Raw genomic sequence first — 57507 nt, forward strand, 5'->3', positions numbered from 1 at the left:
CGACATCGACCACCTCGCGCAGATCGGTCAGACTGTTCATGCGTTCTCTCCTTCGCCGGACGGGACGTGGTTCCGGTCCGGGACGAAGGCTCGGCAGGACTGTGATGAGACACATCCGGCGCCGCTAACGCCAGGTGGTCAAGCTCCTGATCAGGCCAGTTCCTCCAACCGGGCCGGGGCCGGTGACCACGAGCGGACAGGTCGCAACAAGGCACAAAGCCAGTCTTTCCGGGGGTCACACTCGCGGTCACCAACCACAGCCCAGCACCTTCAGGCTGCGCTGGCGATCCTCACAGTCTTACCGCCGCAAGCGGGCGAGTCCGCGACCGGGGCCGGCTCAGCCCACACAAGGGCGATCACGTCGATCACCTCCTGCTCCACGACCTCGTAGACCACGACAAACGGGCCGTGCTGTTCTGGAACTACTTCGATGATCTGGTTCGCGAAGAGAGCGGTGGGGTCGGGCTCGTGGGCTTATGGGTCAATCGGTTCGGGAATTTCGACCCCGGGGTGCACCGTCGGCGTCCATGACGCCTGCACGTTCAAGGACGACGCGAGCAGATCCGCGCGCCGTTCGCCGAGGTGCTTCTGACGGGGAGTGGCCTCGCCGAGAGCGACGCCTCGCGGGTCCACCCGGCCGATCGGGCTACCTCCTCATCCGGGTCACGTCCTCATCGCCGGAGCTGCGAGGAGGCCAAGAGTCTCGCCGACGGCATGCGCACCGCGAACGTCTAGGGTTTGTCCAAGGTTTCTGCTTACCATGCGGGCGTGACCTCCACCCTTCCGGCGCCGACCCGGGCGAGGCTCGACGCGGTCCGGTACGCATCCTCATTCCTCGAGGCGATCGACCTCATCGATCCGCTCGTGGACGTCGTCCGCGTCGACGGTGACGCCGCGATCTACGCGCTGCGCGACGCCATCGACGACGACACCGACCAGCTGACGGCCATCGTCGCGGTGCACGCGGCGGCAGCCGGGGGAGCAGCCGTGGCGGCTGCGCTCGTGGTGCCGCTGCTGACCTCTCCCGTGCCGTACCTCCGGGAGCACGCCGTGTGGGCCCTGTGCCGCTGCCCGGTGTTGCCGGAGGCCTTCGCCGCCCTGCGACTGACGACCGAGGAGGGCGGCTTCGTCGGCATGCTCGCCGAGGCGACTCTCGAGGCCTGGGGGCTCGTCGGTCCCGACGTCGATGACGCCGCAGCCCTTCCCGCGGTGCCTCTCCGCGACCGCGACCCGTCTGGCCTGACGGTCGCCCAGCTGTTCCTGCACGCCGACATCGACGGGGGCCTGCTGCACGCGGGGAAGGGCGACACCGGTGGGATCGCGACCTTGCTCGTCCAGTTGGGCGACTCGCTCGTCGACGACCCCCGGATCGCGCGGGTGCTGACTCTCTCGCGCCGCCACGACGACGACGAGCGGAGGCCCGAGGACCCGCTGTCCCCGGGCCACCACTACCTCGGTGTTCCCCTGCCCGGACCGGTGCGGCCCGCCGCGGACACCTGGCCTCTTCGCCGGCCCGTCCGGCAAGGGCTGCGCCGCGCCCTCAGCGCGGCCGCTCCCGTCGACGTCCTCCACCTGCGGATGGCCGACGTCGGCTCGTGGGCCGCGGCGGAGGTGGCGCGCGAGATGGGCATCCCCACCGTGCTGACCCTTGCGCCCGACCCGCACGCGCTCATCGCCGCACGCGAGGCGTCGGGCCTGCTCACCCGCGCCACCTTCGGCTCTGCGGACCACGCCGAGCACCTCGTCTTCCGGGTGCTGCTGCTGCGCGACCTCGCCGCCTCCGCCGCAGGTCTCGTCGTCTTCCCTCGTCCGCAGCTGGAGCGCGACCTGCGCGACCTCCTGCACCTCGACCCGGCGGCGGGCGACCGTCCCGTCGTCGTGCCCGAGGGCATCGACTTCGCGCCCATCGACCGCGCCGCACGTGAGGTGGCGGCGGCCGCTCGGGGAGCCGAAGTCCCCGCACCGGCTCGACATGCGCTGGCCGAGCTCGACCTCCTGCTCTCGACCTTGCCACCTGCGCGCCGCGAGCTCCCGCTCGCGATCACCGTCGGGCGGCTGCACCGGGTGAAGGGCATGGCCACGCTGGTGGAGGCGTGGGCGTCCAACCCGACGTGCGCCGAGCGGTGCAACCTGCTGGTCGTCGGCGGCGACCTCGCCGACCCGTCCGACGACGAGGCCGAGCAGCTCGCCCGCATCGACGCGTCGGTTCCCCGCCCAGGGGCCGCCGAGCGCGGTCTGCTGTTGGCGGGCCACCGCCCGAACGGGGTGGTCGCCACCTGGTTGGCGGCCGTCCGCCTGGGCAGGTTCGGCCTCAGCGCGCCGGGTGGGGTGTACGTGTCTGCCAGCCTCAAGGAAGAGTTCGGCATCGCCATCCTCGAGGCGATGGCGTCGGGACTCGTCGTGGTCGCCCCGGGAGGGGGTGGACCGGCCACCTACGTCGAGAACGGAGTGACGGGCCTGCTCGTCGACACCACATCGGCGGACGTCCTCGCCGATGCCGTCGTGGCGGCGCTGGGCCTGGCGGCTGCCCCGGACGCCGCCGCTCGCGCCCACCAGGCCAGAGCCGTCGTGACCGATCAGTTCAGCATCGCCAAGATGGCCTCGTCCCTCGCCACGGTCTACTCGGAGGTCACCCGTGACGCTGCTCCTCATCAGTCCTGACTACGCCTCGCACCTGCTCCCACTCGCCACGCTCGGCACCGCGTGGGCCGAGGCGGGCGAACGGGTCGTCGTCGCCACCGGTCCGGCGACGGACGCGATCGTGCGCAGGTTTGGCTTCGAGCGGGAGGACCTTCGTCTGGGGCGCGGGTCCAACCCGGGAGTGATCCGCGCCGAGGACCAGCCCCGCGGCGAGGACCAGGCCCTGCGGGGGTTCTTCGAGGCGACCCGTCTCGGGGCCGTGCCGACCCTGGCGTTCCAGGCGGCTGCACGCGGCGACGACCTGCTCTGGGAGCCGCTGCGGGTCGCGCGTGAGGTGCAGGAGCTCGTGGACCGGGTGCGTCCCGACCAAGTCATCGTGGACCACCTCGCCTTCAGCGCCCGGCTGGGGCTCACGGGCGCACAAGTGCCCCACGCCGACGTCGTCCTGGGGCACCCCTCCGCGCTGACGGTGGGCGACGAGGTCTACGGCTACCCTCCTGCCTGGCCGAATCGACTGCAGCCCAGCCCTCGTGCTCTCGACGCCCTCCGTCGTCAGTGTGAGGGTGTGCGCGATGCGTTCACCGAGCAGTGGAACACCGTGCTGGCCACTCTCGACCCGGGCGCGGACGCCAGCCACGACGCCTTCGCCGAGACTGGCGACGTCCTGCTGCTCAACTATCCCGAAGACCTCCACGCGCCCGAGCGAACCGCGCTCCTGCCCCGGCACGCCTTCCTCGGGTCCACGGTGCGCTCCGAGACGCCCGATCGGGAGGTGGATGCCTGGCTGGCCCGCGACGACGCACCCATCGTCTACGTGAGCCTCGGCACCTTCCTTTCCGTCCGGTCGGATGTGCTCGCTCGTGTCGCGGAGGCGCTGCGCGGCCTCGAGGTGCGGGTCGCGCTGGCCGCCGGCTCCACCTCCCCTGACGAGATGGGTCCGATCCCACCGTCGTGGCTGGTCCGTGGCGAGCTTCCTCAGGTCACGGTCCTGGGTCGCGCAGCCCTGGCGGTGTCCCACGGTGGCAACAACAGTGTGACCGAGGCGATGGCAGCCGGGGTGCCGCTGCTCCTCCTGCCCCTGTCGACCGACCAGTTCACCGGCGCGGCGGCGATCGAGGCGGCGGGCCTAGGGACGGCACTCGACCCCAACGCGGCCACGCCCGCGCAGCTGCAGACGGCTGTCGAACACCTCCTCGCCCTGGCACCGGATGCGTCGGCCCGGCTCTCACAACTGTCGCTGGACCTCACTCGCAATCCCGGGCCCCGACGTGCCCGGGTGGCGCTGGCGGGACAGGACGACACCGCCGGTGGGAGCCGCGCGGGACTGCTGGAGGCGGGAGGCGCTGACCACGGGAGGCGCTGACCCGGTGCAAGGAACCCTCAAGCGGTTCGCCGGTACGAAGAACAGACTGAGTACCTCGTCGCGATCGCAGGGGGTTTTGGAATATCAAGGCCGTGGTGGCAGGACCTAGGTGCCAGCTTTCAGGCGGCGACCATTGAGAGGGTCATCGAGGCGGCGTTCGGCGTCAAGAGTCCGACAAAGGACCAGTTTTCGATGTCGCTACCTTTGGTGGGGAGGACGTGCGCGGCCATAGATCCGCGCGTCTTTCCGCCGCCTGTCGGCCCGGTTCGTCATAGCTCACATGTCGTGCGCGTACGTACTAAGTGGGCGCCTGCAACGGCGCTTGGCGCTTGGAGGGAAGTTTTGATTCAACCCAGTTGGCCAGGGCTCGGGTGTGACTACTGCGACGCCGAGCGCGGCTCACGCGCGAAGCGGCGGCGTTTGCGGTTACGGCGGGTGACCCAGCCGGCAACTTCGTTGGCAGCTGCCGCCACCGCGACGGTCAGGGTCAGTCCTGTGAGGACGAGGTCTCCCTTGTTGTGGTCTCTCAGACGCATACTCGCGACGTGCCCCCTGCGGGGGGCTCTAAACACGTTTGTGCGGCCGAATTGAGTTGGGGATGACTGCCGCGATCCGCCTGGTCATCGATGTAGTGCTCAGCGGTCTTTCCGCCGCCAGTCGGCGAAGCTGGCCACCTACGGTCCTTGGGTCGGGCTGCCGCCGACTGCGTTAGTTTGGCTTGATGCTCCTTGAAGATGAAGTAGTGGACGCCGTCGTGGCATTCATTGTGGGCGAAGGGTTGGACGATCCAGTCCACCGCGCACGCCAACGAGCACGGCGACGACATCGATGCGCTCAAAGATGGCCAACACCTTGTTGTGGAGGCGAAGGGAGCGGGCAGTTCCAAGGCCACTACCAAGCGGTACGGCCAACTCTTCACCGGCAACCAAGTCGGTTCACACATCGGCGTCGCTGTCGTCCGAGCTCTCCGCTGGGTGTCCAGCGGCATCGCGTACCCCACCTTGGCGTTCCCTGACAATCGGCATCACCGCGACCGCGTAGACGCCATTGCCCCAGCACTCGCGCAGCTGCGAATCGGCATCTTCTGGGTCTCGGACAACCATGAGGTGACACTGCAGGCACCTTGGGATCTCTAGACCTGGTGGTGCGTCTATCCGCCGCCTATGGGTGATCGTCGCGATCTCTGTTCACGAGTTGGCTCAGCACACCTAGTCAGTCAGGTCGGATCAGAAGCCGTCCGGGCTAATTTCAAGGCGATCGACCGCTTTGACGTTCATCCCCGGAGCCTCTCGAGGGTGTCCTTGCCGCGGCTGCGGACGGCCGGTCAGGCGCTGGTCGGCAGTACGACGATCTTGCCGGCGAGGGTCCCATCACCGGCGCGGGTGTGAACGGTGACTAGCTGAGCCATCGGGACTCGCTCGGCGATGTCGACGGTGAGCTCACCGCGGTCGACGCGGGTGGACAGCTCGGCGAGCTGGGCGGGGTCGCTGCGGACGTACAGGTCGATGCTGCGCACGCCGCGCGCCTCGTCGGACGGAGCGGGCATCCATACGGTGGTGTTGACGATGATGCCTCCGTCGTTGACCCGGGCAGCCAGCGCGCTGAACTGCTCTGGACTGATCGGGGCCAGGTTGAGCAGCACCTCGACCGGCTCGCTGAGGGCGGCGCTCACGTCGCCGGCAGTGTGGTCGATGACCTCGTCGGCGCCTTGTGCCAGCACTTGCGCACGGGTCTGAGGGCTTGCGGTGGCGATGACGCGGGCACCCGCTGCCTTGGCCAGCTGGACGGCGTAGCCGCCCACGGCGCCGCTCGCGCCGTTCACCAGGATCCGTTGCCCTGGCCGTAGATCCGCGTGGTCGAACAGCGCCTGCCACGCGGTGAGCCCCACCAGGGGCAGGGCCGCCGCGTCGGCGAGCGGGATGCTGACCGGAGCCGGCGCCAGGGTCGCGGCGCCCGCCAGCACGTACTCGGCCGTGGCGCCGTCGTCGCCGAAGGGCAGGAAGCCGATCACCGAGTCGCCCAACTGCAGCCCGTCAACTCCGGCGCCGAGCGCGTCGACGGTCCCGGCCACGTCCAGGCCCGGGATGTGCGGCAGCTCCAGGGGCATCGGCCCCTGCATGCGTCCGGCCCGGATATTGGCGTCAACGCCGTTGAAAGACGTCCCAGCGACGCGCACCCGGACCTGGCCCGCCCCCGGGGTCGGCGTATCGACGTCCTCCAAGTGCAGAACCTGTGGGTCGCCGTATTCGTGGAAACGTACTGCCTTCATGTCAGAATCCTCACCCTTGATTCAACTGCTCCGAATTTGAAGCACTTTCGTACGATAGCACTGCTTCAGATTCGAAGCAACTCCCGCTATGATGGACGTCATGACGGACAGCCAGCCGAAGCTCGAGCCGGCGCAGCTCGGCGCCTACTTCGCGTTGATGGAGGTCGCAGGGTTGTTGCGCCACGGCGTCGAAGCCCAGCTGCGAGACGCGGGCGACCTCAGCTACGTGCAGTTCCAGCTGCTGGCTCGGCTCGGTCTCGACTCCCCGACCGGCAGCCACCGAATGACTGACCTGGCCGACGGCGTGGTCTACAGCCGCAGCGGCCTGACCTATCAGGCGAGCCTGCTCGAGCAGGCAGGACTTGTGGAGCGTGGACCCGCTCCCGACGACGAGCGCAGCGTCATGGTCACCATTACCGACGCCGGCCGGGAACGGTTGGCTCAGGTACTCCCCGGGCACGTCGAGGTTCTGCGCGAGATGTTCCTCAAACCCCTCTCGGGCGCTGACGTCACCGCGCTCGCCGCGCTGCTCCGGCCTGTGCGCGATCACATGAGGTCCAGCCCACCCCGGTCGGCAAAGCCCCGACCCCGTAAGGGCACCGCATCGAGTCGCTAGTCGAGTGCTCAACGGTGCGCCCGGGTGCCCTTGATGACCTTGTCCACCGCGTTCTTCGGGCCGTGCAAACCAAGCCCGACCACGTCGAGCACGGCGCTCACCCCTGCCCTGTTGTCTGCGTCGTGGCCGGTGGAAAACATGGCACGGGTGTAGACGGCCAGCGCCGCATCCCCAAGCACCTGTATTGAGCACAGCCCGGTCGGCGGCACTCATGTCGACCGGGTCGGGATGCTCCGTCGCCGAGCGTCACGGAGGTCGGTCGTGTCGAAGTTCAGTCGCTCGGAGTCGTGAGACGCTCGCTCACTCGCCCGACAGAGCCTTGAGATCAGAGGCGAGGGAGGTGGCATCTGGCAGGTCCGATCCATACCGCGTCGAACCACCGCGAGTCGGGTGACTGTCCCGGTCCTCCAGGACAGTCTCGAGCAGGTCGCTCGGGGCCGCACCCGCCTGCTGGTTCGTCGTCGGCGCCACGCGACGGAAGTGGAGTGACCTGACGGGCAGCGCCGCGCTAGGCCCTAACACAGGTCCGGTGCCTGCCGTGCATCCGACACCGGCAATCGGCGTTGGGCCAGCTACGCGGGAGGTCCTACTGTCACGTCCTGTGCGCGTGATGACTGGCGCTGAAGCCGGGCTCGAGGTCAGGTCGACCGAAGCACGAGCATCCTGCCGCGTATCTCACCGGCCGCGAGCAGCGAGCCCATCCGGCTCGACTGCACCTCAGCCGTCTGCCAGCGGGGATCGTCCCCGTGGAGGCGCTCAAGCTCGGTCTGGACCGTCGCCATCACGTCTTCCCAGTCGGCCGGGAAGGCAGCGAAGTGGTCGGTCCAGCCACTGGTCAGCACTCGCAGTGACGCTCTCTCGAGCAGTTCGTCCAGCGCCTCAACGGTGAGGAAGTTGTTGCCCTCGGGCCGTTCCAGGCGGAGGTCTCCGGGGTGCATGGCGCAGTAGACGATCATCCCGAAGCGCGCCTCCGGCCCCAGCACCCGCCGGATCTCGGCCAGGTATGCCGCCTGGTCGTTCACCGTGCACAGCACACCCAGGCTCCATCCCGCTCTGATGGACCCGGTCGCGATCGGCAGTTGGGTGCCTGCCTGCAGCGCCGCAAGGCCGAACAGCACGCTGGCGGCCCTGCAGGCTCCGGGCTCAGGGTCGGTCAACAGGGGACGTACGCCGGTCTCTCGTGCCGCGAACGCGGCCGGCCCGCCGACGCCGGCGCCGCAGTCCAGGAAGATGTCCTCGGCCTCCGGCGCGAGGTGGTCGAGCAACCAGTGCAGCGCGCCCGGGCTGCCGCTGCCTCGGCATCCCGCCGGGATGCGGTAGGCCGGGGCAAGGCCAGCGACCACGTCCGCAGTCCAAGCTGCGACAGTGTCGAACTCGGCCTTCATCGAGTCGGGGGAGTCGCTCACCGCCGCACTCCTCGCGTCGTTCGGATCCGGTGGCCGATCTCGGCCTGGATCTCGGCGGCGTCCTGCACGCCGCGTGCCGACGCGAGCCCGGACAGGTTCACCCCGGCCACGCCGGACAACTCCAACAGCTCAACTGCCTCGTTTACAGCCGTTGCGATGCCGGCCGCGACGGGGTCGTCGGCCGTCAGCACCGCCTCGAGGCGCTCAGGTGCGATTTCCAGACCCGGCAGTCCTGCCAGAGCCGCTGCCGAAACCTCATCGGTAAACACGACGACGGAGGCGATCACCGGCATCTCCAGCCCGGCCACCCGCGCAGTCTCCAGGAACTCGACCAGCTGGGCCCGCCTCGGCACGTGGTTCAGGACGGCCACTCGGGCGCCGACCTCCTGCTTGCGCACCAATCTCTTGGGACGCACGGCCACCGGCCGCGCGGTCGGCGTCTCCACCACCGCAACGGGAAGACCGAGCGACGCGGCCAACGCCGCCAGCCGGGTACCGTCCAGATCGAAGGCCTGGGTCACCTCCGGGTGCACGTCGTACGCCCGACCGTCGCCTGTGACGCAAAGCACCGTGGCCAGACCGTCCAGCGCGAGGGCGTGTAGCTCCTGCTCGAGACTGATCCGGTTGCGATCCCGACAGGCAAGCGTCACCCAGGGCACGGCGTCCGCGTCGTCGATCAACCGAGCCAGCGTGCTGGGCGGGAAGTCGGCGCGGTCCTGGTGGTCGCCGACCAGAACCGCGTCGCAGCTCGGCGCGAGCAGCCGGGCGGTGGAGCGCAGCGTCTGCGCATCGGCCGGCGGCGCGCTCAGATCGGTCAAGATCAACGGCGCCTGCCACGGGCCGGACGGCTCCGGGGGCCGGTCGACGCCCGATGCGCCCCAGTCGCTCGCAGAGCCCTCCGGAAGGTCTGCGAGCCCGTCGAAGACACACGGAGCCGCAATCATCTCGCACTCGCCGTCGAGCCGGACGCCACCGCAAGGGCCGTACACCATTCGCTTGGGACAGCCCGGGACCCGCTGCTGAGACGACAACCGCACAGCGCACAGACTGTCAGGCCTCTCTGCCAACCGCGCGACCAGTCCTGACGAACCGCACCGTCAGCTCAAGGCAGAAGAGTTCTTGTCAGTCGTCTTTTTTCAGGCTCGGATACTTCTTCTCGACCGCCGCCCGCACCTTCTTCTTCTCGGCCGCCGACCCATGTTGGGCCACCCTTGCCAGAGCGTTCCGGGCGTGCTCGATGTCAGGAATCGGGTACTTCTCCTGCTCAGGCAACGCGAACGACGACTTCTTCAGCTTCTTACGGTTCTCACTGTCACTCAGATCCTTCGCCACCTCGGTCTCCTTCCATTCTGGTCAGGTCTGGCACTACCCACTTGGGGCGTCGTCCAATCTGCGGGGTATGGAAACGACATTCGGACCGCGTCATATCACGGCGAGCGGGGGCGCTCAATGCCGATGAGCGGGCGTGCCATAAGGGTTTTGCCGCTGCCCAGGACTCCGTTGCCTCACGACCGCTGGGTGCGGAGCACGTCCAATGTCTTCTGTAAGTTCCTCCTGAACATCTGTTCGCCGAAGAGGGCCACGGGGACATAGAAGAGCCAGCCCCTGCCCTTCCAGCGTCGGTCGAGAACCACCCGGATGTGACTGCCTCCGCCATTGCGTGGCTCAGCTGTGAGTGTCCATGTGCCACCGGGCTGCCACACGTTTGAATCCTTCGTCGTGCCCACGACGCGCTTGTCCGACCATTCATACCGCTCGCGTGCCCAGACAGCCGGACTGCCCTCCGTTGCCTCAGCCCAGGTCGGGCCACGCTCGTGCAACTGCCAAAACCCGCCAGAGATGTTTGGCCACAACTCAGGCCTTCGCTCGGTGAAGTCGGTTGCTGCCGCCATCACCTGCTCCGCTGCAACATCGGAGTCCACGTCAACGACAACGTATGGCACGTTGTTACAGTAACGCTGGCGAGCGCTCAAACGTCCGCCCATGCCGCGATCCGCACGGTGCATCTATTCGCCGCCTGCCGGCTGTGCTGTGAACGTCCTCTCATGGCCGATGAGCGGGCTGCCGTACCAGATCCTCGGGCGCGGGCCGCCGGGAATGTCACCGGACCCCGTAGCGAGGTAAAGCGCTGGGTTCCGGTGACTGCTTTTGCCGACCAAACGATAGACAAAGGGGCGATCACGCGACATTGCCCTTGAGCGTCGCAGGATGCAGGCTGGCAGTTCCACAAGCGAAAGGGAATCCGGTGCCAGACCTGTTGGTGGACTTCATCACGTCGCTCGACGGCTACGGCTCGGGGGAGGGTTGGCCGGGCTACTGGGGCCTCGCCGGACCTGAGTACCTGACGTGGCTCGAGGAGTCGCCGGAAAGCAACTACACGGCCCTGATGGGGGCGAACACCTATCGACAGTTGTCTGGCTTTGCGGCCGAGACTGAGGACGATAGCTTCGCGCAGTTGAACGCGATGTCGAAGGTCGTGTTCTCCTCGACTCTCAAGGAGCCGCTGGAGTGGGCCAACGCGCGCTTGGTCCACGAGGACCCTGTTGAGGCCGTTAGGTCACTGAAGGCGCAGAGCCCCCATGGGTTACGCACGATCGGCAGCCTCACGCTATGCCGGTCGTTGCTCGGGGCCGGCCTGGTAGACCGCTTCCGGGTGGTCGTCTTTCCCGTCATCACCGGCAGCACCGGGCGGGAGCGCATCTACGACCGGTATCCCGACGTCGGCCTTGAGATGGTCGCCAGCCGCACTTTCGACGGCAGAATCCAGCTGCTCGAGTACGTGCCCAACATCCTCACCGGTCCGCCGAGCGGCGACCACCTCACGACCTGAACTGCGGCACCAGTTGCTCGGGCCGGGCGACCGCTGGCTGAGCGCGATCTCGGTGCGTCGACAGATGGGCTGTAGGGCTGACGCGGTCAGGACACCTGACGATTGAGCGGGCGCTGTTCTCGTTGAACGATTGTGCGAAACAGGTGTTCTCTTCCGCCGGGAGTCGGCCTGGCCCAGAAAGCTCGCTCGCTGCCGCATTCAATGCGCCCTATGCGCTCTCGTCGGCTCCGAACGTCTCGGTGGCCAACCGGGTGTCCATGTACTCACGAACCTCCTGGATCAGTCCGTCCTGGAACCTAAGGACCCAGCAGCAGTTGTTGTCGTAGCGGCGGCCGTCGGGCAACTCGTTGCGTCCTGAGTGCTCGACGACCACGCAGTCGCCGTCAGCGTGAATGCAGTGCACTTCGATGCTGGAGGATGGGCCGAGTGTCTGGGTGGCTCCTCCAAAGAGCTTGTCGACCACAGCCTGCTTGCCCTCGAACGCCCGGGACCATTGGTTGACGCGCATCCAGCGCCAGGTGACGTCCTCAGCCATCGCTTCGAACAGCGGGGCGACCCGGCCCTGCGACATCGCGCCCATGACTTCGTGCGCTCGCTCCTTGGGGTCCATGAACAGGGAGTGTAGGTCGGTGACTCGCCCGCGTTCGCTCGGTGAGCCCCAGCTACTCCCGGCCTGCTTCCCCGCGCTGCATGTGCCGAACGCTCGCGTGGGTTCGGCACGCACGTAGCCGTGTCGCTGCTGCGGTTTCAGCCCTGCGGTATGTAGATGAGCAAGGTGATGCCGGAAGCGAAGGACCGCGCGTTCACAAGGTTGAGGCGTGGGATCTGGTAGCCGTCGGGGAACAGCCGCCGACCGCGCCCTTGCACCACGGGGTAGACGAACAGCCGGTACTCGTCGACCAGCCCCGCGGCGATGAGGGCGTGGGTCAACGTGATGCTCCCGGTCAGCACGATGTCGTTGCCCGGGCGCTGCTTGATGTCTCGCACCTTCTGGATCGGGTCGCCCGAGAGCACCGTGGAGTTCTGCCAGCCCGGATCGGTCATGGTCGAGGAGACGACGTACTTCTCGACGTTGTTGAGGTAGTCGGTGATGCCGGTCTTGTCGTCGCTCAGCTGGGGCCAGTAGCCGCGTAGATCCTCGAAGGTCTGTCGCCCGACCAGGAGCCCGTCGGCCTCGGCGTCCTGCCGGTGGATCTCCTCCATCAGATCGGACATGTCGCCCTGACCTTGCGGGTCGAACCACTCCCCGAGCATCTCGATGGACCCGTCCAGGGTGACGTTCTCGGTGCTGATCAATTTGCGCACAAGTCGCTCCTTGAATTCGTATGAATACCCACGAGTCTGTCCTACATCTGAGCGAGCTCCGAGTGCGGTCTACACATGCGACAACTACCACGCCGAGGAGAGACGTGCCCATCACCATCTGTGGCGCCCGTCGCTCACGTCGAGTGTCTGCTCATGCGGCGATGCGTGAGGTGTCTCATATTGCCGCTTCGATCGCTTGGAGGCCCGGCGCTACCGTCGTTGGGTCCGAGTGCCTGACCGCGTTGGCGACGGGCGGGGTCAAGCCGTTCATGCTGTCGCCGCATGAGGTGAAGCCATGCCGGACTCAACAGCTCTCTTGCCCTTTCAGCCCACCTCGATGTCGACCGCGCAACTCGCTGCGGTCTCGTACCTAGCCCGCTACTCCGGACACACCCACGCCTTGTACGAATACCAACTCCGGGAGTGGTTCTCGTGGTGCGAGGTACATGGCCTCGACCCCTTGGTGGGCGTCCAACGGGCGCACGTGGAGCTGTACATCCGCCCGCTCGGCGACCGCGGGCTGATGGACTCTTCCGTGGTCACGATGATGCACGCCGTCCGCGGCTTCTTCCGGTTCGCCCACATCGACGGCCTGATTACGTCCGACCCGGTTGTCTACGCGCGCCTGCCGAAGGTGCACCGTGACGAGTCTCGCACTCAGGGACTGGACCGGCTCGAACTGATCCGTTTCCTCCAAGTCGCGCAGACGATCACCGTCCACCACGGCGCGCTGGCCTACCTGCTCGGCATCAACGCCCTCCGCGCCTCCGAGGCAGCCGCAGTCCGCATCGAGCACTACGCCGAAACCCTGCGGGGACACCGGGTGCTACACCTGGTCGGCAAAGGCAACAAGCCGGCCACCATGCCGATCACCGTCCCGGTGCTGCGCGTCCTCGAGGCATGCCGCGGCGTTCGAACCAGCGGACCACTGATCCTGCGCCCGCTCACTGGCAACCCCATCGACCGGCGAGACGTCTACCGGATGATCGCCCGGATCGCGAAGGGCGCCGGCATCCCGCGACACATCAGCCCGCACTCGCTGCGGCACGCCGCGATCACCAACGCCCTGGACGCCGGCGTCCCGCTGCGCGACGCCCAGATCCTGGCCCGACACGCCGATCCCAGGACGACCGAGCACTACGACCGCGCTCGCGGAAACCTCGACCGACACGGCGTTCACTTCCTCACCGCCTATGTCGCCGGCGTGTAAGAGCCCAGACGCTGAGTCGGTATGTGGGGCGGCTTTGATCCTCTGCTGCAGGCTCACCACTTGTCGCGGGACAGTCTCGTGACATGCCAAGCGCCTGGATGGTCGGCGAAACAAGGGTGAATCGAGCGAACGGCTCGACCCTGAGAACGCAATTTCAGAAGCATTCGACGTGCGAGCCAGCGGTTGGCGTAAGGGCTTTGGTGCACATGGCGACTCCAATGTGGAACTGAATTGGAGTGGCGCCTCGGCACTATCGTCGAACGACACGTCGGCGGCCGCACTTATATGCCCGGCTCACCCGCATTCCAAGGTCCATGGAGCCGGAGGGACAGTCGAAGACTACTCCCCGACTCCTTGCCTTGACGGGCTCGCGACACAGCCGAGGTCGCACGGACGTGCTGCTGCGTCATATCGCCGCGTGACGACCGCCGGCGGCGGTATGGGCGCCACTCCTAGCGTGCCCCCTGTTCGCGTCATCGCTTCCGGGGCGCTCCTCGCTCCCACCGAGCGACCATCGGACGCTCGAGGAAGTTGTTCGCGGCCACAAGTGTCAAGGCCTTCGGTTGGAGTCACAACAGACGGGCCGGCTTCTTATGGGCGACTGCGCAAAGGTCCAGGAGACGTGGACCGAAACGAGGGATACGTGCCCGCGCTTCTTGGCTCAGTGGAGGCCAGCGTCGGCCTGTGCGGGGGCAGGAACGTCGACGGCCTCTCCGCAGCCGTCGACCAGCGGATGGATGGCCCAGGTGAATCGGTCCTCGGCCTGTCGACTGACCGTGGCGGGGTCTCGGGCGTCCGCGAAGCCGGCGTCCAACCGATGCTGGACGTCGACAATGTCGGCCGGCCATGCACCTTCCCATTTCCCGACGAAGGTGCATTTCTTGATGGGATGGATCTCGTTCCAGCCCGTGTGCAGCGAGTCGAACACCCAGGTGCCGTAGACGTAGAGCAGGTCGGCTCCCAGCCCGGTGACGGGGTCGTTGTCGTGGACCTCCGTCGGCGCGCCCTTGACATCCCCGGGGGCGCCGTGATCCCCGGATCCGAAGAGCGTGCCGAACAGCGCGGCCAGGAACGCCAGGAGGGCCAGGATCCCGGCGACGATGAGCCCCCACGGAGGGGGGATCGCGACACAGGCGATGAGCGCGGCGATCGCCAGGCCGAGCGCCACGGTGACGGCGATGAGGACGTCACGCACGCCGGCACCCTCGAACTCGGCATGCAGGATCGCGCTCTCGACGCCGTTCTTCTCGGTCGCCTTCTCCCCAGTGAAGAATCCGACGTGTTGTTTGGTTCCCGCCTGCTCGGCGACGAGGAACCCATACGGGCTGGTTAGCTCCAGGTCGGCCTGCTTGATGCCCGGCAGCGCGGGGTACGGCAGGAGGTTCATGCTGAAGTCGCTGTCGACCGAGCCTGGCCAGCTCTTGTCGGCCGGGGGCTCGCTGGAGACGAGCATTCCGATGGCGGATCGATCCCCGCCCAGACAGACGAGGCGGACCTCGAGCCACCATCTGCAGGCTGCCACCCCCGCAGCCGCGGCCGCTACCAGGAGGTAGAAGAGTGCGCACCAGCCGGCGAGCGCAATGATCGGAATCCAAACCACGGCGAGCCCTGCGGCGGCGAAGCCGAGGTAGGCGGACAGGGACACCCAGTCCTTGGCCTGGCAGCACGACGTGTACTGCTTGTAGTTGTCGGCCATGGTGACTCCTAGGGCTTCTTCGTCACGGTGACCGAGACACCGCCGGCAAGCCGGTCGGTGTGGTTCTCGGAGTAGAAGGCATGAATGTTGACGACCTGGTCGCCTACGAATGTGGACGGTGGCGTGATCGTCGCGGTGATCGCGGCGGTCATCCCCGGCGCCAGCCCTACGACGGGCGGGGTCAGGTCGACCGTCCAGCCCGCTGGCAGGCCCGGGTTTCGACCCACGGGGGCGTGCTTGCCCTGACCAGCCTCGCCGTCCCGGCACGGTCGAGCCTGCACCTCGAAGCCGTCCATCTCGAACTGGTACCGGTGCTCCTTGTCCGTCGCGTTGCGAAGGGGGAAGGAGAACGTCGCCGGCGAGTGCGCCTCGACGACGTCGGTGTTGTGTTGGCCCAGGTTGTTTCCATAGTTGAGATCGCTGGCCGGTGCCAGCAGCGCCTGTAGGCAGTAGTGACCGTCGACTGGCGGCGTCTGCCAGGCAAATTCGACGTATGCCGGGTTGTTCACCCCACCCTTGACGCCGACGTCCGCATGCTTGGTGGCAATGGGATGGGACGTCGTCCCGATGCCGAACTCGAGGTAGGACAAGTGCACTGGCATCAGGACCACAGGGCAGTCCGTCGACGCGTTCCACACCCTGACGACGACGTCGTAGGTCGTGTTCTTGGCCAGGTCGTGCGAGTCGACCTTCAGGCCGTCCTTGAAGATCCCGAAGTCAGGGTTGTCCCAGGTGACGGCCAGGCCGTGAGCCATCAGGTCGTACTGGGAGTAGATGAGGGGGTCGGGGGTGACCATTGCCGGATCCTCGATGGGGACGCAGTGCGTCTTGGCGGCCTTGTCGAGGCGTCCCGCTCGCTCCGGGACCCGGTGAAACAGAGACCCGAGAAGACGCCACAGGACACGCAGAAGCGCGCCGATCGCTCCGGGGATCCCGAGCAGGGCCTTGAGCAACGCGAGAAGGCCACTCACGGCACTCAGCCCTCGGCGGCCGGCGCGAGAGCGATCCACGTGCGACGAGCTGCGTAGGCACAGACGCACGCGATGACCGCCGGGATCACGACCAGGAGCCACTCCAGCGATCCGTCCCCGCCATCGGGCTCGGCCCCGACCAGGCCCTCAACCCATTGACGGTCCCAGATCGCTAGGACCGTGAACGTCAGCGCCAACGCGGCAGTGATCACCTCGACCCAGCCGCGGACGTTCATTCTCTGCAGTCCCCACATGACGGCCTCCTCACTCGCGAGGCGCGAGTTGGTGCCCCGGGAAAACTCATGCTCCTCCCCGCGCATGGTTTTGTCTTGCCGTCGGTGCATCGGATGGGCCGGCTTGTCGGGGGTGATGTCGACCGCACGGGTCGGGTACAGGATGGCAGGGTGAAGCTTTCGCTGGAAGGGTGCAGCCAGACGCCAATGAACGGTCGACTGGCCAACCTGGCCTTGTTGGTCGTGGTCCCGCTGGCGGCCGCGACCGGGTTCATGATGTTCGTGCTGGGCAGCGGACCGGTCTGGCCGGTCGCCATCCTCCACGGAGTCGTCGCCCTCCTCGTGGTTGTCCTCGTGCCGTGGAAGTCGCCGGTCGTACGCAGGGTGCTACGCCGGGCGGGGCGGCAACAGCGGCCTGGGCGGGTCACGTCCTTGGTGCTGGGCATCAGTGTGGTTCTGGCCCTGGTCACCGGCATCGTCCACGTCGTCGGTGTGTTGTTTGCCAGCTCGACTGTCACCACCCTGCAGCTGCACGTGGGTGTCGGCATCCTCGCCGTGGTCCTGACGGTTGCTCACGCGCTGCAGCGTCGCGTCCGCTCGCGCCGGACAGACCTGTCGCGTCGCTCGTTCGTCCGGCTAGGCGTGCTCACCGCCGTCGCCATCATGCTCGAGGCAGGCGTCCAGGCGACCGGGGCGCTCACGGCTCGGCGCGGCATACGTCGGCCGACCGGGTCGTTCCAGCTCGCGTCGTCCTCGGTCACGGCGATCCCTGCCACGTCGTGGCTGTTCGACCAGGTGCCCGAGCTCGACCTGACGTCTTGGCGGCTGGCCGTGACAGCGGGCGGCTCCTCGCGCGACTGGTCGTTGGCTGAGCTTGCCCGGTGGCAGGACCGGCAGGTGGCGGTCCTGGACTGCACGGGCGGGTGGTGGACCGAACAGGAGTGGTCAGGGGTGCGCTTGAGCAGGCTGCTGCCGCCGGGGGCCGGGGGAACGGTCGATGTGACCAGCGCGACGGGATACTCCCGACGACTGCCGCTGACCGACCAGCTGCTCCTGGCCACAGCGATCGACGGCGTCAGTCTCTCCCCGGCGCACGGGGCGCCTGCCCGTCTGGTAGTCCCCGGTCGACGCGGGTACCACTGGGTCAAGTGGGTCGTTCGGATCAGCCACGACGACCGCCCGTGGTGGGTCGAGCCGCCTCTACCTGTGCATTGAGACCGCGTCAGTCCCGGCAGTTCTCGGCTCGGACCGGAGGCACTTGAAAGGGGTCGCCCAGAGGGTCGCCGACCTAGCGAGGCTCGTCCAAGAGTGGCGCCCGCAATCAAGCCTGATGTTGTGTCCTGATGCCTGGAGGCCGCCACCAATGTGCGGCTTTCCGCCGCGAGTTGGGTAGGGGGATGTCTCTGTCTGTAGGTCCGGTCAGGCGCGATAGTCCTCGAACTCCCAGTACCCAAGGCGTCCGAGTCGCTCGCCGATCCCGGACCAGGTTTCAGCCTCCACTTCCCGCACTCTTGCTGACAGCCAGGCCGGAGCGCTGTCGCTGCCAGCCTTGGCGAACCATGCGCTTGAGTGTGTCATCAAGCAGGCAGGGTCGGGTCATGCTGCGAGCCGGGCAGTCCCCACTTCCGGTGCTTTTGGGCACTCAGATTGGTGGGCTGTAGCGGGACGAGCGGTTGTGGGGTATTGACATGTGATGAGCCGGGTGTCATTCTCCTAATCATGGTAGGTATACCTACGCGCGATAGGGTGGCCGAACGGCGTGAGGCCACACGAGCAGAGATCCTCAACGCAGCGTGGGCCGTGGCCCAGGAGAAGGGGATCGCGGCCCTGACTCTCAAGGACGTGGCCGACCGGGTGGGGATGCGCCCACCTTCCCTCTACTCCCACTTCGCGTCCAAGAACGCCATCTACGACGCGATGTTCGGCCAGGCCTGGCAGGGCTGTCTCGACACCATGCGTGCGGCCCGGGACGCCGGACTCCCAGACGATCCGCGAGCAGCTATCACGGTCATGGCCCGCGCCTACGTCGACTACGCCGTTGCCGACCAGTCCCGCAACCAGTTGATGAACGCCCGCATCAGCGCGGACTTCCGACCCAGCCCTGCGGCATACCTGCCCTCGGTCGCGGTGTGGGAGCTCAGCAGGGACCATTTCGCCACGATCGGGCTGACTGCGGAGGAAGACCTCGACCTCTTCTCCGCGGTCGTCGGCGGTCTCGTCGACGCCCAACTGGCCAACGACCCCGGAGGCGACCGCTACACACGGCAGCTCGACCGGGCTATCGGCATGCTCGCCGACCACTTCGGATTGTGAGGAGACCGCTATGCCCACGCAGACCACCGGCCAGGGAACGATCCACGACAGTCGGCTCGACCGCGAGGCCGCCATGAAGCTCGCGGCCGAGGAGTACTCCCGCTTCGCGCACGTCCTCGGCGGTCTTGCCGAGGAAGAGTGGCGGGCGCCCACCAGCTGTCCCGGCTGGACGGTCCGCGACATGGCCGGACACACGCTCGGCATGGCCGAGCTCGCCTCGTCGCTTCCCGAGATGGCGCGCCAGCAGATCCGCGCGAGCCGCGCGGCGAAGCGGTCGGGGCGCCCCCAGATCGATGAGCTCACCGACCTGCAAGTCCGCAAGCACCAGCACCTGAGCGTCCCCGAGCTGGTTGCCGCGGTCGATCGCATCGGGCCAAAGGCAGCCGCCGGGCGCCGGCGCCGACCCGCGCTGATGCGGGCGAGGACCATCGTCGACCGAGGCCCGGACGGCGCCACCCCTGAACGCTGGACGGTCGGTTTCCTGGTCGACACGATCCTGACCCGCGACCCCTGGATGCACCGCAGTGACATCGCCCAGGCGCTTGGGCGCCCGATGGAGCTGACCCGCGGCCACGACGGCGTCCTCGTCACCGACGTCGTTGCCGAATGGGGCATGCGCCATGGGCGGCCCTACAGCCTCACCCTGACGGGTCCTGCGGGAGGCCACTGGTCGTCCGGCACGAACGGGGAGGCGATCAGTCTGGACGCCGAGGAGTTTTGCAGGATCCTGTCCGGACGCGCTCATGGCACGGGGCTGATGGCGACGTTCGTGCCGTTCTGAGGCGCAGCTCCTTCACCGGCCTCCTTGCCGCCCTGCTGCCACTGCTTTGCTGGGACGTCTGGGTCGCATCAGTCACGACCAACGGCACCGTTCAAGTTGTTCGCCGTCCGTTCTCTCGTTGGTGCTCAGCCAGGTGCTCGGGCACTCGTGCTCTCGCCAGTGTGTTGGCTGCTCGTGGGAACCGAGAGGGAGGCGTTGGCCCTGACGGCGGACAATTCCTCCACCAGGATCGCCGCCATAGCGTCGACGAGCAGCTGCCACGACCACATCAGAACCGCTTTGAGCGCACCCGCTTGGGTGGAAGCGCGGCACTGGGTCGCGGACTCCGGCGGCCCATAGTCAAGTGCGTCATTCCGCCGCGAGGCAGATCGATGTGCGGACGTCGTCAGGCGTGCGCGATCGCGTGAAGGTCACGCATCGCGAATCGCAGATGTTCCCAACTCTCTTCAAGGATCACGTGCAGGCATTGGCGAACGCTCTCGGCCTCGGCCGGGTTGTGCGGGTTGCGGTGTTCCTGGTCGAGCACCTCGTTGGTGATCGTGGCCAGGAAGTCGCGCACCATCGCGGCCCGGTCCGCGCGTGCGGCCAGGACGTCCTCAAAGGGCCGCGCCTCGAAGCCACTGCTGCCGTGCCCGAGACCCAGGGGGTGGAAGTTGGCCTCCTCGAGTCCCAGCACGCCTTTGCCCAGCCAGATGTCGGTGGCGTACACCAGGTGACGCAGTGTCTCTGCGAAAGACCACTCATCATCGACCCTGACGTCGACGGACCCCGGGGGTAGCGCCGCTGCTCGCTCGATCGCCGAGTCCCACGCCTTGTCCACGGTGTTCCATGCCTCTTGCAGACCCGCCGGGCTCTCCGCCCGTCGCTCGCTGCGTCCAGGGAAGCGGCGATCCAGCTCCTGCTCGACGAACGGGGTCACGTCAACGCCATTTACCAGTAACCCGGGCCCGTTACTGAGCCAAGGGGCATCGATATCCATTCCAGCGATCTCGACGCCGCGCATCACCACATCCGACAAGTCGCACTCGACGAACCGCGCGCCGCGCAGGTCCTGCTCCACCAACTGCTTGCCCTCAGCCATGTGGTCAGCATAAGGAGCATCACCGACGTTCTTACGGCGAAGGCGCTCCGACAGCCAGGTGCAGAAACGCACTCACATGCCGCGCTCCGAGCGGTGCGTCCTACCACCGCGAAGCGGACTGCGGCTCAGAGCGTTCCGTAAGCTCGCGCACGCTCCACGACGGCATCCAAGTCAAGGCCGTAGGCCCAGCGTCTGGTCGCGGCAAATGCTGTCAACCGCCCCGCGGCACGTTCGAAGAGTCGATCGGCTCCAACCCGATTTCCGCGAGCCGCATGCGTCAAGGCAACACAGACCTGCGCCAGCCCCTGCCACAGGTCACGTTCCTCGACCGGTCCCGCCTTCCACCGGGCCTCCAGCACCTCGTGGGCTGAGAACGGGCGGCCTGCTCTCACGAGTTCTCGAGCTGCCGCAAGTGTCTCTTGGGGAGGCAAAGGTTCCTCCGACACAGGCTCGACCCCCTTGGCCCCATAGGGCAGCGGTCGGCCCAGAGCGTCGCGAGGCCTCGCCTGGCGTGCGCGGCCATCGGTGTCCCGGTCACGATCAGGTCCCGTCATGCGACCAGTCTCCCAAGAGACGGCACGAGACGGCACGAGGAGGCGCGTTAGCCGGGCGTCTAACCGCGGTCGCCGGCCGACGTGGTTGTGAGGGGAGTATGCGCGCGATCCGCCAGGTTTGTCGGGCGGTAGGTAAGGGTACGAGCCATTTGCTGCGGCCCTGGGGGCCTCGAGCTGAGACGCTCAACAAGGACGCAGCACCAATTCTTGGATTCCCCGCACCGGGACGTCCGCGGCGTTCCTGGTGATGCCGAAACCCTTCGGGGAACATCGAAAGGTCAGACAGCACAGTGACATGCCCGAATTGCGAAAACGTGAAGGTGACGGCCATTCGTCTGCCCAAGCCCACGAACCACGGCGACCCACCCACGACTCAGCCCGGCTGGCGATGCCTGGAGTGCGACGCTCAATGGAGCGATCCTGAAGAGCGGAAGCGGACGCACTCCGGCTGACGCCCGTCGGGACAGCCGCCGCCCTGCCGACGTCCAGCAGTTCAGCACCCCGCCGTAAAGGTCGGAGCCGGGATGCCCGGCAGGTCTGGCGGCCGGCATCTGCAGCACCAACCACCCCAGCAATGCACAGGAAGTCCGCGCCGGATCGTCGATGCGGCATGCTCAGGGCATGGCGGACCCAGCCGAGTGGTTGCTGACCCAGATGGAGCGGGCGAATCCGCGGACCCGGCTCGATGACCTGCACGATGGCGACGGGGCGTGGTCCCAGGGCAACCATGTCCAGCCGCTCATCCATGGAGCGACCTACTTCCAAGCCCTGCACGACGCGCTCGAGGCGACACGACCTGGCGACGTGGTGTTCTTCACCGACTGGCAGGGCGATGCGGACGAGCAACTCACTGGGATGCCCGGTAGCGAGGTGGTGGAGGTGCTGTCCCGCGCGGACCAGCGAGGTGTCATCGTCCGCGGCCTGGTGTGGCGCTCCCACCTGGACAAGACCGGGTTCTTCGCGACCGAGAACCGTCACCTCGGCGAGCAGCTGCAAAGGCGGGGCGCGGTGGTGCTCCTCGACATGCGTGTGCGCGTGGGAGGCTCCCACCACCAGAAGTTCGTCGTGATCCGTCACCGTGACGACTCCGGTTCCGACGTGGCGTTCGTTGGCGGTATCGACCTGGCCCACAACCGGCGAGACGACGCCGCGCACCACGGCGATACGCAGTCGCAGCCGCTGACCAAGGAGTACGGCGCACACCCGCCCTGGCATGACGTACAGGTCGCGATCCACGGGCCCGCCGTCCACGACGTCGAGACCGTCTTCAGGGAGCGTTGGAATGATCCCGCGCCGCTGTCACGTTCCCCGTGGCGGCGAGTGGCCGACAGGCTCCGTGGCCTGGACAGCGCGCCCGACCATCTCCCCGCCCAGTGGCCGCCTCCGGAACCTGCCGGCTCCCATACCGTGCAGCTCCTGAGGACCTATCCCCACCTGTCCTTGGGCCGCGACTACCCCTTTGCCAAGGGCGGCGAGCGCAGCGTCGCCCGTGGCTACCGCAAGGCCGTGGGGCAGGCGCAGGACATCATCTACGTCGAGGACCAGTACTTCTGGGGCCATGACGTCGCGCGAGTCTTCGAGGGACAGCTGCGGGCGCGGCCGGAGCTGCGCCTGATCGTCGTCATCCCGCTCGTGCCGGATCTCGACGGAATCAACCGTGTGCCACAGCTTCTCGGTCGTCACCGTGCGATCGGACGGCTGATGCAAGCCGCTCCCGGACGCGTCGCGGCATACGGCTTGGAAAACCACGCCGGGGTCCCCGTCTACGTGCACGCCAAGGTCTGCATCATCGATGACACCTGGGCCAGCACCGGCTCGGACAACTTGAGTCGCCGCTCGTGGACGCACGATTCAGAACTCACTGCCGTCGTCCTGGATGAGGACTACGCCCGGGACCTGCGGCTCACCCTCGGCGCGGAGCATCTTGACAGGCTCGAACAGGTGGCCAGTCGTGGACTTGAGGCGACCATGAGTGACTGCGTCGATCCTGCCGGGATGTTCGGGGCGTACGCCGCCCACGCCGCTGGGCTCGACGACTGGCATGCAGGTGGGAGGCAAGGAACGCGACCCCCCGGGCGACTCCGCCGGCTGCCACTGCCTCAGCTCACCGCGCGTGAGCGTAACTGGGCAGCGTTGCCACTGGACGTGGTCCAGGACCCTGACGGCAGACCACCGGCACTGCGAAGGACTGACCGCTACTGAGGACAAAGCAACGAATTCAACCGCGTCATATCGGCTCCCTTCTGTTGTCAACTGATCGGGTCGAGCTGTCTCTTCCGCGCCGTGAGCGGGCGGCGTAGCGTCGTGGGTGCGGGTCCGGGATGTGGCTGATCCGAAGTGTCGGTGTGCGGGTGAGAACCGGCCGCGCTGGATTCTTGAGTCGCCCCGCGGTGCCCTCCCGGGCCCGCCTCCACATGTTCTTGTGGGGCCGCGGCGTCGGCGAGCAGCTGTCGGAAGATGGCGTCGGAGATGCGCCGTTTGAGACACCGCAACGCCTCCAGGGGTCTCTTGCCATCGGCTCGCTTGCGCCGGTAGTAGGTCCGCCCATCGGTGTCGAGGCGGATCTGGCTGATCGCGGCGATGTGGATCATGTGGTTGACCCGTCGGTCCCCGGCCCGGGAGAGCCGGTGCCTGGTCTGCTCACCGGATGAGGCGTCCAGGGGTGCGGTGCCGGTCCAGGACGCGAACCGGTTGCGGTCGGCGAACCGGGCGACGTCGCCGACGTCGGCCAGGACACGCGCTGCGACGACGGGTCCGACGCCGTGCAGGTCCATCAGGTGCGAGCCGCGGGCGAGCACGATCGCCTTGAGCTCGGCGGTGGCCTTCTTCATCTTCGCCTCGACCGCGACCAGTTCCGCCAGCTCCTCGACCGCGATCCGTCGGCGGGTCTTCCCGGCGATGTCACGCGGGCGCACGGTAGCCAGCATGGTCTTGGCCTGACCGGTGGTCAGGTCGCGTTTGGCTTGTCCTGGAAGGAGTTCCGCCAGCAGGGCTTGCAGCCGGTCGACCGTTTGGACGCGTCGCCGGGTCAAGGCCTCGCGGCGCTCGACCAGCATCCGCAGCGCCTCGAGCTCGCCGTCGACCTGCAATACCCGAAGGCCCTTGGTGCGCACCGCGACCATCGCGATCGAGTGCGCATCGTGGGCGTCGGTCTTGCGGTTGTGACCGGAGTCGAACAGACGGACCCGGGCGGCGAGCTTGGCCGGGACATCGACCACCTGCTCCCCGGACTCGAGCAGTCGCTGTGCCAGCGGTCGTCCGACACCGTTCGCGCCCTCGACCGCCCAGGTCCGATCCGGCCATGCCTTGGCGTACGCGCGCATCGCCGTGAAGCCAGCCCGGTCGGTCGTGAACCGTCCCGAGCCGAGCAGTTGTTCGCGTTGGTCGACGACCTCGATCGTCGCCGACAGCTTGTGGGGATCCACCCCGATGACCACGTGCTCCATGTGCTGCTCCCGCCTGTACTCGTTCCGTGGTGGACGGCGAGGTGGGCAGTGCTACTACGAGCAGGGCAGTCCCTTCTTGAGCCACGCCTCGTCACGGCGACCGGCGGGCCGCAAACCGATAGTGAGCCACACCGACGAACCTGGTGGGCAGCCGCATGGAGAGCTGTCCGCCGATCACCTAGACCGAGTCTGGCCAGACACCGGCCCTACGTGAATCGTCTAGTAGCCGCAATGGAGTCAGGGTGGCCGAATGCCGGCCACAGTCCGACCGGTGAGTTCGCCATGTTGAGCGGCTAGGAGGGGAGGCTCACATGGGCTCGGATGTCCGTCGCCAGACGTTCATTGGCGTGTGGAACACCCCCATTTCGGGTTTTGGCTGGTCTGGTCACGTTTCCCCCTGCAGCGACCAGACCAGCCAAAGCCCTACCCCTGTTTGGCCCCTAGTCGACCTTCCCCAAGATCGTCCTGCGGCACATCTCGAACTCTAGAACTAAGTCAAGAAACAGTCATCACCACGTAAAGGCGCGGTAAAGCCAGATCCCTCACTGTCCCGATTTGCCCGAAATGAACAGGCTGTTCGGGTGATGGCCCATCGTCTATCTAGCCGGCATGGAGTCAGCCGAACGGTGGACCTCTCTCGGTCTATGTGAGTCGGATTTCGGTTGTGTCGGGGGAGTTCCTTGCGACTTCCCTGACAGAGGGCTTCCACGATTCACGACAGCGGCAGTCTGTCTATCGACTGCCTTCCCTGTCGACGTCCCCTCCAGGCAGGGCGCGCGGTCCCACCACATCTCGACAGCACCCTCTACCGGACTGAGCGACTCTCCTCGACCCAGGGGCATGGGGGAGGGGAAGGGCACACTCGTCGTGCCACCATCTCCCAGTCAACGCATCTGCCTAGTCGTGCGCACGGTCTAGGTCAGATGGTGGGGTGAGAGGCTAGTCCATCTAAGGGGGGACTTGGTCCCGCCTACGAAGTAGCTTCGTGCACATGCCCAACCATGTGCGAGTCACTGCGACACCGTGCCCCGAGTGCGGCACGAACCTGCATGTCGTAGAGAACGGCATCGTGGCTGCCGAGGTGCGCAGATACTGCCCCAGGGGATGCACGCTCACGACCCCAGGAGTGACCCTTTTCCTGGCTCGAGTCAGCCGTTGACATGAAGTCGCGGTCGCGGTTAGACCCGGTGCTTCGAACGCGGAGGTGGCCGGCTCGCTCTGCATGAGCGAGGGCACCGTCAAGTCACACCTATCGCGCCTGCTCACCAAACTTGACGTCGCCAACCGGGTGCACATCGCGATGATCGTGCACGACGCCAACCAGTCTTGACGCTCCTGAAAGTTGGTTCGCGGCGAAATTGGCCCTCGATTCCTACGCACGCTCGAAGATGAGGTCGAAGTCCTTGCGCCAGGTGGCTCCGTGATCGTCGGACGCCTCCCAGCGACCCGCTACTCGGTGCGACCCCACGTCCGCGATGAATCGCTGGAACATGTCAGGGTCCTCGCGACTCAGGACCCACTGCGAGTCGACGAAGGTCATTGCGAAGACCCGGCAGACCCCCCGCTCGTCGTGATACATGGCCGTGTACGCATCGCGCGCGTCGCTGCGACCGAGCACCAAAACCATCTCGCTCGTTGCGCTTCCGACATCGCCCTCCATTGTCCAACGGAAGACCACGAACGCGTCGCCGAGCCATTCGACTGTCGCCGAGCCTGGCACCTCTAGCCCCGCCGGCTCAAGGAACCACGCATTTCGCATCGTCGTCCGCCACTGTCCGACCAGGACACTCAATCGCTGCATGTCCTCGTTGCGCATCGCTTCCTCCTTGTCGTCGACCCTTAGCCAACCCGGGCTGGGTGACCGAGCTGACCGCCCCGGCGCGTGTCGAAGCGGCCCCAGGGGACATCATTCCTGCTCCTGGCGCGATCCACCTGGCGCGATCCACTGGGTCGAGCCATTGTCCTTATCGGCTTGGTGAGCGAATCGGAGTTCGACTGACACGCGACATTCCGCTCGTGCCGCGATGCGTGAAGGGCGTCTTGCCACCGCTTCGGCCGCTGGCCCGGCACGGGTTCCGTCTAGCGTCGTGTGGTCCGAGGGCCTGACCGCGTTGGCGGCGGGCGGGGTCGGGCTTTGCCGTGTGTCGCTGCGTGAGGTGACGCCATGTCGGGTTCGATACTTCCACTGCATTCCAGCCTGCATCGATGTCGACTGCGCAACTGGCCGCGCTGCCCAGCCCCCGACTCGCCCCCGGCGGCCCTCCACGGAGTCCTTGCCAGCGTGCGCGACCTCAGCGCTGCCCTCACCTTGGTCACGACCGGACGAGACGCACGCCGGTCACGAGCAGCCAGACGAGCCAGGCGGCGAACCCGAGGAGCCCCACGAAGATCAGCGCCGAGCCGTCGGCGATCGCAAGATTCCCGACCCCCGCGACGAGCAGCAGGCTCCCGCCAACCAGGCCCAGCAGGCGCTGCCAGGCCGGAGTCAGCCCGCTCTCGTGCGCGGCGAGGGCCGCCCCGATAGAGGTGGCGCCGAGCATCGGCAGCGCCAGGGCGAACGCCGCCGCGTGAACCTGCCAAATGAGCTCGAACGCGGGCATCACCTCGGGGAGCCCGCCGGCGGAGAGGGCGAGCCCGATCTGAAGCACGTTGACCAGCACGAAGATGGCCGACAGCGCCGCGCCAGTGGCAACGGCGAGTCGCGACCAGTCGGCGCCCTCCCCGCCGCGCCGCTCGACCAGGCTGTGCAGGCCCGTCACGAACACGAGCAGCAGCGGCAGGTACAGGGCCACCAGACCGGACGCGATCGCGACTGAGTCGCGGTTGGCCGCGTAGTAGGCCAGAACTTCCTTGATCGGTGCGCCATAGGACGGTGCGCCCGTTCCCGCCAGCACCGCGTTTTCGATCACCACCGACACCGCGAACGCTATCGCCGCGACGCCGACCAGCCGGCCTCGATCCGACCGGCTGCGGCCCTGGGTGGTGGCGGTGTCCTGCGGTGATCTCATCCTCGTGCTCCTCGGTTCCAGTCGGTTGGTGTGTCCAGGAGGTTCGGCGTCTTCGTCCGGATGGCTCTGGGTTCTTCCCTCGGCAGCGGCCCTCTCGTACACCGTACTCGTACGCCGTACTATGAGCGTACGACGTACGATTGTCAAACCGTTGGAGCGAGCGAGGAGACACGTGGCTGTAGGGAAGCACCGTCAGGTCGCGTCAGACGTGGGGCTGAGCAAGCAGCGGGTGGTGGTAGAGGCGATCCGGCTTGCCGACCGCGAGGGGGTCGAGGGGCTGAGCATGCGCCGGTTGGCTGGTGCGCTCGGCGCCGGCGCGATGTCGCTGTACCACTACGTGGCGGGCAAGGAGGAGTTGCTGGACGCAATGATCGACGTCGTGTTCGAGGAGATCGAGCTCCCGCCTGAGAGGGCCGACTGGCAGTCGGCGATGCGACAGCGGTCGGAATCGGCCCGACAGGTTCTCGCACGCCACCCTTGGGCGATCGGCCTGATGGAGTCGCGTACATCGCCGGGGCCCGCGCACCTCCGCCACCGCGAAGCGGTCACCGCCTGCCTACGGAGGGCTGGCTTCTCGGTCTTGATGGCGACGCATGCCAACTGGTTGCTCGACGGCTACGTCTACGGCTTTGCCCTGCAGGCAGCCAGCCTGCCGTTCGACACCGCCGATGAGTTCGCGGACATGGCCGAGGACGTCTTCCTGCCCCAGCTTCCTCCTGACGAGTTCCCTTACCTCAACGAATCCGCCGCGGCGCTCGTCGCTGCCAGCTACGACCCGGCAGAGGAGTTCATCTTCGGCCTCGACCTCGTCCTAGCCGCCCTCGAGCGTCTGAGAGCCTCCGCATAGCAACGCCCACGGCCCGTCGCACCGCTCATGCTTGCGGGTTCAGGCGGTCACTGCCGATCGGCTGGGCCATCGAGTCGCCGCGCCATCCAGACGTAGGTGCCGCACTGGCTCTGGACCACGCCACCCGCCCGCTCGATGGCACCCTGCAGCGCCACCTGGAGATCGCGCAGTCGACGTTCGCCGAGCCGGGCGTGATCGCTGAAGGTGGCCAGCATCGTTGTCCACTCGTGCGCGTCCAGGACTCGTGGCCACCGGTAGGTCCGGCTTCCGAGTGATCGGAAGTCAGGGCTGCCCGCGAAGGGATCGGTGTCCTGGGCGCCACTGTCGCTCGGATCTCGCCCGACAACATCCAGCTCAGGGGCGTGGGCTCGGTACGCCTCATCAAAGGCGGCCAGAAGGGTCCCGTCCAGGACGTGGTAGTTCCAGAACAGCGCGACGGTGCCGCCCGGAACCGTGACCGACGCTGCCTTCCCGAGGCCGATCGCGGGATCGACCCAATGCCAGGAGTGTCCTGCCGTCAACAGGTCGAACGTGCGACCCGCAGGGTCCCATGACTCGAAGGAGTCGACCTCAACCGGAATGCGATGCCGCGTCGCCACGTCGGCCATCCGGACGTCCGGCTCCAACCCCAACACGGGCAGTCCGCGCTCCATCAGCGACACGGCGACCTTTCCGGTCCCGCATCCGATGTCCAGGGCATTCGCCGGGTTCAGGGACATCAGCTCGTCGATGAACGCGGACGGATACCCAGGCCGATAACGGTCGTACTGCTCGGCGGCAGACCCGAACGACTCCGCTCGATCCCTCTCACCATGCAATCCATCCAGGGGCGCCACCCAGTGATTGTGGCATCGGCAACGCACACTCATCGTGCCGACCGCAGGTGAAGTCCGGCGAACCATGGACAGGGGGTTCGCAGGGCATCAGGGGCGGCGCCCTCGGAGGAAGTACGCCAGCGGGACCACGCCCGCAGAGTTGACCACCGTGATGGCTGTCGCCCACGCCACCTTGCTGCCGCGCACCTGTGCGGCCGGACGACGCGCCAGGTCAACCAGGGCCACCGCCTTGAATACTCCCTCAAGCACGGCCACGCTCCCGATCGCGCGACGGGCACCCGGACTGAGATCAGACCACTTCTTCCTCATCCCGCCATTGTGCTCGCAACCATCACCATCGCTGGGAGCCTCAGAGCGTGCGGCCCGCAAATGCGATCAAGCGAGGTCGGCTGGCCGCGCCGACCCCCGCCCGATGAGTTCTTCCCCCGATCGGGGTCGATACCCCCATGAAGATCCTATTTCCGGCACTTCGCGTCAGCGACCTGGACACGTCCCTCGCGTTCTACACGTCCGTGGGGCTGGAGGCGGTCGGGCACGTCACGGGGGACTCTGGGGTACAGATGGCCATGCTGGCCTGGCCGTGGGACGACGAAGTGTCCTTGGAACTGGTCGACAGACCCGACGGTGGCCCCGTGGTCCCCGGTGGGTTCGACCACCTGGCGATCCAGGTCGACGACCTCGCGGCCAGTGGCGCGACCTGGCTGCGGCCGGCGTCGACGTCGGCGGGGTCGAGTCTCCCGGGGGTCCTGACGGGCCGCTCACCGCGGAGGTGCTCGACCCTGATGGCCACCGCCTCGAGCTCGTCCAGTGGCCGGCGGGCCACCGGTGACGATGACGCGCGGGGACTTCGACCAGCCGGCCCCCTTCGAGACTGAGGCACCGCCCGAGACGAACAAACCGACAACCGCGAAGTCGAACAAGGAGACTCACAGATGACCTCGATACGCCTCGACATGACCATGTCGCTCGATGGCTTCGTCGCCGGTCCGGAGGACCGTCCCGGTCAGGAGATGGGGCGCGGGGGCTTCCGGCTCTTCAACTGGCTCGACGACCGGAACAGCCCAGGTCCCAACCACGATGTCTACGCCGAGAGCATGGCGACCGGGGCGATCCTCTCCGGTCGGCGCACCTTCGAGCTGGCCGGGCGCTGGAACGGTGACCACCACGACGGTGTCCCGATCCTCGTGTTGACCCACCAGGTGGACGACGATGACGTGCCACCTGGGTCTGCGCGGTTCTACACCGACGTCGCAGCGTGCGCCGCTGCCGCCAGGGAAGGCGCTGACGGCAAGGACGTGATGGTCCACGGCGCGGGAGCTGCCCAGGCGCTCATCCGGGCCGGGGAGCTCGACGAGATCGAGGTCCATGTCGTCCCGGTCCTGCTCGGGGCCGGGCGGCGGCTGTTCGACATGCTCGACGACCTCGCCCAGCCCGTCGAGCTCGAGGCGGTGCGCGCAGTCGAGGGACGCGACGCCACCCACCTGCGCTATCGCGTGGTCCGCGACTCCTGACCAGACTTGCGGCATCGCCGTCGGCCCGGGGGGCCGGCGTGGTGCGGCCGGGGACCACCCGGCATACCCGTCGCATGGTGGGCGACCCGACCGCGCCCGGGCGCGCACGGCAGAATGGCCGGGTGACCTCTCCCGCAGTCCTCGACCCCGCCATCGCCGCGCGGCTCAAGCGCGACGCCGCAGGGCTCGTGGCCGCCATCGTCCAGCAGCACGACACCGGTGAGGTGCTGATGCTCGGCTGGATGGACGACGAGGCGCTGCGCCGCACCCTGGGGGAGGGGCGCGTGACCTTCTGGTCGCGCAGCCGGGGCGAGTACTGGCGCAAGGGCGACACGAGCGGTCACGTCCAGCACGTGCGTTCCGTGGCGCTCGACTGCGACGGCGACGCACTGCTGGTGCGCGTCGACCAGGTCGGCGCAGCCTGCCACACAGGTGACCAAACCTGCTTCGACGCGGGCGACCTTGGCGCGCAGGTGGCCGCGCCGTGACCGACGTCAGCCCCGACCTGTCCTTCGGCACGACCTGGCCCGGCCTCGAGACCTTCCAGATCCTCGCCAAGGACCGTCGGGTCATCCCGGTGGTGCGCCGCCTGATGGCCGACGCCGAGACCCCGGTCGGGGTCTACCGCAAGCTGGCGAAGGACGCCCCGGGCACCTTCCTGCTCGAGTCCGCCGAGCATGGCGGGGTCTGGTCGCGCTACTCCATCGTGGGCGCCGCGAGCCGGGCGACGTTGACGGAGAAGGACGGTCAGGCCCACTGGGTGGGGGAGCCGCCGGTCGGCGTGCCCACCGACGGCAGCCCGCTCGACGCGCTGCGCGACACCGTCGCCGCCCTCGCGACCGAGCCCATCGAGGGGCTGCCACCCCTCACCGGTGGCATGGTCGGTGCGATCACGTATGACGCGGTGCGGCGTTGGGAGCGCGTGCCGGACACCCTGCCCGACGAGCTCGGCCTGCCGGAGATCTCGATGATGTTGGCGACGGACCTGGCGGTGCTCGACCACGCCGACGGGTCCGTGCTCCTCGTGGCGAACGCGGTCAACTACGACGCCACCGACGAGCGGGTCGAGGACGCCTGGGCCGACGCGGTCGGGCGCCTCGACGTGATGACCAGCGACCTCGCTGCCCCGGCGCTGAGCACCGTCGCCACGGTCGACCGTGAGGAGTTCGCGGCGGCCCGCGGCGAGGTGAGCAGCAACATCACCCAGGGCGAGTTCGAGGAGCTGGTCGAGCAGGCGAAGGAGGACATCCGAGCGGGCGAGGTGTTCCAGGTCGTTCTCTCGCAACGGTTCTCGACGCCCTGCCGGGCCGACGCGCTGGATGTCTACCGTGCGCTGCGCTCGTCCAACCCCAGTCCCTACATGTACCTCCTGCGGCTCCCGGCTGGTGACGGCACGGCCTACGACGTGGTGGGCTCGTCGCCGGAGGCGCTGGTCAAGGTGACCGGGCGTCGCGCCATCACCCACCCGATCGCCGGCTCCCGGCCGCGGGGCAAGAGTCCCGAGGAGGACCAGTGGCTGGCCGAGGACCTGCTGGCCGACCCCAAAGAGCGCTCAGAGCACGTGATGCTCGTCGACCTTGGCCGCAACGACCTGCAGCGGGTCTGCGAGGCGGGCACGGTCGACGTCGTCGAGTTCATGAACGTCCGCCGCTACTCCCACGTGACGCACTTGGAGTCCACCGTCGTCGGTGACATCCGGGCCGACCAGTCTGCCTACGACGTCCTCGTCGCGACGTTCCCCGCCGGCACCCTGTCCGGCGCGCCCAAGCCACGGGCGCTGAGCCTCATCGAGCACTACGAACCCAGCCGACGGGGCGTGTACGGCGGGGTCGTGGGCTACCTCGACTTCCACGGCGACCTCGACATGGCCATCGCCATCCGGACCGCGGTGATCAAGGACGGTACGGCTCACGTGCAGGCCGGCGCGGGGATCGTCGCCGACTCGGTGCCCACCGCCGAGTTCGAGGAGACCGTCAACAAGGCCGCCGCCGCGCTGCGCGCCGTTGCCACAGCCGCAGCCCTGAGGACCGTCCAGTGAACGCGTCACGCCTGACCTCCAAGCTCGCCGTCGTCCTGCTCGCCCTGGTGGGTGCCGGGGTCCTGCTCGCCAGCGGAGGACGGGTCTGGGTGAACGGCACGGTCAACGACGCCGTCCTGGGTGCCAGTCGCCTCTCGGGGACCGGTAGCGAGGTCGCTACGGGTGTGGTGGCCCTCGCCCTGGTCGGTGCCGCCGCTGCCCTCGCCAGCGCCACCAGCGGCGCTGTGGTGCGACGCGTCACCCTCGTGGTCCTCGCGCTGGCCGGGATCGCGGAGGGCATCGTGGCTGCGCGGGTCGGTCTGGCGCCCGAGGACTCCCTCGGGCCCATCGCCGCCAAGGCCGCTGGTCGCACCGGGTCATTGGAGACGCATGCCATTGCCACGGCGTGGCCCTGGGTCTGTGTCGTGGCCTCCCTGCTGCTCGTGCTGGCGGCCGTCCTGGGCTGGCTCGGGGCCAGCAGGTGGCGCGGTCTTGGTGCTCGCTACGAGGCGCCGTCCACCTCCGCCGGCGCGCGTGGCCAGCGCGTCGCGACCGACTGGGACCGGCTCGACGCAGGCGACGACCCGACGGCGCGCGACGGGTCGGCGAGCACCTGACAGAATGGGCGCCGAGCCCGCCCAGCCCCACCCACGACCAGCAGGAGCCAGACCCATGGCAGAGAACGAGATCCACGAAGACCACGGACACAGCACCGCCGCCTGGACGGCCGTCGCGATCATCCTGGTCGGATCGGCCGTGGCCTCCTTGGCCGTCGTGCTGCCCAACACCGCCCTGTTCGTCATCGGGCTGGTCATCTGTGTCCTGGGAGCCGTGGCCGGCAAGGTCCTGTCCCTCGCGGGCTACGGCGCCAAGAGCCTTGGCGGCGTGGACACCCCGGACAGCACGGGCAAGCCCGAGGTCGGCGTCAGCTGACCAACAACACCGGCTGAGCAAGGGGGACCCGCACGTCGGCCGGTCCACCGGCTGACCCGGGCAGGGAACACCCAGTTCTGCTGGATAGCCTGTCGGCATGCCCACCGTGCTCGACGACATCGTTGCAGGCGTCCGCGAGGACCTCGCCGCCGCGCAAGCCGTCGTGCCGCGCACTCGCATCGAGGAGCTGGCGGCCGATGCCGCCCCCGCGCTCGATGCTGAAGCCGCCCTGCGGCGCCCCGGGCTGTCGCTCATCGCCGAGGTCAAGCGGTCCAGCCCGAGCAAGGGGGCGTTGGCGGCCATCGCCGACCCGGCCGCGCTGGCCGCCGACTACGAGGCCGGTGGAGCCACCGCAGTGAGCGTGCTGACCGAGCGACGTCGCTTCAACGGCTCCCTCGACGACCTCGACGCCGTGCGCAAGGCCGTGCGGATCCCGGTGCTGCGCAAGGACTTCATGGTCGAGGACTACCAGCTGTTCGAGGCGCGCGCCCACGGGGCCGACCTCATCCTCCTCATCGTCGCGGCCCTCGCGCAGACCGACCTCGTCCGCATGCAGGACATCGCCCACGACCTCGGAATGACTGCCCTCGTCGAGGTCCACGACGAGGACGAGACCCGGCGGGCCGTCGAGGCCGGGGCCACCGTCATCGGCGTCAACGCCCGCAACCTCAAGACCCTCGCGGTCGACCCCGACACCTTTGCGCGCGTTGCCCCCCTGATCCCTGACAGCTGCGTCAAGGTCGCCGAGTCGGGAGTCGGGGGACCTGCCGACGCAGCACGCTTCGCGTCCGAAGGCGCCGACGCGGTCCTCGTCGGCGAGGCACTGGTGCGGGGCAGCGACCCCCGGCGCGCGGCATACGAACTCATCGCGGCGGGAGCCACCACATGACCGGTCTGACCCCCGAACCCCTGGCCCGTCCGGGTCGCTTCGGCGACTTCGGCGGCCGCTACGTCCCCGAGGCGCTGATCCCGGCGCTGGAGGAGCTCGACGAGGCTCGCCGCAAGGCGATGGTGGACCCCGAGTTCATGGGCGAGCTGGAGCGGCTGCACCGCACCTACACCGGGCGGCCGAGCATCATCACCGAGGTGCCGCGCTTCGCCGCCCACGCGGGCGACGCCCGGATCATCCTCAAGCGCGAGGACCTCAACCACACCGGCTCGCACAAGATCAACAACGTCCTCGCGCAGGCGCTGCTCACCAAGCGGATGGGCAAGACCCGCGTCATCGCCGAGACCGGCGCCGGCCAGCACGGCGTCGCCACTGCGACCGCCGCGGCGCTCATGGGGCTCGACTGCGTCATCTACATGGGCAAGGTCGACACCGAGCGGCAGGCGCTCAATGTCGCCCGCATGCGGATGCTCGGCGCCGAGGTCGTTGCGGTCCCCACCGGCAGCGCCACCCTCAAGGACGCCATCAACGACGCCCTGCGCGACTGGGTCACCAACGTCGGTGACACCCACTACATCCTCGGCACGGTGACCGGACCGCACCCGTTCCCCGAGATGGTTCGCGACTTCCACCGGGTCATCGGGGTCGAGGCGCGCGCCCAGGTGCTCGACCTCACCGGACGGTTGCCCGACGCTGTGATCGCCTGTGTCGGTGGCGGATCCAACGCCATGGGCATCTTCCACCGGTTCATCGACGACGCCGAGGTCCGGCTGATCGGCGTCGAGGCCGGGGGAGGGGGCATCGACTCGGGACGCCACGCGGCCCGGTTCGCAGCCAGCTCGCCTGGGGTGCTGCACGGCACCTTCAGCTACCTCATGCAGGACGACGACGGCCAGACCCTGGAGTCCCACTCCATCTCGGCCGGTCTGGACTATCCGAGCGTCGGTCCCGAGCACGCCCACCTGCGCGACACCGGCCGGGCCGAGTACCGCTACGCCACTGACGACCAGGCCATGAAGGCGTTCGAGCTGCTCTGCCGCACCGAGGGGATCATCCCCGCCATCGAGTCGGCCCACGCCCTCGCCGGCGCCATGGAGGTCGGGCGTGAGCTCGGTCCGGACGCCCTGCTGCTCGTGAACCTCTCCGGGCGCGGCGACAAGGACATGCACACGGCCGCCGAGTGGTTCGGCCTCATCGACGGCGACGCGACGCCGAGCGGCACGGCCGACGAGCCGGGTGCCGAGGGCGACGGAAGGACCCAGCTGTGAGCGCCACGACCACCGGCATCGGCGTCAGCGACGTCCTGGCCCGCTGTCGCGAGGAGAACCGCGCAGCCCTGGTCGGCTACCTGCCGGTCGGCTTCCCGTCGGTCGAGGGCTCGATCGAGGCCATGGTCGCCATGGTCGAGTCCGGCGTCGACATCGTCGAGGTCGGCATTCCCTACAGCGACCCCCTCATGGACGGGCCGGTCATCGCCTACGCCGCCGACCAGGCCCTCAAGCGCGGTGTCCGGGTCAACGACGCGTTCGCCGCGACGCGAGCCGTTCGTGACGCCGGCGCCCCGCCGTTGGTGATGTCCTACTGGAACCTCATCCTCCGGCACGGTCCGACCGCCTTCGCGCACGACCTCGCCGCCGCAGGTGGCGCCGGCATCATTACGCCTGACCTCATCCCCGACGAGGGCGGCGAATGGATCGCGGCCAGTGACGAGACCGGGCTCGACCGCGTCTTCCTCGTTGCGCCGAGCTCCACGGAGCAGCGCATCGCCGCCGTGACGGCCCAGTGCCGTGGCTTCGTGTATGCCGTGTCGCACATGGGCGTGACCGGCGCGAGGACGTCGATGGGAGACGCCGCAGCAGTCATCGTGAACCGCACCAAGGCGGTCACCGACAAGCCCGTGTGCGTCGGCCTCGGGGTGTCCGGCGGTGCGCAGGCTGCTGAGGTCGCGGCGTACGCCGACGGCGTGATCGTCGGCTCGGCACTCGTGCGCTGCCTCACCGAGGCGGACGACCTCGCGGGCGGCATCGCCACCCTGCGTGCGCTGGTCGCGGAGCTGGCCGAGGGCGCCCGGAGCGGGCGCTGATCGTGGCGGCACTGTCCAACCCGCGGCTGCGCGACGTCATCGGGCTGCTGGCCCGGCTGGTCCTGGGGGGCGTCATCCTCGTCGCCGGGCTGCTCAAGGTCGGCCACCTCGAGACGTCGGCCCGGTCGGTCCGCGCCTACCAGCTGTTGCCCTACGACGTCGCCGGCTACCTCGGCTACGGCCTGCCCATCCTCGAGATCGCCATCGGAGTCCTGCTGGTGCTCGGCCTGTTCACCCGGTTCAGCGCTGTGGTGGGCGGGGTGCTGATGGTGGTCTTCATCGCCGGAATCGCCTCGGCGTGGGCCCGCGGACTGTCCATCGACTGCGGCTGTTTCGGCCACGGGGGAACCATCCAGGCCTCCCAGACGCAGTATCCGCAGGAGATCGCCCGCGACCTCGGGCTGCTGGCCTGTGCCGCTTGGCTCGCCGCGCGGCCGCAGACCGCGCTCAGCCTCGAGCGGTTCCTGTTCCCGAGCAGCACGGCTGACCAGCACGACCCGGACCAGCACGACCCGGACCAGCACGACCCGGACCAGCACGACCCAGAACAGCAGCGCCCCGACCGGCACCACGAGAGGCCCCACGCATGACCAGCAGCAGCGCCAGCCGCAAGGCCAAGATCCAGGCGGCAGCCCCCAAGGGTGGGATCCGCAGCGGAGGCAAGAGCGGCAAGGGTGGCAGCCAGGGCGGTGCCAACCGCATCGTGGTGGCCACCGTGGTGGTCGTCCTCGTGATCGCCGCTGTGATCACGGCGGTCGTCCTGGGCAGCCAGGACAAGAAGGCCGCCACGACGGCGGGTGGGTCGACCCTGCCGAAGAACGTCGCAGCCATGGGGGTCGGCCTGGTCGTGAACCCGGGCGCACCGGCCACCGTGCCGACGCTGGACCTCTACGAGGACTTCCAGTGCCCGATCTGCGCGCGCTTCGAGGACATCTTCGGGCTGCAGATCGTCGACATGGTCAAGGCCAACCAGATCAAGCTGGTCGCGCACCCGCTGTCGTTCCTCGACGACAACCTGCGTAACGACTCCTCGAACCGCGCCGCCAACGCGGCCGCCTGCGCCTCTGACGCAGACAAGTTCCTGCAGTACCACGCGGCGACCTTCCAGGGTCAGCCCGCGAAGGAGGGTGCCGGCTACACCGACGCCCAGCTCAAGCAGTTCGCGGTGCAGGCCGGGCTGAGCAGCACGGCCCTCACCACGTGGGACCAGTGCTACACCGCCAAGTCGCACAACCAGTGGGTCGAGTCGGTGCAGACCCAGTCCGAGAAGGACGGCGTCAACGGCACCCCGACCGTCAAGCTGAACGGCAAAGCGATCGACCTGACCGGCCTCACCCAGGCCAGCCTGGCGGCCCAGGTCAAAGCCGCGACACGGTGATGACTCCACGCTTGATCGAGGGCCTGGTCGCCAACATCCCCAGCCCCACCTCGGGGGTCTGGCACCTCGGCCCCTTCCCGATCCGGGCCTACGCCCTGTGCATCCTGAGCGGGATCGTCGTGGCCGTCTGGATCACCGGCCGGCGGCTCGTGGACCGTGGCCACGCCAAGGAGAAGGCCATCGACATCTCGGCCTGGGCGGTGCCCTTCGGGATCGTCGGCGGCCGGATGTACCACGTCATCACCACCCCGGAGCCGTACTTCGGCAGCGGCGGGAGCCCGGTCAAGGCGCTGTACATCTGGGAGGGTGGCCTCGGCATCTGGGGTGCCATCGCGCTGGGTGCCCTCGGCGCCTACATCGGGGCCCGACGGCACGGTGTGTCGTTCCTCGACTACATCGACGCCGCCGCGCCGGGTGTCGCCATCGCCCAGGCCCTGGGTCGGTGGGGCAACTGGTTCAACAACGAGCTGTACGGCCGGGCGACCGACGTCCCGTGGGGCCTGACCATCCACCAGTGGGACCAGTCGGCCGGGCACGCCGTCCGTGACGCCAGCGGCAAAGCCCTGGTGCTCGGCACCTACCAACCCACCTTCCTGTACGAGTCGCTGTGGTGCCTGCTGCTGGCTTTGGTGCTCGTGGTCGCCGACCGTCGCTGGGCGCTGCGCAAGGGACAGCTCTTCGGCCTGTACGTCATCGGCTACCCGATCGGCCGCATCGTCTTCGAGCTGATGCGCAGCGACTTCGCCAACAAGATCCTCGGGGTGCGGGTCAACGTGTGGACGAGCATCCTTGTCTTCCTGCTCGGCGTGGCCATCGTCTGGTTCGGAAGGAACCGCGAGGTGGCGGTACCTCGAGAGGCGACGTCTCAGCATACGGAATAGGGCGGCTCACATGGCGGGACAAACGGCACTCGGGCTATCCTGCCTGCAGCCGTGGCCAAGGCCGTCCACGCGCGTGACCTGGTGTGCCCAACTTGGGTTCCACAACGCACTTGACTCCCCCCAAGGACGGTGACCCGAACGTGACTCCTGCGCGCTTCTCCGCCCAGCCCGCCAACACGGGCCTCTACCGCCGCGAGCACGAGCACGACGCCTGCGGTGTGGCTCTCGTGGCGACGATGCGAGGAAGTGCCGGTCACGACATCGTGGACCACGCCCTCACCGCCCTGCGCAACCTCGACCACCGCGGCGCCACCGGCGCCGACCCCCTGGTGGGCGACGGTGCCGGCATCCTCACCCAGATCCCGGACACCTTCCTGCGCGCGGTCGTCGACTTCGACCTCCCTGTCCAGGGTGCGTATGCCGTGGGCACCGCCTTCCTGCCGGTCGACGAGACCGAGCGGGCCCAGGTCGTGTCCCGGATCGAGGAGATCGCGGCCGAGGAGAACCTGCAGGTGCTCGGCTGGCGTGACGTCCCGGTGGCGGCGGAGCTGGTCGGCCAGGCGGCTCGCGACTGCATGCCGTTCTTCAGCCAGCTGTTCGTCTCCGCGTCCGTGGGCCGGATGCTCGGGCTCGGACTGGACCGGCTCGCCTTCTGCCTGCGCAAGCGGGCCGAGCGCGAGACCGAGGTCTACTTCCCGTCGCTGTCGTGTCGCACCCTCGTCTACAAGGGAATGCTCACCACCGGGCAGCTCGAGCCGTTCTTCCCCGACCTGTCGGACCGCCGGTTCGAGACCCAGCTCGCGCTGGTCCACTCGCGGTTCTCCACCAACACCTTCCCGAGCTGGCCCCTGGCCCACCCCTACCGGCTCATCGCCCACAACGGCGAGATCAACACCGTCAAGGGCAACCGCAACTGGATGAGTGCCCGCGAGAGCCAGCTCGTCTCCGACGTCATCCCCGGTGACCTCGAGCGGCTGTTTCCCATCTGCACGCCGGAGGCGTCGGACTCGGCGTCCTTCGACGAGGCGCTGGAGCTGCTGCACCTCGGAGGTCGCCCGCTGCCGCACGCGGTCCTCATGATGATCCCGGAGGCTTGGGAGAACAACGAGGAGATGGACCCGGCACGTCGGTCCTTCTACGAGTTCCACTCGACCTTCATGGAGCCGTGGGACGGCCCTGCCTGCGTGACCTTCACCGACGGCTCGCTCATCGGGGCCGTGCTGGACCGCAACGGCCTGCGCCCCGGCCGCTACTCGGTGACCGACGACGGGCTGGTCGTGCTGGCCTCCGAGTCCGGTGTGCTCGACCTCGACCCGACCCGGGTGGTTCGCAAGGGACGGCTCCAGCCAGGACGGATGTTCCTCGTCGACACCGAGCACGGCCGGATCGTGTCCGACGACGAGGTGAAGTCCTCGCTCGCTGCCCAGCACCCTTACGACGAGTGGCTGCACGCCGGCCTCATCCACCTCGACGACCTGCCCGAGCGCGAGCACATCGTGCACACCGCGGCGTCGGTCGCCCGTCGCCAGCAGACCTTCGGCTACACGCAGGAAGAGCTCAAGATCCTGCTCACGCCGATGGCCAAGACCGGGGGAGAGGCGCTCGGCTCGATGGGCACCGACACGCCCATCGCCGTGCTGTCCGACCGACCCCGGCTGGTCTTTGACTACTTCAGCCAGCTCTTCGCCCAGGTCACCAACCCGCCGCTGGATGCCATCCGTGAGGAGCTCGTCACCTCGCTGGGCACCGTGATTGGTCCGGAGGGCAACGCCCTGTCGGCCAACCCGGCCCATGCGCGCCAGGTCGTGCTGCCGTTCCCGGTCATCGACAACGACGCGCTCGCGAAGATCGTCCACGTCAACGCCGACGGCGACCTGCCGGGCTATGCCACTCACGTGGTGCGCGGCACCTATGACGTCACCGGCGGGGCGGCCGCGATGACCGCCCGTCTGGAGCAGGTCTTCGGCGAGGTGTCCGCCGCGATCGAGAAGGGCGCGAGGTTCGTCGTGCTGTCCGACCGCGACTCGGGCCGCGACTACGCACCGATCCCGTCGCTCCTGCTGACCTCGGCGGTGCACCACCACCTCATCCGTGAGAAGACCCGCACGAAGGTGGGTCTGGTGGTCGAGGCCGGTGACGTCCGCGAGGTGCACCACGTGGCACTGCTCATCGGGTATGGCGCGGCGGCCGTGAACCCCTACCTCGCGATGGAGTCGGTCGAGGACCTGGTCCGGTCCGGCGCCATCGACGGGGTGACCCCCGAGCAGGCGGTCAGGAACCTCATCAAGGCGCTCGGCAAGGGTGTCCTCAAGGTGATGTCCAAGATGGGCATCTCAACGGTCGCCTCCTACCGCGGCGCCCAGGTCTTCGAGGCACTCGGCCTGTCGCAGGAGCTGGTCGACCGCTACTTCACCGGCACCGTCAGCCAGCTCGGGGGCGTCGGGCTCGACGTCCTCGCGGCGGAGACCGCGGCACGGCACGCCGCGGCATACCCTCCGGACGGGGTGCGGCTCCCGCACCGCAAGCTCAACGTGGGTGGGGAGTACCAGTGGCGGCGCGAGGGTGAGTCGCACCTGTTCGACCCCGACACCGTGTTCCGGCTGCAGCACGCGACGCGACAGCGGCGCTACGACATCTTCAAGCAGTACACCGCGCGCGTCGACGACCAGTCCGAGCGCCTGATGACGCTGCGCGGGTTGTTCTCCCTGGGTGGCGCCAACCCGCGCCCGGCGGTCCCGATCGACGAGGTCGAGCCGATCAGCGAGATCCTCAAGCGGTTCAACACCGGTGCAATGTCCTACGGCTCGATCAGCCAGGAGGCCCACGAGACCCTGGCGATCGCCATGAACCGGCTGGGCGGACGCTCCAACACCGGTGAGGGTGGCGAGGACGTCGACCGGCTGATGGACCCCGAGCGGCGTTCGACGATCAAGCAGGTCGCCTCGGGGCGCTTCGGCGTCACGTCGCTCTACCTCACGAAGTCCGGCGACATCCAGATCAAGATGGCGCAGGGTGCCAAGCCCGGTGAGGGCGGCCAGCTGCCCGGCCACAAGGTCTACCCCTGGATCGCCACCACGCGGCACTCGACGCCGGGCGTCGGCCTGATCAGCCCGCCGCCGCACCACGACATCTACTCGATCGAGGACCTCGCCCAGCTGATCCACGACCTCAAGAACGCCAACCCCGAGGCCAGGATCCACGTCAAGCTGGTCTCCGAGATCGGCGTCGGCACGGTCGCTGCTGGCGTCTCCAAGGCGCACTCCGACGTCGTGCTCATCTCCGGGCACGACGGGGGCACCGGCGCATCGCCGCTGACCTCGCTCAAGCACGCCGGTGGGCCGTGGGAGATCGGCCTCGCCGAGACCCAGCAGACGTTGGTGCTCAACGGGTTGCGCGACCGGATCGTCGTCCAGTGCGACGGCCAGCTCAAGACCGGACGTGACGTCGTCATCGCCGCGCTGCTGGGTGCGGAGGAGTTCGGGTTCGCCACGGCTCCGCTGGTCGTCAGCGGCTGCATCATGATGCGCGTCTGTCACCTCGACACCTGCCCGGTCGGCATCGCGACGCAGAACCCCGAGCTGCGGTCCCGGTTCTCGGGCAAGCCCGAGTTCGTCGAGACCTTCTTCGAGTACATCGCCGAAGAGGTCCGCGAGCACCTGGCTGCCCTCGGGTTCCGCAGCATCGAGGAGGCCATCGGCCAGGTCTCGGCGATCGACGCGAGCCGGGCCGTCAACCACTGGAAGGCAGCCGGCCTCGACCTGGCGCCGATCTTCACCGACGTGGAGAGCCCGGACGGATCGGCCCGTCGCAACACCACGACGCAGGACCACGGGCTCGAGAAGGCACTCGACCACCACCTCATCACGATCGCTCGCGAGGCCCTCAACGACGGCACGGCGGTCACGGGCGAGGTCGCGGTCCGCAACGTCAACCGGACCATCGGCACGCTGCTCGGCCACGAGGTCACCAAGGCCTACCCGGACGGGCTGCCCGACAACACCATCGACCTGACCCTGCGGGGCTCGGCCGGTCAGTCGCTGGGTGCCTTCCTCCCGCGGGGCATCACGCTGCGACTGCTCGGCGACGCCAACGACTACGTCGGCAAGGGCCTGTCGGGTGGCCGGATCGTGGTCCGTCCCGACCGCGCTGCGCCGTTGCAGGCCGAGGCGAACGTCATTGCCGGCAACGTCATCGGCTACGGCGCCACCACGGGCGAGCTGTTCCTGCGCGGCCTGGTCGGCGAGCGCTTCGGTGTCCGCAACTCCGGTGCAACCGCGGTGGTCGAGGGTGTCGGCGACCACGGGTGCGAGTACATGACGGGTGGCACGGTCCTCGTGCTCGGGCCGACCGGGCGCAACTTCGCCGCCGGCATGTCCGGGGGAGTGGCCTACGTGCTCGACCTCGACCACGGCCGGGTCAACGGCGAGCTCGTCGACGTGTCCGCCCTGCGGCCGGACGACGAGACGGCCGTCCGCGAGCTGCTCGGCAAGCATGTCGAGTGGACCGAATCACCTGTCGCAGCAAGGTTGCTGGAGGAGTGGGACACCGCGAAGTCTCGGTTCACCCTGGTCCTGCCGCGCGACTACCAGCGCGTCCTGGACGTGCGCGCCGCCGCTGAGGCGGAAGGACTCGACGTCAACGGCTCCGAGGTCTGGGAGCGGATCATGGAGGCCTCTCGTGGCTGACCCCCAAGGCTTTCTCAAGACACGCGAGCGCGAGCTGCCGGCTCGTCGTCCGGTGCCGGTGCGCATCCGTGACTGGAAAGAGGTCTACGAGGAGCAGGAGCTCGGACAGCTCCAGCGCCAGGCCGGTCGCTGCATGGACTGTGGGATCCCGTTCTGCCACAGCGGTTGTCCGCTGGGCAACCTCATCCCCGAGTGGAACGACCTGGCGTGGAAGGGCGACTGGCGTGAGGCCATCGAGCGGCTGCACGCCACCAACAACTTCCCCGAGTTCACCGGTCGGCTCTGCCCCGCTCCGTGCGAGACCGCCTGCGTGCTGGGCATCAACCAGCCCGCGGTGACGATCAAGCAGATCGAGGTCACCACGATCGACCGTGCCTTCGACGCGGGCTACGTGCAGCCGCAGGCGCCCGAGCGGCTCTCCGGCAAGACCGTCGCCGTCGTCGGCTCCGGCCCTGCCGGTCTGGCGGCAGCCCAGCAGCTGACCCGCGCCGGCCACACCGTCGCGGTCTACGAGCGGGCCGACAAGCCCGGTGGGCTGCTCCGCTACGGCATCCCCGAGTTCAAGATGGAGAAGTCCGTCCTGGACCGCCGGATCGCCCAGATGGAGGCCGAGGGCACCCGGTTCCGCAGCGGTGTCGACGTCGGTGGCGACGTCACCGGCAAGCAGCTGCGTGACCGCTACGACGCCGTGGTCCTGGCCATCGGTGCGACCGTCCCACGTGACCTTCCGGTCCCGGGTCGCGAGCACGACGGTGTGATGCAGGCGATGGACTTCCTGCCGCCCGCCAACCGGGTCGCGCTCGGCGAGACCGTCGAGGGCCAGGTCACTGCGGAGGGCAAGGACGTCATCGTGATCGGCGGTGGCGACACCGGAGCCGACTGCATCGGCACCTCGCACCGTCAGGGTGCGCGGTCGGTGACCAGCCTGGAGATCATGCCGCAGCCGGGGGAGGAGCGGGTGGCCGGCCAGCCGTGGCCCACCTACCCGATGCTCTTCCGCGTGGCCTCCGCGCACGAGGAGGGCGGCGACCGGGTGTATGCCGCGTCGACCAAGGAGATCATCGGCGAGGACGGCAAGGTGTCCGGCATCCGCGTCGTCGACGTCCGCATGGGAGACAAGGGATTCGAGGAGGTCGAGGGCACCGAACGCGTGCTGCCGGCCCAGCTGATCCTGCTCGCCATGGGCTTCCTCGGGCCGCAGGGTCCGGGCGTCGTCGAACAGCTCGAGGTCGACCTCGACGAGCGCTCGAACGTCAAGCGGGACAAGGACTACATGTCCTCGGTGCCCGGTGTCTTCGTGGCCGGTGACGCCGGGCGCGGACAGTCGCTCATCGTGTGGGCGATCGCCGAAGGCCGTTCGGCCGCAGCAGGTGTCGACAAGTTCCTGACCGGCCACACCGCCCTGCCGCGCCCCATCAACCCGAACGACCGTCCCCTCCTCGTCTGACGCGGCCTTCTGACGCGATGCACGGCGCGATGCACGGCGCGACGCACGGCGCGACGCACCACGCAACGCACCACGCGGCATACCTGAGCACGGTGTCCGCAGGGTGATCGGGGTCACGTTCGCGTGGGGTCGACCGATAGGGTCGAGTCATGCGTCGCGCCAAAATCGTCTGCACCCTCGGCCCGGCAGTCTCCACTCCTGAGCGCATCCGCGAGCTCGTCGATGCGGGCATGGATGTGGCTCGGCTGAACCTCTCGCACGGCGAGTACGCCGACCACGAGAAGATCTACCAGGAGATCCGGCGAGCCAGCGACGAGACCGGTCACGCGGTCGGGATCCTGGTCGACCTGCAGGGTCCCAAGATCCGCACGACCCGGTTCTCCGGCGGCCCGGTCACCCTGGTCAACGGCGCCGAGTTCACCATCACCACGCGCGAGGTCGACGGGTCGGTGACGGAGGTCGGCACGACGTACAAGGGGCTCCCCGGTGACGTGAACCCCGGGGACGCGCTGCTCATCGACGACGGCAAGGTCGGCCTGCAGGCGATCGAGGTCACCGATACCGACGTTCGCTGTGTCGTGACCGTGGGCGGCAGGGTGTCCAACAACAAGGGCATCAACCTGCCCGGAGTGGCCGTGTCCGTGCCGGCCATGTCCGAGAAGGACAAGGAAGACCTGCGCTGGGCGCTCGGTCTGCGCGCCGACATGATCGCGCTGTCGTTCGTGCGGTCCGCCGCTGACCTCGACGACGTGCACGCGGTCATGGACGAGGTCGGTGTCCGGCTGCCTGTCATCGCCAAGATCGAGAAGCCCCAGGCGGTCGACAACCTCGTCGAGATCATCGAGGCCTTCGACGGCATCATGGTCGCCCGTGGTGACCTCGGCGTCGAGCTGCCGCTCGAGGAGGTGCCGATCGTCCAGAAGGAAGCCATCGAGATCGCGCGCCGCAACGCCAAGCCGGTCATCGTCGCCACCCAGGTGCTCGAGTCGATGATCGAGAACCCGCGGCCCACCCGCGCCGAGGCCTCCGACGCCGCCAACGCCGTCCTCGACGGCGCTGACGCACTGATGTTGTCGGGGGAGACCAGCGTCGGTGCCTACCCGATCATCGCCGTGCAGACGATGGCCCGGATCATCGAGAGCACCGAGGAGCACGGCCTCGAGCGGATCCGCCCGCTCGGCACCAAGCCGCACACGATGGGCGGAGCGGTGGCTGCTGCTGCCGTCGAGATCGGCGACCTGCTGGGCGCGAAGTTCCTCATCACCTTCAGCCAGTCCGGCGACACCGCCAAGCGGATGTCGCGCATCCGCCCGAGGATTCCCATGCTCGCGTTCACGCCCGAGCAGCACACCCGCTCGCGCCTCGCGCTGGCGTGGGGGATCGAGACCTTCCTCGTCCCGATGGCCCGGCACACCGACCAGATGGCCCAGCAGGTCGACAAGTCGCTGCTCGCCTCGGGCCGGGCCCAGGAGGGTGACCTCGTCGTCATCGTCGCCGGCTCGCCTCCCGGCATCCCCGGGTCCACCAACGCGTTGCGCGTCCACAAGATGGGTGACGCCGTCAACAAGGTGGCGCCGGCCTACGAGGACCTCGCGGACTGACCTGCTGTTGTGCGTGGCGTCGACGTGGCCTGCCGCCCGACGACCAACCTCAGACCAGCTCGGTATGCCGCGTGCTCACCACAGTCCTCGCGACGCCCGGTTTGTCGTCGGCCGGTAGGTGGCGGCTATCCTTTGCCGCGTCGCTGACGAAGGTCAGCGGCTTGGCCGGAGTGGTGGAATGGCAGACACGGAGCACTCAAAATGCTCTGCTCGAAAGGGCGTGCGGGTTCAAGTCCCGCCTTCGGCACCGATGTGACCTTGCAGCTCAGGACGCTCGCGCAAGCATTGCGTGCACGCATGACCCCTTGGGCCCTGGATCGGACCGCGCCGCGCACGTCCATCCGGTCGGTAGAGCCGCGCTAGTTCCCTAGGGCCCCGGATGAGGCGGTCAGGGGCGCAGCCTGCCGGTTCCGTGCCGTCCGCGCTCACGTAAGGCGTCGAGTCCCCGGTCGTCCACGGCATCGGGCCGACCCACCAAGGTGACGCCCGGCGACTGCTCCCGGTCAGAGGGCTGCGTTGCCGTGGTCACGTGCCGCAGGTCGTTCGACTGCTTGACCATGTGAGTTGCGAGGTCACGCAGCCTGACGTCTGCTTTCTCAGACCACTTGACCAGCTGGACGAATGCTTCGTGGTCGTCGAGGTCGAATCTCTCCATCACCAAACCGACGGCCTTTCCTATGGTCCTGCTCGACTGGAGCGCCATGACCATGTCGTTCTCGCGTTGTGCCTGACCGAGGGCGACAGCCGCCTGTGCGGCCACCGGTCTCGTGTGTTTCGCTGCAGCCAGGATCGAGTCGAGGATGAGGGGCGTTGCGCCGCCCCGCGGCGCGGATGCCGACCCGTCCAAGGCCAGGAATTTCTCAGGGGAGGGATTCACGGTGTCTCCAGTTGCGATGGCTGTGAAAGGGCCACGAACGTTGGCTCGACTGGAGACGACGCCCGAGGGTCACGGTAAGCAAGTGCCCATCGGGTCCGGGGTGGGGCTACGTGTGCGAGCGTACGCTCGCATGGGCCGTCGTGCCGGAATGGAGCAGCTCAATGCGGCGCGGGTGACACGGCATCTAGGGTCTGCCTGCGGGGTTGCCCATGGACCATGGTTGGCCCCGTACAGCGCAGCACCCGCGCCCACTTGCCCCTGATGCCCCTCCGGCGCGGGTGACACTTCCCTCAGAAGCCGAGGCTGCTCCGGTTGCAGGAGAACGGCCATAGCCCACATGGGCCATTTCATGCCCCCTGTAGCGGTGGCATGATCTGCGGTCGCGACCCTGGCACGTCCCGATGCACCATCGAGGCGCGCATGGCCTGCCATCGCTACCCCACCCAGCAGGGGGTGTCGGGTGGGGCAGGTCCGCCGGCCGGTGAGGGGGCCGTACCGGCGGCACAACCAACGCTAGCGCGGGATCGACCTGGCCGACTCGCCCACTTGTAGTACATACAAGGCTCAGACGGCGTGGGCAGCCTTCGTAGACTGGTTGCGTGTTCCGCTGGACCGCGTCTCGGACGGCAGCGCGCCGGTTCCTCGGGGTTTGGGAGTATGGCTGGGTGGCTGAGTCCGTGTCGTTTCCGAGTACCAGCGGGCCGCGTCTGGCGGGCCTGATCGACCACCCCGAAGGACCGGTCCGGGGCTGGGGCGTGTTCTCGCACGGTTTCACGCTCGGCAAGAACAGCCCCGCAGCCAGTCGGATCTGCAAGCAGCTGGCTGCGGAGGGCATCGGTATGCTGCGTTTCGACAACCTCGGCCTCGGGGACTCCGAGGGCGACTGGGGCGATGGTTCGTTCTCGCACAAGGTCGCCGACACGGGCCAGGCGGTGCGGTTCATGAACGACTCCGGCCGCACCGTGCGGCTGCTCGTGGGGCACTCCTTCGGCGGGGCCGCAGTCATCGCGGCCGCACACCAGCTGGACACCATCCGGGCGGTGGCCAGCATCGGTGCGCCGTACGAGCCGGGGCACGTGGAGCACAACTACGACGCGCTCGTCGAGCGGATCATCGCCGACGGCGAGGCGCCGTTCCTGATCGGTGGCAAGGCGCTGGTCCTGCGCCGGCACTTCATCGAGGACGTGCGCGCGGCGGACCTGCGGGAGCAGATCCGCACGCTGCGCCGGGCTCTGCTGGTGATGCACTCGCCGACCGACAACACGGTGGGGATTGCCAACGCGAGCGAGATCTTCCGGGCGGCTCGGCATCCCCGGAGCTTCGTGTCGTTGGAGGGGGCCGACCATTTGCTCACGGGCCGGGACCAGGCCAAACGGGCGGCCCGCATCATCAGTGCTTGGGCCGATCCCTACCTGGCTTGAGCCCCACTCCCGCGCCAGCGGTCAGGTCCAGCCCGTGGTGTGGACGGCGCAGCGGCCCGGGGCGAGGTCGCGGTGTCGGCGCACAAGGGTGCGGACCGCCCACCTGATGCGACGGCGGGCCACGAGCAGCAGCACGCCCACCCAGAGGGCGATCGCCCACCCCTGGGGCCCCTTGGGCGGGTTGGGAGGCGGTGGGTATGCGCCGGCGTCGAGACCCGCGGCCTTTTCGAAGTGGTTCTCCGAGGCCGGATACAAGGTGTCGTCGATGACGTACAGCACCGGGAGCAGGCCGATCCCACCGACGATGGTGCACACGGCCCACTGGTCGACGTGGCGTGACTCGTGCACGGCAAGGTCGTGGGCCCGCACCGGGTTGATGCGCGGGACGGGCGACGCCAGGAACACCTCGCCGACCATGCTGCCCATGTGTTCCCCGGCCTGCGGCACGAAGGCCAGCGTGATGGGCGGATTGCCGACACTGCACAGACCACGCCCCCGAGCCTCTGCGTACCCCAACGCCAACCCGCTGACGGGGGCGGTCATGGCGGAGCGGATCGTCGACCACACAGGCTGACGGCCCTGGGCCCGAGGGTCGATGACGCGGCGACCTTCCGCGATCGAGGTGTCTGCTGCACAGGCCGGCAGCTCACGCGCCTTCTGGGAGACCCGCAACCCGAAGCCGGCGACCGACACGAGTGCGAGGACCACCATGGCGAAGAGCAGCCGTCGGTGCCGTCGCTGGCACAGGTCGCAGGCGAGGACCCGGCGCGGCCGCAGCGCCCGGGTTCGCGGGAGGACCAACAGGAGTCCGAGCACGCCGGCACCGAGGAACGCCACCACGACCCACACGACCCGCATCGGCGCAGAGGTCGGCCGTCGACGCGGCCATCGGCGGGGAAGGGGACGACCGACCTCACCCAACGTGTCCTCCAGCTGCCGGCCCGGCCCAAGGCCGTGACTGGCCCGGGCAACGCCCCGGGTCATCCCCATCATGGCCGTTCAAGGGGCCAGCAACCAGAGCCGTCTCCAGCGCCGTGCACGACGGGCGTGGACCGGCCAACCACAGGCCGGCGGCCGGCATACCAGGGCACGGCAACGTGGTCGCGCCACCGGGGGCGACGCGCACGTCCCAAGGGCATTCGGCGTCAAGGCCTTGACCACTGGTGTGCGAGTCTGTGGTGTGACCTTCGCACTCCTGGCAGCGTTGGTCGGAACGCTTGGCTACGGTGTCGCGTCGGTGCTGCAGGCCGTCGGGACCGCCCGAGCGAATGGCATGGCCGTCCTGAAGCAACCGACGTACCTCGCCGGGCTCGGGTGTGACGCAACGGCATGGGTGGCTTCGCTGGTCGCCCTGCGCCAGCTGCCGCTGTTCGCGGTGCAGGCACTGTTGGCAGGTTCGCTGGCCGTCACCGTGGTCGTGGCGTCGGTGGTGCTCAAGACCAGGCTGCGAGTTCGTGACGTCGTTGCCGTCGGCGCCATCACCGTGGCCCTGGTCGTCCTTGCCGCCAGCGCCGGGCCGCCCTCGGCCGTGAAGCCGCCCTCCGCATTCACCCCCGTCATGATGTTCGTGCTTGCGATCCTCGTGGTCGTCGCGGTGGCCACCTGGCGGCGACCTCGGTCGGTATCGTTCGCCTTGGTGGCTGGGGGCGCCTTCTCTGGAGCCGCGCTGTGTGCCCGGGCCGCACACAAGGCAGGGGGCTGGGGCGCCTTGCTCCATGAACCCCTGGCCTGGGGTGTGCTCGGATACGGCGCGATCGGAATGGTTTGTTACACCTTGGCGCTCGACCACGGCCCCGTGGGTCCGGCAACGGCGATTCTCTGGGTGGTGGAGGTGGCCGTTCCCGCGGCGGTGGGGGTGGCTGTCCTGGGGGACAGTGTGCGTACCGGCTGGGGTGTGCCGGCGGCAGTGTCCCTGGTGGTGGCTCTCGCAGCGTGTGTCGCACTGGCCCGGCAGGACCCAGGCGGACCGTACGGCCACCCGCCGCCGGCGACATAGGGTGCGGGGATGCCCCTCCTGACCTCGACGCCCGCCGACGGCCTCGCGTCGCGCCCCCGTCCACTTTCGCCTCGGTGGTGGGTCCGCGACGAGGACGGCAAGGTGAACCTGGTCCAGTGGCCGAACCCGGCTCTGGTGGTGTGGATGCTCGCTGCTGTCCTCGCCTGGACCGAGGTCCTGGGATCGAGTCGCACAGCGGCACTCCACGGGGTGGGTTCCGGCGCCTTGGTCGCCTGGGCCTTGGACGAGCTGATCCGGGGCGCAAGCCCGGCTCGAAGGCTGATGGGCGCAGTGGTCCTCGCGGTGCAGCTGGTTCGACTGTTCGGCTAGGTCGCCGCCCCGTACAAGGGTGCGGCAAGCGCGGCCTACCAAGGCATGGCGACGCGGTCGCGACGCCTCCGGCAACCTGCCGTTAACGCGAGTCCCCTAGGCTTTCGCCGTGAGCGAGATCGAGACCCCGAAGCCCCCGCCGTCCGCAGCCACCCGCATCCTGGTGGCCGAGGACGAAGCCCTGATCCGCCTCGACCTGGCTGAGATGCTCGTCGAGGCCGGCTACGACGTCGTTGGGCAGGCGAGCAACGGTGAGCAGGCCGTCGAGATGGCCACCGAGCTGCTGCCCGACCTGGTCATCATGGACGTCAAGATGCCCGTCATGGACGGCATCACCGCCGCCGGACACATCGGCGCGGCGCGCATCTGCCCGGTCGTGATGCTCACCGCGTTCAGCCAGACCGAGCTCGTCGAACGTGCGCGCGACGCGGGTGTGATGGCCTACATCGTCAAGCCGTTCACGGCCTCCGACCTCGCCCCCGCCATCGACATCGCCCGGCACCGCTGGACCGAGGTCAAGGCTCTCGAACAGGAGATCTCCGACCTGGGCGAGCGGCTCGAGACCCGCAAGTCGGTCGACCGCGCCAAGGGCGTGCTGATGAAGAAGCTCAAGATCAGCGAGGCCGAGGCGTTCCGCTGGATCCAGAAGACCGCCATGGACCGCCGGCTCGGCATGCGCGAGGTCGCCGAGGCGGTCGTCGCCGGGATGGACAAGGCCTGAGCGTGGGCGTGGAGGTACGCCGGGCGACCCCGGCTGACTCGGCAGTGCTGGCCGAGGTCGCGGCGGCGACGTTCGCGCTGGCCTGCCCACCGCGCATCACCCAGCAGGCGATCGACACGTTCATCGCGGACGTGCTGTCGGTGGAGTGCTTCGACGGCTACCTCGCGGACCCGCAGCGCGACCTGTTCCTGTCCGTGGAGGTCTCCGGGGAGGTCTCCGTGGATGGCTCCGTCGACGGCGGCACGACGACCGGCTACGCCATGGTGGTGAACGGTGAGCCCACGGACCCGGACGTCCAGTCCGCCCTCACCGTGCGACCCACGGCCGAGCTGAGCAAGATCTACGTCCTGCCCGACCACCACGGTGCCGGCACGAGCCGGTTGCTGATGGAAGCCGCCATCGACGCGGCCCAGACGCGGGGTGCTGAGGCGGTGTGGCTCGGGGTCAACCAGGAGAACGAGCGGGCCCAGAAGTTCTACGCGAAGAGTGGGTTCACGAGGGTCGGCACCAAGCGGTTCCTCGTGGGGGACAGGTACGAGCACGACTACGTGTTCGAGCGGGTTCTGTGAGGTTGCGTCCGGGTTCATGCAGAGTTAACACGGGAAAGTCGTTGAACCCTTCACGAAGGCCCGCGCATGGGCCTACAGTCATGTGTCGGTCGCCGTTGCGCGACCGCGGCCCTCGGGGGAGCCGGCAGCAGTGGTGAAATGTGCCAATCCGACCGATGGAGGAACCCCGGTGAGCCGTCCCGCGATCAGCGTCAGGCGTGTGTCCGCGGACGATGAGCGGTCCTTCACCGAGCTGTGGATGTCCTCGCGCGTCGAGGCCGGGATCAGTCCCGAGGTCGCCGCCCGGGCCGCCTCCGAGGGGCGCGTCGCCACCGCGCTGCACCGTGAGGACGTCCGGGCCTATGTCGCCACTGCTGACGGTCGCGCGGTCGGTTTCGCCGTCGCCGCCACCAGCCCGTTCTCGTCGCTCACCGACAACCCGTGCGTCACCATCGACCAGCTCTACGTCGTCCCCGAGTCCCGCAAGCACGGGGTGGCCCGCCAGCTCATGACCGCTGTCACGCTCTACGCCGACTCCCACGGGTGCGACCAGATCGGCTGCAACGTCCCGGCCCAGCACCGCGAGGCCAACCGCTTCTTCGCCCGGCTGGGCTTCTCGTCCCAGGTGGTGCGCCGGGTGACCAGCGTCGCCGCCCTGCGCCGTCGGCTCGGCCAGGACGAGCCTCGCCACCACTCGATCGACGCGCTGCTGCACCGTCGCCGCACCCTGCGTGCGCGCGCCACTGCCAGTGCCGACAGCCGCCTCGCGGGCTGACCTTCCAGCCCACCCAACGCAACGACGAGGGGGTATGCCGTTCACGCGGCATACCCCCTCGTCGTTGCCTTTGGCGCTGGTCAGGCGCCGGGGGCGGCGTCGCGGATCAGGCAGGTGATCCGGCAGGTGCAGACCCGCTTGTCCTGGTCGTCGGTGATGACCACGTCGTAGGAGGCGAGGGTGTTGCCGAGCGACAGCGCGGTCGCGGTGCCCGTCACGAAGCCGGAGCGGGCGGCGCGGTGGTGGGTGGCGTTGATGTCGAGGCCGACCGCGATCCGCTTCGGGCCGGCGTGCAGGGCCGAGCCGACCGAGCCGAGGGTCTCGGCCAGGACGACGGACGCGCCGCCGTGCAGCAGACCGTAGGGCTGGGTGTTGCCCTCGACCGGCATCCGCCCCACCACCCGCTCGGGCGTCGCCTCGAGGACCTCGATCTGCATGCGCTGCAACAGCGAGTTCGGGTTCATCCCCATCATCGTCTCGACGGCCGAGGCGAACTCGGCGCTGGTGGGGCTGGCGGTCGCGGGGGTGTCACTCATACGCAATAGGCTGCCATGCGTGAGTCGCCTCCTGCTCCTCGACGGTCATTCCCTTGCCTACCGCGCGTTCTTCGCGCTGCCGGCCGAGAACTTCTCGACCAGCACCGGACAGCACACCAACGCGGTCTACGGCTTCACCTCGATGTTGATCAACGTCATGCGTGACGAGCAGCCGACCCACCTGGCGGTGGCTTTCGACGTGTCGAGGCAGACCTTCCGCACCGAGCAGTACGCCGAGTACAAGGCCGGCCGGTCGGCGACCCCCAGCGAGTTCAAGGGGCAGGTGTCGCTGCTGCACGAGGTCCTCGACGCGCTCAAGATCCGCTATGTCGAGGTCGACGGCTACGAAGCCGACGACGTGCTCGCCACCCTCACCACGCAGGCCCTGGCGGAGGGCATGGAGGTGCTGATCTGCTCGGGCGACCGCGATGCGTTCCAGCTGGTCACCGACAGCAGCACCGTGCTCTATCCCGTCAAGGGCGTCTCCGAGCTCGCCCGGATGACCCCGGCCGCCGTGGAGACCAAGTACGGCGTGCTGCCCGAGCGGTACTCCGACCTGGCCGCCCTCGTCGGCGAGTCCTCCGACAACCTGCCCGGTGTGCCCGGAGTGGGCCCCAAGACGGCCGCCAAGTGGATCGGCCAGTACGGCGACCTCACCGGCCTGGTCGCCCACGTCGACGAGATCAAGGGCAAGGCGGGGGAGTCGCTGCGCGAGCACCTCGACGGCGTGCTGCGCAACCGCCGCCTCAACCAGCTCGTCCGCGACCTCGACATGCCCATCACCATCGCCGACCTCGAGCGGCAGAACTGGGACCGCGAGCAGGTCCACGCCGTCTTCGACAGCCTCGAGTTCCGCGTGCTGCGCGACCGCCTCTTCGAGTACCTCGACGCGCCCCAGGAGGAGGCCGACCACGGCTTCGACCTCGACGGCGCGCTGCTCGCGCCTGACGAGGTGGCCGGCTGGCTGGAGGAGTATGCCGCGACCGGCGCCACCGTGGGCGTGCACCTCGTCGGCCAGTGGGGTCGCGGCACCGGGGACGCCACGGCCCTCGCGCTGGCCACCGACGGTGACGCGGCGGCCTACGTCGACCTGACCACCCTCGACCCGGCCGGGGAGGCGGCGGTCGGAGCGTGGCTGGCCGACGCCAAGCGTCCCAAGGTGCTGCACGACGCGAAAGGTCCGTTGCTGGCACTCGCTGCGCGGGGCTGGCCGGTCGAGGGGATCGCGACCGACACCGCCCTGGCGGCCTACCTCGTGCGTCCTGACCAGCGGTCCTACGACCTCGCCGACCTCGTGCTGCGCCACCTCGGGCGCGAGCTGCGCGCCGAAGCCGACAACTCTGGGCAGGGGCTGCTCGACTTCGGCGAGGAGGGTGACGCGGGCACGCAGGACGCGATGGTCCGGGCCCGTGCGGTGCTCGACCTGGCCGGCTCGCTGGCCGAGCAGCTCGAGGCCACCGGCGGCACGTCGCTCCAGCAGGACGTCGAGCTGCCGCTGGAGCAGGTGCTGGCCAGCATGGAGCGCACCGGCATCGCGGCCGACGTCGAGGTGATGACCGGGCTGGAGGCCGACTTCGCCGCCAAGGTGCGCGAGGCGCAGGGTGACGCCTACGACGCGATCGGTGGCGACCAGATCAACCTGGGCTCGCCCAAGCAGCTCCAGGTGGTGCTCTTCGAGACCCTCGGCCTGCCCAAGACTCGCCGCACCAAGACCGGCTACACGACCGACGCCGATGCGCTGACCGACCTGTTCACCAAGACCGAGCACCCGTTCCTCGAGGCGCTGCTGCGGCACCGCGACGCCTCGCGTCTGCGGGTGACCGTCGAGGGGCTGCTCAAGTCGGTGGCCGACGACGGCCGCATCCACACGACCTACCAGCAGACCATCGCGGCGACCGGTCGACTCTCGTCCACCGACCCGAACCTGCAGAACATCCCGATCCGCACCGACGAGGGCCGCCGGATCCGCGAGGTGTTCATCGTCGGTGAGGGCTACGAGTCGCTGATGTCCGCCGACTACAGCCAGATCGAGATGCGGATCATGGCCCACCTGTCCGGTGACGAGGGCCTGATCGAGGCGTTCCGCACCGGCGAGGACCTGCACCGGTTCGTGGGCTCGCGCGTCTTCCACGTCGAGCCCGAGGACGTCACCTCGGCGATGCGGTCCAAGGTCAAGGCGATGTCCTACGGGCTGGCCTACGGGCTGTCCGCGTTCGGACTGTCCAAGCAGCTCACCATCTCGACCGGCGAGGCGCAGGGCCTGATGGACGAGTACTTCGCCCGGTTCGGCGGGGTCAAGGACTACCTCGACACCGTCGTGGTGCAGGCGCGGGGGACCGGCTACACCGAGACCATGCTCGGTCGGCGCCGCTACCTGCCCGACCTGACCTCCGACAACCGGCAGCGCCGCGAGATGGCCGAGCGGATGGCCCTCAACGCACCGATCCAGGGTTCCGCCGCCGACATCATCAAGCTCGCGATGCTGCGGGTCGAGGCTGCGCTCAAGGAGTCCGGCGCCCAGTCCCGCCAGCTGCTCCAGGTGCACGACGAGCTGGTCCTCGAGATCGCTCCCGGCGAGGCGGCCGACGTGGAGGCGCTGGTGCGCAAGGAGATGGGTGGCGCCATCGAGATGGATGTCCCGCTCGACGTGAGTGTCGGCGTCGGCCGCTCCTGGTTCGACGCCGCCCACTGAGCGACGCCGCCCAGCGACACCGCGGGGGAGATGTCCGTCACGGCACTGGTTTCGCTGAGCGCGGCGTTCGGGTGCGTGCGAACCTCTAGGGTTGGCGCCCATGACCGACCACCACGAACTCCACGCCCTCGTCGAGGCGCCCGCGACGGAGGACGCCCGTCCCCAGCGCGCCGTCGTCACCGGCGGTGCGGGGTTCCTGGGCTCCCACCTGTGCGAGCACCTGCTCGGCCGGGGCATCGACGTGGTTTGTGTCGACAACTTCCTCACCGGGAGCAGGGCCAACATCGCGCACCTGCTCGACCACGACGGCTTCACGGTGATGCAGGCTGACGTCAGCCACGGGATCACCGTGCCGGGCCCGGTCGGCTACGTCCTGCACTTTGCCTCGCCGGCCTCGCCGGTGGACTACCTCAAGCTGCCGATCGAGACGTTGTCGGTGGGTTCGCGGGGGACCTTCCACGCCCTCGACCTGGCCGTTCACAAGGGAGCCCGGTTCCTGCTGGCCTCGACTTCGGAGGTCTACGGCGACCCCAGCGTGCACCCCCAGCCCGAGTCCTACTGGGGCAACGTCAACCCGGTCGGCCCGCGGGGGGTCTACGACGAGGCAAAACGGTTCAGCGAGGCCCTCACCACGGCATACCGGGCGACGTATGGGCTGGACGCGGCGATCGCGCGCATCTTCAACACGTATGGACCCCGGATGCGCCCCGATGACGGGCGCGCGATCCCGAACTTCATCTCCCAGGCGTTGCGCGGAGAGTCCCTCACGGTGTTCGGGGAC

At 68.5% G+C, this 57507-nt stretch carries 55 protein-coding genes, 1 tRNA gene and 1 pseudogene (1 of these 57 only partly in view); 35 read left to right on the forward strand and 22 right to left on the reverse strand.

Going from position 1 to position 57507, the window contains the following annotated elements; translation table 11 throughout:
- Positions 1-768 precede the first annotated feature (768 nt).
- Complete coding sequence (locus EAH86_RS04945; protein ID WP_140737556.1) at positions 769-2661, forward strand: glycosyltransferase; 1893 nt, start codon at positions 769-771, stop codon at positions 2659-2661.
- A complete protein-coding gene (locus EAH86_RS04950) occupies positions 2636-4003 on the forward strand; it encodes a nucleotide disphospho-sugar-binding domain-containing protein (protein ID WP_140737557.1) in 1368 nt (455 codons plus the stop codon). Before EAH86_RS04945 ends, EAH86_RS04950 begins: the two co-directional genes overlap by 26 nt.
- Positions 4004-5327: 1324 nt before the next feature.
- On the opposite strand, the gene EAH86_RS04955 is transcribed toward EAH86_RS04950, so the two are convergent.
- Complete coding sequence (locus tag EAH86_RS04955; protein WP_140737558.1) at positions 5328-6272, reverse strand: NADP-dependent oxidoreductase; 945 nt, start codon at positions 6270-6272, stop codon at positions 5328-5330.
- A gap of 100 nt (positions 6273-6372) precedes the next feature.
- Here EAH86_RS04955 and EAH86_RS04960 point away from each other — a divergent pair, with 100 nt between their 5' ends.
- Positions 6373-6888 (forward strand): MarR family winged helix-turn-helix transcriptional regulator, encoded by a 516-nt coding sequence (locus EAH86_RS04960; RefSeq protein WP_140737559.1) that lies wholly within the window; start codon positions 6373-6375, stop codon positions 6886-6888.
- A gap of 8 nt (positions 6889-6896) precedes the next feature.
- On the opposite strand, the gene EAH86_RS04965 is transcribed toward EAH86_RS04960, so the two are convergent.
- The 5 genes from EAH86_RS04965 to EAH86_RS04985 all read right to left on the reverse strand — a co-directional run bounded on the left by EAH86_RS04965 (position 6897) and on the right by EAH86_RS04985 (position 10237).
- Positions 6897-7097: a DUF2000 family protein gene (locus EAH86_RS04965; RefSeq protein WP_425325213.1), complete on the reverse strand. Its 201-nt coding sequence runs from the start codon at positions 7095-7097 to the stop codon at positions 6897-6899.
- Positions 7098-7526: 429 nt separating this feature from the next.
- Entirely contained in the window at positions 7527-8294 is a 768-nt protein-coding gene (locus tag EAH86_RS04970; protein WP_206665743.1) for a class I SAM-dependent methyltransferase, read from the reverse strand.
- Positions 8291-9112, reverse strand: a complete 822-nt coding sequence (locus EAH86_RS04975; RefSeq protein ID WP_206665782.1) for a methylenetetrahydrofolate reductase — start codon at positions 9110-9112, stop codon at positions 8291-8293. Before EAH86_RS04975 ends, EAH86_RS04970 begins: the two co-directional genes overlap by 4 nt.
- A gap of 304 nt (positions 9113-9416) precedes the next feature.
- Complete coding sequence (locus EAH86_RS04980; protein WP_140737562.1) at positions 9417-9626, reverse strand: DUF6582 domain-containing protein; 210 nt, start codon at positions 9624-9626, stop codon at positions 9417-9419.
- Positions 9627-9799: 173 nt separating this feature from the next.
- Positions 9800-10237, reverse strand: coding sequence for an SRPBCC family protein (locus EAH86_RS04985; RefSeq protein ID WP_161988563.1), 438 nt, complete (start codon positions 10235-10237; stop codon positions 9800-9802).
- A 302-nt stretch (positions 10238-10539) separates the two neighbouring features.
- On the opposite strand from EAH86_RS04985, the gene EAH86_RS04990 reads away from it, so the two are divergent.
- Positions 10540-11124, forward strand: coding sequence for a dihydrofolate reductase family protein (locus EAH86_RS04990; protein WP_140737564.1), 585 nt, complete (start codon positions 10540-10542; stop codon positions 11122-11124).
- 208 nt (positions 11125-11332) lie between these two features.
- On the opposite strand, the gene EAH86_RS04995 is transcribed toward EAH86_RS04990, so the two are convergent.
- Both EAH86_RS04995 and EAH86_RS05000 read right to left on the reverse strand, forming a co-directional pair.
- The gene (locus tag EAH86_RS04995) at positions 11333-11734 is read right to left on the reverse strand and encodes a nuclear transport factor 2 family protein (RefSeq protein ID WP_140737565.1); all 402 of its coding nucleotides are present in this window, start codon (positions 11732-11734) and stop codon (positions 11333-11335) included.
- 137 nt (positions 11735-11871) lie between these two features.
- Complete coding sequence (locus EAH86_RS05000) at positions 11872-12429, reverse strand: dihydrofolate reductase family protein (protein ID WP_140737566.1); 558 nt, start codon at positions 12427-12429, stop codon at positions 11872-11874.
- Positions 12430-12766: 337 nt separating this feature from the next.
- Between EAH86_RS05000 and EAH86_RS05005 the strand changes: the two genes are divergently transcribed.
- Positions 12767-13639 carry a tyrosine-type recombinase/integrase gene (locus EAH86_RS05005; RefSeq protein WP_161988564.1) on the forward strand — a complete coding sequence of 291 codons (873 nt, stop codon included), beginning with the start codon at positions 12767-12769 and terminating at the stop codon, positions 13637-13639.
- 661 nt (positions 13640-14300) lie between these two features.
- Here EAH86_RS05005 and EAH86_RS05010 read toward each other — a convergent pair.
- Genes EAH86_RS05010 through EAH86_RS05020 form a run of 3 tightly spaced genes read right to left on the reverse strand, consistent with a single transcriptional unit; the run spans position 14301 to position 16560 of the window.
- The gene (locus tag EAH86_RS05010) at positions 14301-15335 is read right to left on the reverse strand and encodes a hypothetical protein (RefSeq protein WP_140737568.1); all 1035 of its coding nucleotides are present in this window, start codon (positions 15333-15335) and stop codon (positions 14301-14303) included.
- Positions 15336-15343: 8 nt separating this feature from the next.
- The gene (locus EAH86_RS05015; protein WP_140737569.1) at positions 15344-16306 is read right to left on the reverse strand and encodes a hypothetical protein; all 963 of its coding nucleotides are present in this window, start codon (positions 16304-16306) and stop codon (positions 15344-15346) included.
- Between the two features lie 5 nt (positions 16307-16311).
- Entirely contained in the window at positions 16312-16560 is a 249-nt protein-coding gene (locus EAH86_RS05020; protein WP_140737570.1) for an ABC transporter permease, read from the reverse strand.
- 186 nt (positions 16561-16746) lie between these two features.
- Between EAH86_RS05020 and EAH86_RS05025 the strand changes: the two genes are divergently transcribed.
- Positions 16747-17754: a molybdopterin-dependent oxidoreductase gene (locus tag EAH86_RS05025; RefSeq protein ID WP_161988565.1), complete on the forward strand. Its 1008-nt coding sequence runs from the start codon at positions 16747-16749 to the stop codon at positions 17752-17754.
- A 204-nt stretch (positions 17755-17958) separates the two neighbouring features.
- Here the strand turns inward: EAH86_RS05025 and EAH86_RS21005 are convergent, their stop codons facing one another.
- Positions 17959-18117 (reverse strand): Imm8 family immunity protein, encoded by a 159-nt coding sequence (locus EAH86_RS21005; protein WP_425325220.1) that lies wholly within the window; start codon positions 18115-18117, stop codon positions 17959-17961.
- Between the two features lie 168 nt (positions 18118-18285).
- Here EAH86_RS21005 and EAH86_RS05035 point away from each other — a divergent pair, with 168 nt between their 5' ends.
- A complete protein-coding gene (locus EAH86_RS05035; protein WP_161988566.1) occupies positions 18286-18852 on the forward strand; it encodes a TetR/AcrR family transcriptional regulator in 567 nt (188 codons plus the stop codon).
- 10 nt (positions 18853-18862) lie between these two features.
- Positions 18863-19633 (forward strand): maleylpyruvate isomerase family mycothiol-dependent enzyme, encoded by a 771-nt coding sequence (locus tag EAH86_RS05040; protein ID WP_206665744.1) that lies wholly within the window; start codon positions 18863-18865, stop codon positions 19631-19633.
- A gap of 385 nt (positions 19634-20018) precedes the next feature.
- Here EAH86_RS05040 and EAH86_RS05045 read toward each other — a convergent pair whose 3' ends face one another.
- Entirely contained in the window at positions 20019-20714 is a 696-nt protein-coding gene (locus tag EAH86_RS05045) for a DinB family protein (RefSeq protein ID WP_140737574.1), read from the reverse strand.
- A gap of 125 nt (positions 20715-20839) precedes the next feature.
- On the reverse strand, positions 20840-21268 hold the full coding sequence (locus EAH86_RS05050; RefSeq protein WP_140737575.1) for a DUF309 domain-containing protein: 429 nt from the start codon (positions 21266-21268) through the stop codon (positions 20840-20842).
- A 621-nt stretch (positions 21269-21889) separates the two neighbouring features.
- Between EAH86_RS05050 and EAH86_RS05055 the strand changes: the two genes are divergently transcribed.
- Positions 21890-23470, forward strand: coding sequence for a phospholipase D-like domain-containing protein (locus tag EAH86_RS05055; RefSeq protein WP_140737576.1), 1581 nt, complete (start codon positions 21890-21892; stop codon positions 23468-23470).
- Between the two features lie 47 nt (positions 23471-23517).
- On the opposite strand, the gene EAH86_RS05060 is transcribed toward EAH86_RS05055, so the two are convergent.
- The gene (locus tag EAH86_RS05060) at positions 23518-24714 is read right to left on the reverse strand and encodes an IS110 family transposase (RefSeq protein WP_140737577.1); all 1197 of its coding nucleotides are present in this window, start codon (positions 24712-24714) and stop codon (positions 23518-23520) included.
- Between the two features lie 1189 nt (positions 24715-25903).
- Here EAH86_RS05060 and EAH86_RS05065 point away from each other — a divergent pair.
- A pseudogene (locus EAH86_RS05065) lies at positions 25904-26044 on the forward strand (response regulator transcription factor); the annotation flags it as partial.
- A gap of 42 nt (positions 26045-26086) precedes the next feature.
- On the opposite strand, the gene EAH86_RS05070 reads toward EAH86_RS05065, so the two are convergent.
- Both EAH86_RS05070 and EAH86_RS05075 read right to left on the reverse strand, forming a co-directional pair.
- A complete protein-coding gene (locus tag EAH86_RS05070) occupies positions 26087-26530 on the reverse strand; it encodes a hypothetical protein (protein ID WP_140737579.1) in 444 nt (147 codons plus the stop codon).
- 496 nt (positions 26531-27026) lie between these two features.
- Positions 27027-27632, reverse strand: a complete 606-nt coding sequence (locus tag EAH86_RS05075; RefSeq protein ID WP_241668209.1) for a DUF4386 family protein — start codon at positions 27630-27632, stop codon at positions 27027-27029.
- Positions 27633-27930: 298 nt separating this feature from the next.
- Between EAH86_RS05075 and EAH86_RS05080 the strand changes: the two genes are divergently transcribed.
- Complete coding sequence (locus EAH86_RS05080) at positions 27931-28569, forward strand: TetR/AcrR family transcriptional regulator (protein ID WP_241668210.1); 639 nt, start codon at positions 27931-27933, stop codon at positions 28567-28569.
- 47 nt (positions 28570-28616) lie between these two features.
- Here EAH86_RS05080 and EAH86_RS05085 read toward each other — a convergent pair whose 3' ends face one another.
- Positions 28617-29405: a class I SAM-dependent methyltransferase gene (locus EAH86_RS05085; RefSeq protein ID WP_206665745.1), complete on the reverse strand. Its 789-nt coding sequence runs from the start codon at positions 29403-29405 to the stop codon at positions 28617-28619.
- An 87-nt stretch (positions 29406-29492) separates the two neighbouring features.
- The gene (locus tag EAH86_RS05090) at positions 29493-29714 is read right to left on the reverse strand and encodes a DUF5652 family protein (protein ID WP_140737582.1); all 222 of its coding nucleotides are present in this window, start codon (positions 29712-29714) and stop codon (positions 29493-29495) included.
- A 137-nt stretch (positions 29715-29851) separates the two neighbouring features.
- On the opposite strand from EAH86_RS05090, the gene EAH86_RS05095 reads away from it, so the two are divergent.
- The 16 genes from EAH86_RS05095 to EAH86_RS05170 all read left to right on the forward strand — a co-directional run bounded on the left by EAH86_RS05095 (position 29852) and on the right by EAH86_RS05170 (position 47077).
- Positions 29852-30280: a VOC family protein gene (locus tag EAH86_RS05095; protein ID WP_206665746.1), complete on the forward strand. Its 429-nt coding sequence runs from the start codon at positions 29852-29854 to the stop codon at positions 30278-30280.
- Between the two features lie 57 nt (positions 30281-30337).
- Complete coding sequence (locus EAH86_RS05100; RefSeq protein WP_140737583.1) at positions 30338-30916, forward strand: dihydrofolate reductase family protein; 579 nt, start codon at positions 30338-30340, stop codon at positions 30914-30916.
- Between the two features lie 74 nt (positions 30917-30990).
- Complete coding sequence (gene hisI, locus EAH86_RS05105) at positions 30991-31404, forward strand: phosphoribosyl-AMP cyclohydrolase (protein WP_425325214.1); 414 nt, start codon at positions 30991-30993, stop codon at positions 31402-31404.
- On the forward strand, positions 31401-32954 hold the full coding sequence (locus EAH86_RS05110) for an anthranilate synthase component I (protein ID WP_140737585.1): 1554 nt from the start codon (positions 31401-31403) through the stop codon (positions 32952-32954). Before hisI ends, EAH86_RS05110 begins: the two co-directional genes overlap by 4 nt.
- A complete protein-coding gene (locus tag EAH86_RS05115) occupies positions 32951-33550 on the forward strand; it encodes a Trp biosynthesis-associated membrane protein (RefSeq protein WP_140737586.1) in 600 nt (199 codons plus the stop codon). Before EAH86_RS05110 ends, EAH86_RS05115 begins: the two co-directional genes overlap by 4 nt.
- Positions 33551-33605: 55 nt before the next feature.
- Positions 33606-33866 (forward strand): HGxxPAAW family protein, encoded by a 261-nt coding sequence (locus EAH86_RS05120; RefSeq protein ID WP_140737587.1) that lies wholly within the window; start codon positions 33606-33608, stop codon positions 33864-33866.
- A gap of 97 nt (positions 33867-33963) precedes the next feature.
- Positions 33964-34755, forward strand: coding sequence for an indole-3-glycerol phosphate synthase TrpC (trpC, locus tag EAH86_RS05125; RefSeq protein ID WP_140737588.1), 792 nt, complete (start codon positions 33964-33966; stop codon positions 34753-34755).
- Positions 34752-36023, forward strand: a complete 1272-nt coding sequence (trpB, locus tag EAH86_RS05130; protein ID WP_140737589.1) for a tryptophan synthase subunit beta — start codon at positions 34752-34754, stop codon at positions 36021-36023. Before trpC ends, trpB begins: the two co-directional genes overlap by 4 nt.
- On the forward strand, positions 36020-36838 hold the full coding sequence (gene trpA / locus EAH86_RS05135; protein ID WP_241668211.1) for a tryptophan synthase subunit alpha: 819 nt from the start codon (positions 36020-36022) through the stop codon (positions 36836-36838). Before trpB ends, trpA begins: the two co-directional genes overlap by 4 nt.
- A gap of 2 nt (positions 36839-36840) precedes the next feature.
- Entirely contained in the window at positions 36841-37428 is a 588-nt protein-coding gene (locus EAH86_RS05140; protein ID WP_241668212.1) for a DoxX family protein, read from the forward strand.
- Positions 37425-38216: a DsbA family protein gene (locus EAH86_RS05145; protein WP_140737591.1), complete on the forward strand. Its 792-nt coding sequence runs from the start codon at positions 37425-37427 to the stop codon at positions 38214-38216. Before EAH86_RS05140 ends, EAH86_RS05145 begins: the two co-directional genes overlap by 4 nt.
- Positions 38216-39097 (forward strand): prolipoprotein diacylglyceryl transferase, encoded by an 882-nt coding sequence (lgt, locus tag EAH86_RS05150; protein ID WP_140737592.1) that lies wholly within the window; start codon positions 38216-38218, stop codon positions 39095-39097. Before EAH86_RS05145 ends, lgt begins: the two co-directional genes overlap by 1 nt.
- Positions 39098-39237: 140 nt before the next feature.
- Positions 39238-43782 carry a glutamate synthase large subunit gene (gene gltB, locus EAH86_RS05155; protein WP_140738837.1) on the forward strand — a complete coding sequence of 1515 codons (4545 nt, stop codon included), beginning with the start codon at positions 39238-39240 and terminating at the stop codon, positions 43780-43782.
- On the forward strand, positions 43775-45229 hold the full coding sequence (locus tag EAH86_RS05160; protein WP_140737593.1) for a glutamate synthase subunit beta: 1455 nt from the start codon (positions 43775-43777) through the stop codon (positions 45227-45229). Before gltB ends, EAH86_RS05160 begins: the two co-directional genes overlap by 8 nt.
- Positions 45230-45378: 149 nt before the next feature.
- The gene (gene pyk, locus EAH86_RS05165) at positions 45379-46830 is read left to right on the forward strand and encodes a pyruvate kinase (protein WP_140737594.1); all 1452 of its coding nucleotides are present in this window, start codon (positions 45379-45381) and stop codon (positions 46828-46830) included.
- 164 nt (positions 46831-46994) lie between these two features.
- A tRNA-Leu gene (locus tag EAH86_RS05170) sits at positions 46995-47077 on the forward strand.
- A gap of 141 nt (positions 47078-47218) precedes the next feature.
- Here the strand turns inward: EAH86_RS05170 and EAH86_RS05175 are convergent.
- Positions 47219-47590, reverse strand: coding sequence for an ANTAR domain-containing protein (locus EAH86_RS05175; RefSeq protein WP_140737595.1), 372 nt, complete (start codon positions 47588-47590; stop codon positions 47219-47221).
- A 782-nt stretch (positions 47591-48372) separates the two neighbouring features.
- Here EAH86_RS05175 and EAH86_RS05180 point away from each other — a divergent pair.
- Positions 48373-49128 carry an alpha/beta hydrolase family protein gene (locus EAH86_RS05180; protein ID WP_140737596.1) on the forward strand — a complete coding sequence of 252 codons (756 nt, stop codon included), beginning with the start codon at positions 48373-48375 and terminating at the stop codon, positions 49126-49128.
- 21 nt (positions 49129-49149) lie between these two features.
- Here EAH86_RS05180 and EAH86_RS05185 read toward each other — a convergent pair whose 3' ends face one another.
- Entirely contained in the window at positions 49150-49986 is an 837-nt protein-coding gene (locus EAH86_RS05185; RefSeq protein WP_140737597.1) for a hypothetical protein, read from the reverse strand.
- 322 nt (positions 49987-50308) lie between these two features.
- Between EAH86_RS05185 and EAH86_RS05190 the strand changes: the two genes are divergently transcribed.
- The 5 genes from EAH86_RS05190 (at position 50309) to EAH86_RS05210 (ending at position 53498) form a co-directional block, all read left to right on the forward strand.
- On the forward strand, positions 50309-51124 hold the full coding sequence (locus EAH86_RS05190; protein ID WP_140737598.1) for a hypothetical protein: 816 nt from the start codon (positions 50309-50311) through the stop codon (positions 51122-51124).
- A gap of 9 nt (positions 51125-51133) precedes the next feature.
- A complete protein-coding gene (locus EAH86_RS05195; protein ID WP_140737599.1) occupies positions 51134-51454 on the forward strand; it encodes a hypothetical protein in 321 nt (106 codons plus the stop codon).
- A 109-nt stretch (positions 51455-51563) separates the two neighbouring features.
- Positions 51564-52175 (forward strand): ANTAR domain-containing response regulator, encoded by a 612-nt coding sequence (locus EAH86_RS05200; RefSeq protein WP_140737600.1) that lies wholly within the window; start codon positions 51564-51566, stop codon positions 52173-52175.
- A gap of 2 nt (positions 52176-52177) precedes the next feature.
- On the forward strand, positions 52178-52744 hold the full coding sequence (locus EAH86_RS05205; RefSeq protein ID WP_206665747.1) for a GNAT family N-acetyltransferase: 567 nt from the start codon (positions 52178-52180) through the stop codon (positions 52742-52744).
- 199 nt (positions 52745-52943) lie between these two features.
- Complete coding sequence (locus tag EAH86_RS05210; protein ID WP_241668213.1) at positions 52944-53498, forward strand: GNAT family N-acetyltransferase; 555 nt, start codon at positions 52944-52946, stop codon at positions 53496-53498.
- An 80-nt stretch (positions 53499-53578) separates the two neighbouring features.
- Here EAH86_RS05210 and EAH86_RS05215 read toward each other — a convergent pair whose 3' ends face one another.
- The gene (locus tag EAH86_RS05215; RefSeq protein WP_140737602.1) at positions 53579-54034 is read right to left on the reverse strand and encodes a PaaI family thioesterase; all 456 of its coding nucleotides are present in this window, start codon (positions 54032-54034) and stop codon (positions 53579-53581) included.
- Positions 54035-54053: 19 nt separating this feature from the next.
- Between EAH86_RS05215 and polA the strand changes: the two genes are divergently transcribed.
- Positions 54054-56726, forward strand: a complete 2673-nt coding sequence (gene polA / locus EAH86_RS05220) for a DNA polymerase I (RefSeq protein WP_140737603.1) — start codon at positions 54054-54056, stop codon at positions 56724-56726.
- A 100-nt stretch (positions 56727-56826) separates the two neighbouring features.
- Positions 56827-57507, forward strand: partial view of a UDP-glucuronic acid decarboxylase family protein gene (locus tag EAH86_RS05225; protein WP_140737604.1) — the 5' portion only. 324 nt of this gene lie beyond the right edge of the window; only the first 681 of its 1005 coding nucleotides appear in the window; the start codon lies at positions 56827-56829; its stop codon lies off the right edge, out of view.

The organism is Pedococcus bigeumensis (assembly GCF_006438965.1).
Classification (GTDB): domain Bacteria; phylum Actinomycetota; class Actinomycetes; order Actinomycetales; family Dermatophilaceae; genus Pedococcus; species Pedococcus bigeumensis_A.

What these genes read in the sequence shown, in the direction of transcription:
- EAH86_RS04955 (WP_140737558.1), bottom strand. Translation starts at nt 6,272, where the DNA reads ATGAAGGCAGTACGTTTCCACGAATACGGCGACCCACAGGTTCTGCAC.
- EAH86_RS04960 (WP_140737559.1), top strand. Translation starts at nt 6,373, where the DNA reads ATGACGGACAGCCAGCCGAAGCTCGAGCCGGCGCAGCTCGGCGCCTAC.
- EAH86_RS04995 (WP_140737565.1), bottom strand. Translation starts at nt 11,734, where the DNA reads ATGGACCCCAAGGAGCGAGCGCACGAAGTCATGGGCGCGATGTCGCAG.
- EAH86_RS05005 (WP_161988564.1), top strand. Translation starts at nt 12,767, where the DNA reads ATGTCGACCGCGCAACTCGCTGCGGTCTCGTACCTAGCCCGCTACTCC.
- EAH86_RS05010 (WP_140737568.1), bottom strand. Translation starts at nt 15,335, where the DNA reads ATGGCCGACAACTACAAGCAGTACACGTCGTGCTGCCAGGCCAAGGAC.
- EAH86_RS05020 (WP_140737570.1), bottom strand. Translation starts at nt 16,560, where the DNA reads ATGTGGGGACTGCAGAGAATGAACGTCCGCGGCTGGGTCGAGGTGATC.
- EAH86_RS05025 (WP_161988565.1), top strand. Translation starts at nt 16,747, where the DNA reads ATGAACGGTCGACTGGCCAACCTGGCCTTGTTGGTCGTGGTCCCGCTG.
- EAH86_RS21005 (WP_425325220.1), bottom strand. Translation starts at nt 18,117, where the DNA reads ATGACACACTCAAGCGCATGGTTCGCCAAGGCTGGCAGCGACAGCGCT.
- EAH86_RS05040 (WP_206665744.1), top strand. Translation starts at nt 18,863, where the DNA reads ATGCCCACGCAGACCACCGGCCAGGGAACGATCCACGACAGTCGGCTC.
- EAH86_RS05045 (WP_140737574.1), bottom strand. Translation starts at nt 20,714, where the DNA reads ATGGCTGAGGGCAAGCAGTTGGTGGAGCAGGACCTGCGCGGCGCGCGG.
- EAH86_RS05050 (WP_140737575.1), bottom strand. Translation starts at nt 21,268, where the DNA reads ATGACGGGACCTGATCGTGACCGGGACACCGATGGCCGCGCACGCCAG.
- EAH86_RS05055 (WP_140737576.1), top strand. Translation starts at nt 21,890, where the DNA reads ATGGCGGACCCAGCCGAGTGGTTGCTGACCCAGATGGAGCGGGCGAAT.
- EAH86_RS05060 (WP_140737577.1), bottom strand. Translation starts at nt 24,714, where the DNA reads ATGGAGCACGTGGTCATCGGGGTGGATCCCCACAAGCTGTCGGCGACG.
- EAH86_RS05070 (WP_140737579.1), bottom strand. Translation starts at nt 26,530, where the DNA reads ATGCGCAACGAGGACATGCAGCGATTGAGTGTCCTGGTCGGACAGTGG.
- EAH86_RS05090 (WP_140737582.1), bottom strand. Translation starts at nt 29,714, where the DNA reads ATGAGGAAGAAGTGGTCTGATCTCAGTCCGGGTGCCCGTCGCGCGATC.
- EAH86_RS05095 (WP_206665746.1), top strand. Translation starts at nt 29,852, where the DNA reads ATGAAGATCCTATTTCCGGCACTTCGCGTCAGCGACCTGGACACGTCC.
- EAH86_RS05100 (WP_140737583.1), top strand. Translation starts at nt 30,338, where the DNA reads ATGACCTCGATACGCCTCGACATGACCATGTCGCTCGATGGCTTCGTC.
- hisI (WP_425325214.1), top strand. Translation starts at nt 30,991, where the DNA reads ATGGTGGGCGACCCGACCGCGCCCGGGCGCGCACGGCAGAATGGCCGG.
- EAH86_RS05120 (WP_140737587.1), top strand. Translation starts at nt 33,606, where the DNA reads ATGGCAGAGAACGAGATCCACGAAGACCACGGACACAGCACCGCCGCC.
- trpC (WP_140737588.1), top strand. Translation starts at nt 33,964, where the DNA reads ATGCCCACCGTGCTCGACGACATCGTTGCAGGCGTCCGCGAGGACCTC.
- trpB (WP_140737589.1), top strand. Translation starts at nt 34,752, where the DNA reads ATGACCGGTCTGACCCCCGAACCCCTGGCCCGTCCGGGTCGCTTCGGC.
- EAH86_RS05145 (WP_140737591.1), top strand. Translation starts at nt 37,425, where the DNA reads ATGACCAGCAGCAGCGCCAGCCGCAAGGCCAAGATCCAGGCGGCAGCC.
- lgt (WP_140737592.1), top strand. Translation starts at nt 38,216, where the DNA reads ATGACTCCACGCTTGATCGAGGGCCTGGTCGCCAACATCCCCAGCCCC.
- pyk (WP_140737594.1), top strand. Translation starts at nt 45,379, where the DNA reads ATGCGTCGCGCCAAAATCGTCTGCACCCTCGGCCCGGCAGTCTCCACT.
- EAH86_RS05185 (WP_140737597.1), bottom strand. Translation starts at nt 49,986, where the DNA reads ATGCGGGTCGTGTGGGTCGTGGTGGCGTTCCTCGGTGCCGGCGTGCTC.
- EAH86_RS05195 (WP_140737599.1), top strand. Translation starts at nt 51,134, where the DNA reads ATGCCCCTCCTGACCTCGACGCCCGCCGACGGCCTCGCGTCGCGCCCC.
- EAH86_RS05215 (WP_140737602.1), bottom strand. Translation starts at nt 54,034, where the DNA reads ATGAGTGACACCCCCGCGACCGCCAGCCCCACCAGCGCCGAGTTCGCC.